Source organism: Aquibacillus sediminis (assembly GCF_005870085.1).
GTDB lineage: Bacteria > Bacillota > Bacilli > Bacillales > Amphibacillaceae > Aquibacillus_E > Aquibacillus_E sediminis.
In genome coordinates this window covers 1-57,671 of the sequence record NZ_SZNM01000007.1, presented here as the reverse complement: position 1 = coordinate 57,671, position 57,671 = coordinate 1, and the positions used below count along the sequence as shown (strand labels likewise).

Here is a 57,671-nt window from a genome sequence, read left to right as displayed (position 1 = left end):
ATTTAAATAGCTACGGTGAAGCAGATAACTACGAATGGAGGCAATACTTTTGCGAGACGATGATACAACCTTAAGCAAATGTCCTTATCGTCGTTTTTTGAAGTGTTTTAAGTGATTTATATAATAGTAGGAAAATATCGGGTGGTGACTGAGACCAGCTCCTAATCGCTAACACTTGGTCAATGTAACTGAATGCCACATGAAAAGCGGCTAACCAGTAGAGGTATTTAACAGTAATAATAAACAACCGCCTTACACAGCTGGTCGTAGAGAGGCGGTTGTTTTTATTGGTGACAGTTGCGATGATTGGTACATCCCCTATTCTTACAGTGAGTCCAACAGCCCATCCGCTTGTAGTTGCTTTTTAATGACTAACTCTCATGTTTATTCCATCTGAAAACTCCGACACATTTCGGTTGATGGCCCCAACAAGAAAAGAAGAACAAGAACCATCCGTCCCATGCTTCCTACTTTTTAAACCGAATAAACTTCTGATTATATAATTCAAAAAATACTTCTGCAGGTAATGCTTTACTATAATAGTACCCTTGGCCGATACCACATTTATTTGCTTTTAGGAATTCAACTTGTTCTTCTGTTTCGATCCCTTCAGCAATAATTTCGTAATCCAAATTATACCCCCATATCAATAATCGTTTTTACAAGGGTTTCTCCTTTAGAAGTAATGTCATTTACAAATGATTTGTCTATTTTTAAACTACTAGAAAGGTGCCTGGCACGCCCCGAAAAATCTTGTTTCTCAGATTGTTTCACGTCACGTATGTAAAAACTGTCTCCTGCTAAAAACACTCTCTTTGAACAACTAAAAGCAACAGATACCACATTAAAATGTAAAAATATTGCAACTATAGGTATAGTTAGATATAATATTAATATAATAAAAAATGACAGAGTGCAGTTACACTCTGTCAGGTGTAACTACATGCCGCATGAAGAGCGGCTGACCAAATTTTGATAAGTGATTAGAAAAAAGTAACCTCCTATCCTTTGGTCTGGGGCAGGTCGGTTACTTTTTTCTGTTTGAGACGATCATAATCACTACTGTAATAACCGCTACCAAAACTAAGTTAGATTGCAGTGCTACAGTTATTGCTTCATATGTCGTCATGATACCACCTCCCTTCAGTTGGGAAGTGGTCAACCGCCTACCACACTATGTAGTTACAAATCTATTATACTACTGTTTCCTATTAAAACAAAAGTATTATCAATAACTCATTACGGTAAGCTAAATAGGAATATTCTATTGCTTCTTTGATCCATTTCAAGTATTGATATCTACACTGCATAACACCTCGTGTAACAATAAGCTTCAAATAAATCTTAAAAACACAGCACAACAGATTAAAAAATAAAAGGTACCTGGTACGATCCCTGGACAGGTGTCCATGAAGAGTACCAAGTACCTAAACTTAGGTTTCTATCTTTCCTATTGTATCAATATTTTTTATCTATTGCTTCCGACTACTTCTATACAAATAACGGAATCAAAAGACCTGCGAGTAATAGAATTAACGCTCCACCTAAACGAGAAGAGATTTGTGCAAATGGCATAAGTTCCATTCGTTTAGACGCTGATAGTACAGCAACATCTCCTGTACCACCCATATTTGCCATGCACAATCCAGCTGTAATCGCGGATTCGATCGGATAAAAGCCTACAAGTTTTCCTAATAACCCCGCACCAATAATTGCACCGAACACGACACCGAATACCGTTAATATATATTGAAGGGTGAGTGCTTCAAGAACAGTACCTAAGTCTGTGTAAGCAACTCCAATTCCAAATAGTAATGCAAATGTCCAGTTTTTAGCTACGAACTGATACCATTGACTCGCCCCATCTGTAACGGATTCAGGAATAATACTTGTAATTTTAGCAGCTGCTACAAGAATAATCATAAATGCGTACGGATGTAGTGGAATCACAGCCCCTAAAAGCGATCCAACTGTAAAGAATGTTAATGCAGCAAGTAGACCTGCACCCATTTTTTGAATGTCATAGTTCAACTTTGGTTTTTCATAGTTAAATCCTTGAATTAATTGACCATTTCCAGTTAAGGACGGGAATTTTTTACCCAAGCGATCTAATAGACTAGCCAATACAATCGCAAATACGTTTCCTAGTGCTAAGGCTGGTACGAGCATCGAAATATAGTAGCTAGGTTCATTCCCAAGTAACTCAGAATAAACTTGACTCATAGGAACAGCACCTGCACCCATTCCACCGCCCATAATCGGCATCGCGATAACTAATACAGCTTCTTGTAGCGTGAACCCAACAAGTAAACCAATCAATCCAGTTAGCGCAATTGCCCCTATGATCGCGCCACCAATTGGAAGGAAGTAACGTAGTCCTACTTTTACTAGTATTTTGGAATTCATCCCTAAAATACTACCTGTAATTAATGCTGCAATATAAAAGTTTAAAAAGCCCCCAGATCTCATAAAGTCCGTCATCGATGTTGTAATCGTTTCAGGCAGAAGCCCACTATACACCATGTAAGCGGCGCCAAAAATTGCGATAATAGCTCCTCCACCAAGGAATGATTTTACAATAGGTAACCGGTCGCCTACCCAACCAAATAATTCACCAAGTACAATCATCACTAGTAAACTACCAATCATCCCCCCAGGAAGATTACCAGTATACATACTTATAAGAGTAATTGCTGCAAAAACCCCAAACCAAACAATCGGTATGTTAAAAATTTGAAGACCCTTATTTGGGTGAAGTTGTTGCACCTTTGCATCGCTTTTCACTTCCGTCTCCACTGAATAATCTTTTGCTAATTCTGACATACTATATTCCTCCTCATCCCCTTAAATAAATATCTTAAGAAACCGAACTAGTATTGCTATTCTGTTGCAATGCTGTTACTCTCACTGCTTTTGCGACAAGTTTTGCTACTCGTTTATCAAGCGCATTTGGAATAATATACGTTGGATCTAGTTCTTTTTCTGTAATAACATTTGCTATTGCCTTTGCAGCGGCAACTTTCATTTCCATCGTGATATCCTTTGCCTTTGCATCGATCGCACCTCGGAAAATTCCTGGAAATGCAAGTAGATTGTTTACTTGATTTGGATAGTCCGATCTACCAGTACCAACTACTGCTGCACCTGCTTTTGATGCTTCCTCTGGATAAATCTCTGGTATTGGATTAGCCATTGCTAGCACGATAGGATCATTGTTCATTGCTTGAATATGACGAGGCTTCATTACTCCAGGTGCCGATACCCCAATAAATACATCTGCATCATGAATCGCATCATCCAATGTTCCTGTGATTCCCGTTAAATTCGTTTGTTCTGATATTTTTGCTTGTGCAGGATTTAACCATGCTTCCCCTTTACATACAACACCTTCAAGACTAACTAATGATATAACCTTGAAACCAGCATGTAATAAAAGCTTGGCAATCGAAATCCCTGCTGCGCCTGCACCGTTAATGACAATTTTCACGTTTTTATGCACTTTATTTACGACTCTTAATGCGTTATATAATGCTGCTAGTACAACAATTGCCGTTCCATGTTGATCATCATGAAAAACTGGAATGTTTAACTCTTTTTTTAATCGTTCTTCAATTTCAAAACATCTAGGCGCTGCAATATCTTCTAGATTTATTCCGCTAAAGCTTGGTTCAAGCGCTTTAATAATCGTTACAATTTCATCCACACTTTTTGTATTTAAACTAAGTGGAACTGCATCTACATTTGCAAAATTTTTAAAGAGAATACTTTTCCCTTCCATTACCGGTATCGCTGCCTTTGGTCCAATATCACCTAGACCTAAAACAGCCGTACCGTCTGTCACAACAGCTACCGTATTCCCTCTTGCGGTTAGCGTGTCCGCTTCGTTTTCATTATCTACGATTGCCTTACACACATCTGCAACCCCAGGTGTATAAACCAGACTTAAATCATCCTCACTATCTACACTTACTTTACTTAAAATCTCGATCTTACCTGAATGGTTACGATGAAGGTCAATGGATTCATCTCGTAAATTTCTTTTTTTCATAATATATCACCTCGTGTTGTAATCGTTTTCAACTATAACTTAATCTTAGAGGATCATTAACACACTTTAAAGTTTATTAAATTAATGAAGTTTTTTTGTAATTAATGAAAGTAAACGGTTTCTTTTATTATGAATAGACTTTTCGTGTAAGTTGCTTTTAACCATTGTAGTTGATAGAAATCACGATCGGTTACACGTAAACACCCTCAAGCCAAAAAAAAAATGACTCAAGAGCATGTCGCTCCTGAGTCATCATTGTAAATATGCTTCTAAAATGTCCATATTTCCCTTTAGGGAATATTGATATACAGGTCTACCGATCCCATAAGTAAGTGTTTCTTCTAATACCTCTATCTCCACAAGAAACATAAGGTATTTACGTACCGAAACCCTGGATATGGTCGTGTAGTCTGCAATTTCATCAGTAGAAAATGATTTCACTTTTTTTATGGTGTCGATAATAACGCACAACGTACTTTTTGTTAATCCTTTTGGCAAAGTTTTCTTTTCTATATTCTTTATTTGCTCCGAATGTAATAATTTCTGATCTAATTCTTCTTGGTTCAGACTTTCTCGTTTATGCAAGATTTCAAATTTTTCTTTATACCGCATCAGTGCTTGTTGAAAACGTATAAACTCGAACGGCTTGATTAGATAATCAATTGCCCCATAATGTAAGGCGGATTGGATATTATCTGTATCTGTTGCAGCAGTGATCAAAATGACATCGATCGTTAATCCTTTTTCTCTAATCGTCGTTAACAATTCGAGACCATTTTGACCTGGCATATACACATCTAATAAAACTAATTGTATGTCTTTTTCCTCCATCATCGGAATTGCTTCTTCTACTGAATAAGCAATGTCGACAAACTGGTACCCGTCTATCTTGCTAAGATAGCGCTTATTAAATTCAGCTACCATTGGGTCGTCTTCTACGATTAACACTTTAATCATTTTCTATCCCATCTCTCATGGAAGCATAGTCAAGCACCACGTTAAAAGTCGTACCATTTGAATTGGTGGACACTTTCAACTCCCCCTTTAATTTGTCAATACTTTGCTTCATTAAATAAAGGCCAAAACCTCTGTTAGCTCCCTTTGTGGAAAAACCTTTTTCAAAAACTTTCTTTAGATTTTCTTCGTTAATACCTGAGCCTGTATCAGATACGCTGATGTATAACCTTTCGTCACTTTCTTTTAATTGTAAAACGATTTTCTTTTCCTTACTAGTTGCAAGGGCTTCAATCGCATTATCAACTAAGTTACCAATAATGGTAATAAGCTCTTGACTTATTTCTAACGGAAATGCTTTTGCAATCGATGTATCGTTCGATAGATGAAAGGTTACTTTTCTTTCTCTTGCATAACTCATTTTCCCCATGAGAAAACCGGCTAGAACTGGCTCCTTGATTGTTTTCGTGATCAAGGACGCTTCATGGTTGTTATGGTCAATAATCTTTCGGATAAACGGTACTAATTCATCATACGCTTCCATTTGCACCATACCAAGTATAACATGAAGCCGATTCATAAATTCATGTGACTGTGCACGTAACGCCTCGACATAAGTGCGAATACCTGTTAATTGTTTCGCCAACTGATTCACTTCCGTTTTATCTCTAAACGTAGCGATGGCCCCGACAATCTGATTGTTGACGATTAATGGTTCTCGATTCGTTAATATCGAAATGCCATTTAATGACTGTTCTTCATCTCGCTCTGATTCGCCCGTTTCAATCACACGGTCTAATTTCGTATTTGGCATAAAGTCTGTTATTTTCATCCCGATCGGTTGATCAGACAATCCTGCTTTTTTAAATAATTGAAGGGCGGATTTGTTTACTAATGTAATGTTTAGATTCTCATCGACAGCTAAAATTCCTTCATGAACGGATTGTAACATCGTACTTCTCTCTTCTAGAAGCTTAGAAATTTGATACGGCTCTAAGCCAAATAACATTCTTTTAATATATTTAGCTAGTAATAGTGCTCCGATGATACCTACTAGAATACCGAGTAAACTTCCTTCGATAATATTACGATGGCTTTGCGAAAGGGCAAGCTCAACATTTTTTAATGATATTCCAACCGCAACCGCTCCAATTTGGTTTCCATCATGATCATAGATAGGAGTAAATGCTCTTAAGGAATCTCCTAGTGTCCCTTCAGATGTTGATACATACTCTTCCCCTTGTAAAACCTCAATTTCATCTCCGCCAGCAAACTGCTTTCCAATTTGAGTAGGATTAGGATGGGTAAATCGAATTCCTTCCATATCCATGACAACGACAAACATCATATCTGTTATCGTTTGGATTTCTTGTGCATATTTTTGAACCGCTCCTGCTTTTTCTTCTTTTAATAAGCTTTCTTTTACAATTTGAGATTCTGCAACCGTCCTTGATACAATTTGCGCCTTCTCTTCCTGATTCGCTCTGATCCTATCACTCGTTGTGTTACTAATTAATAAATCTGTGATCAAAAGGGAGACCAAAACAACGATACACCCGAACAATGTAATTATAGTAATTAATTTAAATGGCCTTTTCAAAACTATCACCCTCATTCCCTACCAAGGATTATAACAAAATTTCATGGAATCCTGTATGTAGCATTTATGGATCAAAAAAAAGTCGACTGCTACCGTACACAGCCGACCTTTTCTTGTCTCCTTATTTCTAACCTTAATTAGTTACAACAGCTTTTCTAGACACGCCCGATTCTATTGCCGCATTCGCAACAGCCTGCGCAACTGCAGTCGCTACTCGTTCATCAAATGGGGAAGGAATAACATAATCCTCAGATAACTCTGTTTCGGAGATAAGCGACGCAATCGCAAGGACGGCAGCTTTTTTCATCTCTTCGTTAATATGTGTAGACTGCACACCTAATGCACCTCGGAAAATGCCAGGAAAAGCAAGTACATTGTTTACTTGATTCGAAAAATCTGAACGACCTGTTCCAATCACACGTGCACCAGCTTCTTTTGCATCTTCTGGCATAATCTCAGGAATTGGATTCGCCATAGCAAAAATAATCGCATCTTTTTTCATCGTTTTAATCATCTCTTTTGTAAGCGCACCTGCAACGGACACACCTATAAATACATCCGCATCAACAATGACATCCTCTAATGATCCTTGGTGATGCTTAGAATTGGTCATTGTCGCTATCTTTTCTTTGACAGGGTTCATTCCATGTGAACGTCCTTGATAAATCGCACCTTTTGAATCGCATAATACGATATCATTTACACCGAAACTATTTAGTAAGTGCACAATGGCAACACCGGCTGCACCAGCACCATTAATGACTACTTTTATATCTTCTATTCTCTTATTGGTAAGCTTTAAGGCATTTACTAGACCAGCAACCGTGACGATCGCTGTACCATGTTGATCATCGTGAAAAATTGGGATATTTGTTTCCTTTTTTAAGCGTTCTTCAATTTCAAAACATCTTGGAGCGGAAATATCCTCTAAATTCACCCCACCAAAGGTCGGTTCAAGGCGCTTAACCGTTTCTACGATTTCATCTACATCATTTGTATTTAAACATACAGGAAACGCATCAATACCTGCGAAACTTTTAAACAGGACTGCCTTCCCTTCCATCACAGGCATCGCAGCTTCAGGACCAATATCTCCAAGCCCGAGAACAGCAGATCCATCGGTTACAACACCCACCGTATTTCCTTTCATGGTATATTCATAAACGTTCTGTCGGTTTTCATGAATTTCCTTACAAGGTTCCGCTACCCCTGGTGAATAAGCAAGACTTAAGTCATAAGGATTTTTAACAGAAACCTTTGCTTTCGTTTCTAACTTCCCTTGATTCTCTCTGTGCATTTGTAAAGCTTGATCACGCAATGTATCCATATCCATCTCTCCATTCCAGGGTGAAATTCCTATACAGAAAAACGCTATCATTTTTCCCTATCACTATCTACACTTTTCATATTAATAAACCTATTAATGGTTTAATAGGTTTTATAATTATTAAAGCTTTTTTGTAATTAATGAAATTATCAGATCAGTAGATAGGTGTCCCTGATGGCTATAACACCTTATATCTCTTCAGTATTCCCTGCAACAAATCAACCAACTTCGACAATCGAACCAAACATTACTTTTCGTAGGCAGAAAAAAAGCAGAGAACCTCGAAAGGCTCCCCACTTTTATTAGTTATCTCTTAATACTCATCAAAAAATGCTTGGATCTCTTCTGGGTCATCTGTTTCTGTTAATGCTAACATTAATAGAATACGAGCTTTTTGTGGATTTAAAGACTCTACAAAAAGTACCAGGTACAGCTTTTAACCATCTCTCTTATCTTAAATCAAAATCAACAAATATACTGTCTTCCAAACCAATTTCTTGCAGATAAGCTTTAATTTCTTGGTGTGCAGGATGTGAACCATACTGTTCTAACGATGTTCTGTCCTTAAAACGGATTGTTAACCCGATTTCATACCCTTGACTTCTATTCGAAAAATTAAATCCTTGCTGCAAATCTATAATCCCTGGAATCATTTCTTTTAAACGTAAAGTTCGGTTAATCAATTCTTGCTTTTGTTCAATTGTTGTTTCATTTGAAAATTTAAGTAATACAATATGTTCAACCATAGCAATACTCCTATTTTTTATTCAATGTGTCACGGTCAAACCCGGCTATCTTTTTATATTTATTGGCAATATCTATCAGTTCTTGGTGCGATATGACATCCTCTAGATTGTTAAATCCATTAGGTGAGCGTTCTTCGACAATCTGCATAACAACTTCTGGTCCATTTTCCCGGTTCATGTAGACAATATTGGCTGTTGGTTTTAATCTAACATGTTCATAAGTTTTCAATGCCGATTCTGCACTTGCTTGTTCCATAATAGCTGTACCAATTGCTTCTGCGTCTAAGATAGCTTGCGAGGCACCGTTTGAACCTATTGGATACATCGGGTGTGCGGCATCCCCAAGTAACGTGACGCGACCAAATGTCCATTGCGGAAGTGGATCTCGATCAACCATTGGAAACTCATACACTGCTTCCGTTTCCTCGATCAGCTCCGGGACGTTCAGCCAACCAAAATCCCATTCCTCAAATTCTGATGCAAATTTTCCCTTATCGATTTTTTTATTCCAATCCGTACGGGATGGCATCTCATCCACCGTTAGTTCAGCAATCCAATTCACCAGTGCTTTCCCTTTCTCCGCTGCGGTCGGACATACTGGATAAGCAACAAATTTCTTATCTTGATAACCAGCCATGATCATTGATTTCCCTGTTAAAAATGGTGTGGATTCAGTAATCCCACGCCACAGGATTCGACCGCTATATTTTGGCAAGCCTTCATTCGGATAGTAGAAGTTACGAACAACAGAATGTATACCATCCGCTGCAATCATAATATCTGCTTGATAAGAACCAATCTGTTCACCTGTTTTTTTATTAATAAAATGGGCCACAACATCGTCACCAGTTTGTTCAAATGTATGTAGGTGGTGACCTGTACACACTGCATCTTCTCCTAACCTATCCTTCACTGCACGCAGTAACATCATTTGTAGCCGTCCACGATGAATGGAATACTGCGGCCAACGATAGCCAGCGTTCACCCCTCTATCTTCTTGCCAAATCTGTTGGCCAAATTTATTGACATAAATAAGCTCTGCAGTAGGCAAACCAGTATTCTCTAGTTCTTCTGCCAATCCAAGTTCCGTCAACACTCTTACCGCATGAGGCAAGAGGTTTATCCCAACTCCAAGTGCTTTAATTGTTTCTACACTCTCAAAGACTCGCACTGACACACCGTCACGATGTAGCTTAAGCGCAGTCACAAGTCCTCCAATTCCCCCGCCGATGATCATCGCCGATTTAACACTAGACAAAAAACCACTCCAAACCTTCTAATTTATAGAAATATTCAATCTATTACAGATTAATACAAAAACTATTATTTAGAAAGGCAGGTGCCTGGCTCGGCCCGAAAAATCTTGTTTCTTAGATTGTTTCACTAAAAGCAACAACAGCTAAAAAAGTTCCAGAGTGCAGTTACACTTTGGAAGGTGTAACTACATGTCGCATGAGGGGTAGCTGACCAAATTTAGATAAGTAAATAGAATAAGCAACCTATCTTTTCCTTTGGTCGAGGGGCAAGCCGGTTACTTTTTCTGTTAGAGATGAGCAAAATGACTACTTTGCTATTTATCTCCTTATTTTGCTACGCAGTCCTCGTTATCTAATATTCTCGTTTCATAATTCTTTCCTAATTTTTTCAATATTGCTAATTTGAACCCCCCTCGTGTACAGATTAATAAAAAAAACACAGCCCCAACAGTTTTAAAATCAGCCATTTAACTGATACTGTAGAATATAAACACAATAGCTAATCGAGGTGATCCAATGAGATATGTCATTATTGGTGGAGATGCAGCAGGGATGAGTGCGGCGATGCAAATCGTCCGTAACAGCTCAGACCATGAAATCATTACCTTGGAAAGAGGAAGCACGTACTCTTATGGTCAATGCGGTCTTCCCTATGTTGTCAGTGGTAAAATTGAATCCACTGACAAATTGATTGCTCGAACACCCGAAACGTTTCAAGAGAAATATGGGATTGACACAAAAATTCAGCATGAAGTAACTGCCGTAGATCCCAAAAATAAAACGGTAAGTGGAACAAATGTAAAGACAAACGAACCTTTTGAATTCAGTTATGACCGACTGCTAATCGCAACAGGTGTGGACCCAATTATTCCAAACTGGGACGGAATTGATTTGCCAGGTATTTTTCCTTTAAAGACCATTCCTGATACAAAAGCGATTATCGATTATCTAGACGAAAGCGTTCAAAACGTAACCATCATCGGTGGCGGATATATTGGCCTTGAAATGGCGGAAAGTTTTGCTGAACTAGGCAAAAAGGTTCGACTTATCCAGCGCGATAATCAGGTTGCCACGATCTTTGACCAAGACATGGCCAAGCTGATCCATGAAGAGGCTGAAAAACAAGGGGTTGAGATTTGTGTTGGAGAATCTGTTACTGCTTTTAAAGGCGAAAGCCACGTACAGCAAGTTATAACAGATAAAAACGAATATTCCACTGACCTTGTCCTGATAGCAATTGGTGTAAATCCGAACACTGCTTTTCTAGAAAACAGTGGCATTGCGACAAATAATCGAGGCGTTATTCAAGTTAATCCGTACATGCAAACAAATATGGAAGATATCTATGCTGCTGGTGACTGCGCTACACAATACCACCGGATCAAGCAACTGGATGACCACATACCATTAGGAACACACGCCAACAAACAAGGTGTGATTGCAGGTCTTAATATGATTAACCAACCGAAGACCTTTAAAGGAATATTAGGTACATCCGTGTTAAAATTTTTTGACCTAACCTTAGCTCGAACAGGGCTGTCAGAAAGAGAAGCTAAAAAATTACATTTTCCTTACGACACAATAACAATTCGTTCAACAGATGTTGCCGGCTATTATTCAAAGGAAGACAAGATGACAATCAAACTCGTTTATCATTCCGAAACCAATCAAATCCTTGGCGGACAAATAATCGGTACAGCAGGAGCAGACAAAAGAATTGATGTTCTAGCAACAGCCTTATACCATTCCATGACAATGGATGAGTTGCTTGATTTAGACTTGTCGTATGCTCCCCCATATAATAGCGTGTGGGATCCTTTACAACAGGCTGCTCGGAAAGTAAAGAAAAAATAAGGATGTAGGCCAGATTATCTTTAAGGAGTGCCTGTATCACTAACTGCAAAATATTAAAGTTGACAAAATACACAATGGTAACCACAGGCACCACATTAAATTTAAGAAAAACTTTAGGTCTTCAAAAAGAATATTGCCATATGATCCAAGACAAATATGATAGGATCCCTCTTAATATTAGGGTGATTATCTGCTATGTGAATACAATACATCTCCTTATTGACTATGTTCGAATACAATATCAAATTGTGCTGTGAATTTTTTATCACAAATATATAATTCGCCAAGGTTATCTTAGACTTGTTGGAACAAACCCCTCTTGTCCCATTACAAAACATTACACAAATCTAGATAACGCCTATAAGTTAGATACCCCGGCTATCAAATATTTTGTCATGAGCCATGAAGCAAATTTTTTTACCAACACTAGTACAATTGAGCCAAAAAAATCATAAAAGATGCAATTCAATATTTACTACGTTCATTCTCTTTAAGTACTTTTGATGTTATTACTCCAATTAATAACGCCCACACTGCCGAAGATATTTGAAATATAGATATGTCTGACATTGCAATTATGAATGTAAATATTGAGGAATAATAGAATTGGTCACTCCCAAATGTTGAATGCATAATTGAAGTCAATAGACTAAGTAGGGAAAATCCAGCAATTATTGAGATATAAGAACTAGGCAATGATTGTATTAACGGAATAGCTAACCATGAAAATAGTCCAAATAACATTATTAATAAACTTCCTACTATTGCTGCCAAATAGCGTTTGATTTTTGGTCCCGCATCTTGACTACTACACAATGCAGTAGTCATCCCTCCTATTCCAGCTGCATGTCCTCCAAAGAAACCTGCAATTGTAGTGAAGATTCCAGAAACTATTATTGTCATAGAGACAGGAGGTATGAAACCATTTTCCCTCAATGAAGATATAGCAACTGCAGTATCGTTACTTAGTATTATAAATAAAATTGGAATCGATAAAGAAACTATACCTACAAATGAAAAACTTGGAGCTACCATTTCGGGAATAATTAACTTTATTTCTCCAGTATTTACTTGTATATCTGCAAAAAATAGCGATGCCGTGCCCAAAAATAATGACCCCACAAACCTGGGAATTTTAGGAGATAAAAGCGGGGTTAAAAAAAAGCCTAATATCGCACTTAGACCAATTACTGGTTGAGCCTTTATTGCAGGTATAACTTCAATTACATAGTTCATAATTAACCCTGCTAACATTCCATTAACTAGAGGAGTAGGTAATGGGATTATCAATTTATCAAAGAGCCCCGTAATACCTACAACAATTATTAGTAAACCAGATACAACATAGCCACCTACTAACTCCGGTAATGAATATTCAAAGGAAGAAGTTCCAATAAATGCTACCGCCCCTAATGAATGGGCACCTATTAAAGGTATTTTACAATAAATGGTTAAAATTAAACTTGCTAAGCCACCAAAAAAATAAATAGAAGTTACCCACGACACTAATTCTATTTTAGTTAAACCTATTGAATTTGCAGCATCAATGACAAATATGACTGGACCAGTACAAGCCAAAAATGCTGCAGCTATACCAACAAAAACATTTTGAACATTTAATTTTTTAATAATATTTAACATTATAACCACTTAATTTTTTCCAAGTAAGTTAGGGAAGTATGTTACTGTTTCTGGGATATAAGTTATTACCAATACTACTAATATCAACATAATAAAGAATGGAATAATTTTTTTACTAATATCTTCTATGGATACATGCCCCATTCCTGATGCGATTACAATATTCAAAGCCATAGGGGGGGTAATCATACCAATTGACGTATTCACAATCATGATAATTCCAAGCACCAATGGATCTAAACCAATTTGTGCTGCTATTGGTAGTAATATTGGCGTTACAAGTAAAATAACCGCATTTGTTTCAAGAAATATACCAAAGATCAGTAACATTAAATTTATTGCCAATAGAATTATGATAGTATTATCTGAAATACTTAAAATCGCAGAAGCAATAGTATCAGGTATACGCTCAGAAGTTAGCAGCCAGGAAAAAGCACTTGAAGTCGCGATAATAAAGAAAACAATTGCTGTGGATTGCCCCGCCTCCGTTGCAATTTTGTAAAGATCTCTAATTTTTATTTCTCTATACACTAATAACGTAATAATCAATGCATAAACACACGCAACTGCAGCTGCTTCAGTTGGTGTAAACACACCTCCATATATGCCTCCCAATACAATGATTGGCATCAACAGCGCTAAAATTGCATCGACAAATGATTTACCTAATTGTTGTAAAGATAATCTTTCCTTTGGCCAATTATATTTTCTTGCAAAATAAACTATTGTTATAGTTAAAGCGATCCCCATAAGAATTGCTGGAATAATACCCGCTAAAAACAATGTACCAATAGAAACACCACTTATAACACCATAAGTTATCATTGGAACACTTGGAGGCACTACAACACCTAGTGTGCCCGCAGATGCTACAACTGCACTTGCATAATCTTTGGGATATCTTTCTTTCTCCATTGAAGGAATCATTATTTTACCAATTGCTGCTACTGTAGCTGCATTTGATCCTGATATTGCACCAAAAAAGCCGGATGAAAAAACTGTAATAATTCCAAGCCCTCCAGGCAAAAAGCCGACTAATGCTTTTGCAAAATCTATTAATCGTCGTGATATTCCACCAGCTTGCATAATTGCTCCCGCTAGCATAAAGAACGGAATAGCCATAAAAGGGAAAGAATCTACTGATGTAAACATTTTTTGTGGAATAACTGTCAAAGGGATAGATAGGTCACTAAAAATGACTGCAGAGAAGGTAGCCAACCCAAGACTTACAGCAATTGGAACATTTAATAGCAATAAAATTCCCAAGGTTAGTAATAAGATTAGTGTGATCATATAACTTCCTCCTCTCTTTGATTATCTTTATAATCATCGACCCTTGTACTTATAATAACAAGCTGCAATGTCCTTATAATCATCATAACCGAACCAAATAAAACTGCTAAGTAAACTAGCCACATAGGAATTCCTAATGCTGGTGAAAGTTGACCATTATTTATTTGGCTCATTATTAATAAAAATGTGAAGTGCGTTACCAACCCTCCAAAAAGTATGATAATTATAGCACGTATATAATAAAAAACTTTTTGCCCTAACCTAGGTAATCTATTTATAAAGAAACTTATTCCTAAATGAGCGTTTTTCTTAAAGCCCAATCCTATACCAGCAAATGCGAGCCATATCATAAGATATCTAGATGCTTCATCGGCCCATGTCAAAGAACCTAGTTCAAAATAACGAAAAACTGTGGCTGAAAATACAAATAATAACATTAACGGAAAGGTGATAATAAGGATATACTCTTCAATTCTGTCAAGATGTTTCAAAGTCTTTTTCAATGGTAGCCCCTCCTCATTAGCAAAACCAGGGGAACTATCTAAAAATTCCCCTGTTTTGTATCTTTGTTATTCAACAGCTTGGATTCTATCAATTAGATCTCCAAAATCACTTCGATAATTTTCCCAAATCGGCTCCGAAGCTTCTTGGAAAGATTCTACATCTATCTCGTTTACTTTCATTCCTTCTGACTCCAAACTCTCTTGATATTCAGCATCTTTGTCACTTAAAAGTTTTCGTTCATAATCTCTTGCTTCATCCATAGCGTTTTGTACTGCTTCCTGCATTTCCTTAGAAAGACTTTGCCATTTATTTTCAGAAATCAATACTTGAGCTGGGCCATAAAAATGACTTGATAAGGATAAATACTCTTGTGCTTCAAAAAACTTATTCGTTTGAATTAAGGCAAGTGGGTTTTCCTGTCCATCAACAGCTTGTTGTTGGAGAGCAGTATATAATTCACCAAATGCCATTGTAGTTACATTCGCTCCCCATTCTTTAAAAGTATCAACATAAATTTTATTTTCTGGTACTCTGAGCTTAATACCTTCAAGATCAGATGGTGTATTAATTGGTTTTTGACTGTTTGTTATTTGTCGGAATCCATTCTCCCAGTATGACAATAACCTTAGATCAACAGAAGGAAGATCTGCTGCCAATTCTTTACCAATTTCTCCGTCAAGAACTTTATATGCATGTTCCCTATCCCTAAAGATATAAGGAAGATCCAACACACCCATTTTTGGTTCAAAAGAACCAATTGTACCTGGAGCAATTGCGATATCTACGGTACCAAGTTGTAACCCCTCCGTTAGTTCCCGTTCACTACCCAGTTGTGCACTGTGGAAGATTTCAACTTCAACATCTGTTGGAGCATTATTTTCCAATACTTCTTTAAATTTTTCCGCCCCCTTGTTATAAGGGTGATCAGGTGCTAACACATGCCCAAATTTAAAAGTAATTGTTTCTTTAGAATTTTCTTTATCTGTGCTACTTTCACTACTGTTACTATCCTTTTCACCGCCATCATTATTTCCACTTGTTTGAGAGGAATCTCCACCACAGGCAGCCAACACTAACAATACAACAAACGACATAATTAAAAGAAAACTACTAAACCTAATTTTTTTCATCTTAAAACTTTCCCCTTTCCCTTAAGGTAAATTTTGAGAAAAATAATATGAAAATACTATTGAGTAGACACCTTATTTTTATTAATGAAAATTTGATGTCCACTATAGTTTCCATCTACATTCTCTCTTAGGAACTTTGCTGTATTTATGATTAAATCACTATCAACTCCTGTCTCATAGCCCATCTTATTAAGCATATAAGCAAAATCTTCGGTTGAGGTATTCCCCGATGCTCCTGGGGCAAAAGGACAACCACCTAGTCCACCAATTGCAGTTTGGACCTTGTTAATTCCACATTCAATAGCAGCTAAAGAGTTAACCATCCCCATGTTTCTTGTGTCGTGTATATGAACTTGAATTTCACAATCCGAAAATCTTGTTAGAACATTCTTGATAACTTTTTTTACCAATATTGGATCAGCTAACCCAACGGTATCACATAAATTAAACGACCTAACACCTGTTTTGTAAGCCCTTTCCAAAAATTCCATAACCGTTTTTATTGAATACATACCTTCATAAGGACAACCAAAAGTAGTTGCAACATCTAAGTTTACTTTTACAGTTGGAAATAGCCTTAAAATCTCACTCAATTCTTCAAATGATTCATCATGAGTTCTTTTTACATTTTTACGATTATGAGTTTCGCTTACTGATATAACATAAGTAATCTCTGTTAAACCGTATTCTACAGCTGCTTTAGCTCCAAATAAATTTGGAACTAAAGCAAACAAATTAATGTTAGGATACTTTTCTAAACAAAATTGAGTTACTTCTTTTGCGTCTTTCATTTGCGGTATTGCTTTTGGATGGACAAATGAAGTAATTTGAATATTGTTTAAGCCTGATTTTACTAATCTATCAATGATAGCTAATTTAATATTTGTTGGTATAAACTGAGAAACATTTTGAAATCCATCTCTTGGTCCTACCTCTATAATTTCAATTTTCTCTTGTTCCAAAGGATTACCTCCTTTTAATAAACACCTTTGTAAATATCAATTAATTCTTTTCTAGACAATGGAACAAAATTATTTTTTAATAGTCTCTGCTGAGTCTCTATCACTTTATCAACATATGGTTCAATATCTTCCTCTTTCACTCCATATTCTCTTAACCTTTTCTTAGGAATTAAATAATCAATTAATTCTTCTAGTGCAAGGAATGAACCTTGTAAATCGGTATCAATTTCTAAGGCATTATTAATAATTTTGGATAAATCCTCTAATTTTCCGTTAGGAGATATTTGAGCATATTTTTTAAATACTTCGGTAAGAAATCTTGCATTAGATTCGCCGTGAGCGACATGATGTACACTTCCAAAATGCATTGCAAAAGCATGAACAGCCCCGCAAGCTGTATTCGAAAGTGCTATTCCAGCAAATGTACTTGCTCTTAAAAATTCATTCATATATTCAAAACGTGTTTCAATACCATCTTTTACTAACTTCTTATAATTAGATAGTATTATTTTTATTGCGGATTCGCAGAAAACATCATTGTACGGATTTCCTGTTTGTGCTACATAAATTTCCATTGCATGTATTAGAGCATCAACGGAACTATATAAAAATACCCTTTCAGGTATACTATCTAATAATTCCTCAATTAGTACTGCTGAATCAGCAAAATTAGCCTCAATTCTCTTCCCAATTTTTGTATTTTTTCTACTAATATCTACAACCGAAACACATGTTACTTCACACCCTGTTCCACATGTTGTAGGGATAAGTATTAATCCCTTATCTCGAACCAAAGGTATATTCTCTTCAAATATATCCTCTGTTGATGTAGCGTCTTTTATGGAGAGCAGTTTTGCTATATCTAAGATAGACCCCCCTCCAATACCAATGATTCTATTTATAGGTTTATCTTTTATATCAATTAAGATTTTATCGATAACTATATCACTCGGTTCCCCTAGGCCATAGTCATCTTGAAAAATAAAATTACAATTCAGCTTGCCTTTAAAGTATTTCTCATATAAAAATCTTTCCGTGAAAACGGTGTCATAAGGAGATAATTGAAAATGATCAACGAAGTCGCTTAGTACTCTAAATTCATAAATGGACGATTTAAGGTTGAAATTATACACAGGACATCTATCCTTTCTATAACGGAGTGGTCGTTTTTAATAAATCTCCAAATATTTCTTCTTCTGAAGCTGGTTGTCTGTCGATTGGTTCTGCGACCCATGTTGTATTCATATAATGTTTTTGGGTTACATTTTCCGACACAATATTTCCTCCCCAAGTACCACAACCTAATGAAAATGTATTAGCAAGCCCATTGAACCAATTCCCACTATTTGCTGCACCATGTGGCTGTCTTACAATAACTCTTGTCACTTTTGTATTTAGAGCTAATTGCATAATATGTTTCTCATCATTTGAATGGATACCACATGAATGACCGAGACCTGAATACTGTGTAATCTTATTTACTTTTTCTACCGCTTCGTCAAAATCACTATACTTATAGATGGTTAATACCAAAGACATCTTTTCACCCGAGAAAGGATATTGTTTTCCTATACCTGTTTCTTTTACCATTAAGAATTTAGCATTATTAGGAATATCAATATTCGCAAGTGATGCTATTCTATCAACTGGTTTTGCGACAATATCTCTTGAAAGGCGGCCGTCTATCCACATAACATCTCTCAATCTTTCTTTCTCTTTTGTTGATACAAGGAAACCACCTTTATCTTGTAATAGCTCTATCATTTCATCATAAATACTTTCATGAATGACTAAAGAATTTTCTGCAGAACATCCTGAAGCATTATCTCCAGTTTTTCCAATTTTTATTTTTTCAGCTGCATCTTGAAGATCGGCAGTTTCATCAACGATTACTGGTGCATTCCCTGCACCCACTCCATAGGCTGGCTTCCCTGAACTATAAGCAGATTTAACCATGTCTCCACTTCCTGTCGCCATGGTTAGATCGGCTTGTGCCATTAGTTCTTGAGACAATTCTTTAGATGGGCGATCAATACAGATAAACAAATCTTTAGGTGCATTATTTTGTTCTAAAACTTCTCTCATTATATTTGTCACTTTCATAGTTGTTTCCTTACTAGCAGGATGAGGAGCAAAAATAACTGCATTTCTGGCTCTTAAGCCAAGTACCCCTTTAAATATTGGTGTAGCTTCGGGATTCGTACTAGGAATTAATGCAGCAATAACCCCAACTGGCTTAGCAATCTTCTGTATTCCCATCTCAGGATTTGATTCAATCACTCCGACAGTTTTTTCCGATTTAATTTGGTAAAAAACTGCTGGCATTTTTTTAGTGAGTTTATTTATTTTAGATTCTTCGTTTCCAATATTAGTTTCATTAACACATTCAACAGCTAATTCTCTTGCTAGTTCAGGCCTTGAAAGTTTATAAACAATAGCTGCTGCAAGTTCATCTACTTTTCTTTGAGAAAAACCCTCAGCAATCTCTTGTGCCCTTCTAGACCTTTCTATTAATTCATTAACAGTTTGTTCAGTACTCATTTGATTTTACACTCCTATCTGAATTATTTATTAATAACATTAATTGGGTTACCCTCTACAAAACTCCTTAAATTGTTCACGGCAATGTCCATCAGTCTTTTTCTAGATTCGATTGGAGCCCATGAAATATGAGGTGTAATAATACTGTTTTTTGCAGTTAACAATGGATTATCAATTTCTATAGGTTCCACTGAAACAACATCTAACGCCGCTCCACTTACTTTTCCACTGTTTAAGGAATCAGCTAAATCTTGTTCAACTATTAAGGGTCCTCTAGCTGTATTAATAATCATTACGCCGTCTTTCATTTTATTAATTGAACTTTTGCATATAATTCCTCTCGTACTTTCGAATAATGGACAATGTAAGGAAATTACATCGGACTGACTTAGTAGTTCATCGAATTCAACATATTTTATATCATCGTCTTCTAATTTCTGATTCCTATTTTTATCAAAAGCTAGTACTTTCATTCCAAAAGCAACAGCTAATTTGGCTACAGCTTGACCAATTTTCCCAAATCCAATTATCCCCATCTTTTTTCCTTCTAACTCCATTAAAGGGTAATTCCAGTAACACCAATCTAAATTATTTGACCAAGTACCTTTCTTCACATCATCACTATGAGCTCCAACATGATGACACATTTCCAATAGTAAAGCGAAAGTCATTTGAGATACAGCACTTGTTCCATATGTTGGGATATTTGTGACAACTATTCCTTTCTCTTTTGCTGTTTCTATGTCTACCACATTGTAACCAGTTGCTAAAACACCAATATATTTTACATTAGGTGCAGATTCTAATATGGATTTTGTAATTGGAGTTTTGTTAGTGAATATAACCTCTGCATCACCAATGTTATCTATTACTTTTTGCTCTTCGTTAACATTAAAAGTGGTACGATCATACACTTTTAGTTCCCCAATTTTTTCGAAATCTGACCAGTCTAAATCACCTGGAGAAGTAGTGTATCCATCAAGCACTACCATTTTCATAAAATAAAGCCTCCTTTTCATTTTTATTTTTAGTTACATTTTTAGCTTTTACGTCTACAATACCGATAAGTCGCATAATATTCTCAGCTGTTTGTTCTATCAATGTAGAGACACTATCCATAGCTTCATTCAGAGTCATAGGTTTAGAAATAATATCAAATATAGCGTCAACACCATATGCGTAAACTTCTGTTGCACCATCTCCAATACTACCTACTATTGCTACGACTGGAACGTTTTTATCTTCTGCTCTTTTCCCTACTCCTACTGGAACTTTGCCGTAAACCGATTGATAATCTATTCTTCCTTCACCAGTTATTACTAGGTCTGCATCCTCCAGATGTAAGTTTAAGTCAGTAACATCTAATATTTTTTCAATTCCCGGGTGTAAAATTCCATTACAAAAGGCTATTATTCCAGCTCCTAATCCGCCAGCAGCACCAGCACCAACGACATTTTTAACATCCTTTCCTAGCTTTTCTCTTAAAACAGTAGCATAATGATTTAAGTTTTTATCAAGTTCTTCGATTACTTCTTCAGTAGCACCTTTTTGTGGCCCAAATACTTTAGATGCACCATTGTTCCCGCATAGAGGATTGGTAACATCAGACATTATAATAATTTCCGTTCTTCTAATGCGTTCGTCTATATCTGTTAAATCAATATCATGAAGATGTGCCAGTTCTCCACCACCAAACCCGAGTTCCTTACCATATTTGTCCTTAAAAGAAACTCCTAAAGCTTGAGCCATGCCTACACCGCCATCATTAGTAGCACTACCACCAATTCCTATTAAAATTTTCTCACATCCAAGATCTAAAGCTGCTTTAATCATCTGTCCAGTTCCATACGTAGTAGTTACTAAAGGGTTTAGTTCATCTTTCTTGAGTAACGGTAGACCTGATGCAGAAGCCATTTCAATTACTCCCACATTACCTTTTAAAATCCCCATTTTTGCTGTTACTTTAGTTCCTAGTGGCCCAGCAACCTCTATTTCCTCATACCTACTACCTTCATTCCCCAAAACTAATGCATCAACTGTACCTTCGCCACCGTCAGCAACTGGAACTTTTATTATTTTGACATTTTCTTTAACTTTTCTAACACCCTTTTCAATTGCATCAGCAACTTCAAATGTAGTATGACTTCCTTTAAATGAATCTGAAGCAATAATGATTTTCATATTTACCCCCTTTCACCAAGGATATTTCCATGGGTTCACTTTTCTAGTACTAATAACCTTTTGTTAGCGATTACATTTTAAATTTTATTACTTTTCAGACTTTTAATCTATGTTACCAAGAACCAAAAAGTTAACAAGATGTACCTTATTTTTTGTTATATACACCAACTATGAGTTCTTTATATTTGTGTAGGTGATAATTGCTAAATATAAAACAACTAGATCATGTGTTAAACGTGGGTCATATCCAGTTTCTTTTTTTAATTTTTTCAGTTTATACTGTAGAGTATTTTTATGAAGAAATAATTCGTCTGCTGTTTTGTTTATTGATCCATTATTTTTTATATATTTGGATAAGATATCTATGTATGTATCAATTAATTTCTCTTCTAGATTACCTAACACTTTATAAATATATTTTTCTTTTACCGACTCAGATAAATCTTCAATGATTAACTCAATATCAAGTTCATTGTAAAAGATAATATTTTGACCTCTAGTTATTAATGCTACATTTAGAGCTTTTCGTGCCTTCTCGTACGATTCTCTTAATTCATATTTGTTTGTTCCCTCACTCCCAATTCCAAAATAACTACTCACTTCATATTTACCTTGTAATTTCTTCATAATAATATCTAGTAATTTCTTTACATCATTTAGTGATTCAGATTTAAGAAAGAAAATTATATTTATACCGCTTTGAATGATGATATTTTGCGAGTCAAAATTGATATGCCTTTTTATCGTGTTATGTATTTTTCCTTGATAAACCGAAGATAAAAGAGGACTTTCACCACATAATGCATTTAGTCTGGCAATTACAACTATTCTAGGGACATTAATTTCTATATCTAATAAATCCGCACGCATTTTTATTGACTCTTCATCCTCATCAGATATACGAAACAACAGATCCTCCACAAATTGTTTCTTTCTATCACTTTCAAACTTTAGTTGTTCTTGAATAAAAGCTTCTTTAATTAATATTTCAGTCATACTCTTTATAATTTCGCCAAACTTTGAAACTTCCTTTTCTCGTCCTGTAATCCCTATAACCCCTATAATTTCATTTTCATGATAAACTGGAACATTTATACCTTTTCGTGTTCCCTCATATTGATTTGCATCTGTAATAATTATTTTTTCATTACTATCTAGCACCCTTTTGGCGCCTTCATGGAAGTTTCCAATTCTTTCTTTGTCAGTGCTGGCAATAATTATACAATTTCTATCGATGTAGTTTATATCCTTATTTATAATATCTTTCATTCGGTCGACTATATTTGTAGCTAAACGAGATGATACTTCCATTTTATCCCACCTTATCTACACTTTAAATATGTATATAATAGAACTAGTTATTCAACTATATCACTAAAATTCAGAATATTAAATAATCTATTTTTAAACATTCATACTTTCTTTCTCTTACATACTCTATATTAATTACTTCATAATATTTGCATTGGTAGTTATATAGTTTTCAATCCGGTTCAACAATTAGCAAGGTATCAATTACAGAACTACTCACCCTCGTAAAATTCGTCCCATGAACGATTTTGTTTAATATGACGAAAGACACGTTAATTTAGCTAACAACAAAAATGTAAGCCCGATACATTTTTTACTGTGTAAGTGCATATCACTTAAAGAACAGCTTACAAAAGTTAGAAAATAGTAACCATTCCTCTCCTTTCTGGAGCCAGGTCGATTACTTTTTCTAATTGATTTGATCATAATTAGTACTATGCACTGGTATAATGATTGGCTCATATATCACCTTGATACCAGTTCGCTTTCATAGGGAACTGGTCAACACCTACCACGCTATTTATTTGAAGCTGGAGAATTACTGAGACAGCTCCATGCTTAACATCTAACATCATTTGGTGGCTGCTCAGTCAACTATCAGTGCAAAACAAAAAAGAAGCACAAGTCTCCCCATGCTTCCTCATCATTTATAATTCTACAACCTTCACTTCCCCTTCTTGAGCAACAAGTACCTTACTCGTCATGTTCGTAAACAAACCTGTTTCGACAACGCCTACGATGGAAAGAAGGTCTTCGTGCAACTTCTCTGGTTCAAGAATTTTTTCAAAAGGACAATCTAAAATGTAATTCCCGTTATCCGTTACATACGGTTGATTATTCGATTGTCTTCGGATTGGTTCACACCCGAACTTTGCAATCTTAGTAGCTGTTACTTCCCAACCAAATGGAACAACTTCAATCGGTAAAGAAAAGGCACCTAGATGGGAAACCATTTTCGATTCATCCACAATCACTATGAATTCCTTTGCGGCAGCTGCAACGACTTTTTCACGAAGCAACGCGCCACCTCCACCTTTAATAAGCTGTAAATTGGGGTCCACTTCATCTGCTCCATCAATTGCTAAATCCAGTTCTTGCACCTCTGAAAAAGTTGTAAGTGGAACACCGAATTCTTTCGCCCACTCGGCTGTTTGATTGGAAGTTGGTACGCCTACAATGTTTAAGCCCTGCTTAACCCGTTCTCCTAGTGCTCTCACTAGGTAATACATGGTTGAACCGGAACCAATACCTACTTTCATCCCATCTTTTATGTAATGAACTGCTTCTACCCCAACCATTTGTTTTAACTCATTACTCATTTTTTCTTACCTCCAACAATTTTTACCATTTATTCTGTTAGTTTAACCTATGCATTCATTTATCACAAACCTAAATGAAAGGTTGTTTTCTAGTGGGGGGGACAGCTTATGACAGGTACCTGGTACTGGCACTATACGCATGATAGATAATTCGAGCTTGTTCGTTAAAGAAATTCTTGTTCATTTAGAGAGAGCAATATAACACCATAGACTTGGGACAAGGAACCTCCTTTTCCTAAGCCTAGGCAAAAGTCTAAATGGGGAAATATGTTTCCGACTTGACCAACATATCTTATATTGTACAAAAGTCGCTTGTGGGTATACTTCTTTTATACTTTCAAGACAAGGTTCTCTTATGGATACTTCTGCCTCATTCAGAAAGTCTTTATTATAAATACATTCTCTAAGTATTCGGAAAAATTCATTTCGATGGCACTACGCGGATCAGTGCCCTAATTATATACCGCCTGATTCTTCTACTGTTAATCTTTTATAATTCTCTTTGGCATTCCATTGATTGCGGATGAAACTGGACTCCTTTTTCTAGATGAATAACATTGGATTTTGAATAGTTATCATGAGGATTTACGCTACATTAAATTTCAGGATGCATGAACGTTTTAATCACTTCATCCCGAAGATTCTAAAATGCTCATCACTTGAATAATTACATTGTCTAAAATAAAATTTCATAGAAAACATGGAATAAAAAAGTTGCACCATCCAATCTTGATTTGGAAAGTGCAACTTTTTTTAATTTTTCACTTGTCCGATTAGGCATCCTTTAATGCATGAACTTTATTCGATGAACCAAACAACTGCATCTTTTCTTTCACAACCTGACTTATAGCTTCCATCCCTGGTACAAGTATCGATTGTGGATTATACAATTCTTGATCAGCGGTCAGAATACCACGTACAGTTGACGTCCATGCCTGGTTACACTCTGTGTTCACATTGATCTTGGCATGACCTAATTCAATCGATTTCTTTATTTGATAGTCAGGTATACCAGACCCTCCGTGCAATACAAGCGGAACTTCTGTCAAGTCCGAAATTTCCTTCATTTCAACAAACCCCAATTTCGGTTCTCCTTTATACGGACCGTGCACTGAACCAAGTGCCGCTGCCAATGCATCAACATTTGCTTCCTGTACAAGGCGATGGCACTCAATTGGATCTGCATAAATGACACCACCTGTCACACCATCTTCTGTCCCACCAACAGATCCAACTTCCGCTTCAACTGTTACACCATGTGCATGGGCATACTCCACCACTTCTTTTGTTAATGCGATGTTTTCTTCTATTGGATACTTGGAACCATCGATCATGACAGAACTATAACCAGCATCAATCGCTTGTTTACAGCTGTCTATACTAAGACCGTGATCTAAATGCATAGCAACTGGTACTGTAATATTCATTTCTTCCATTATTTTTTTTACGGTGGAAGCAATTAACCGAAAACCACCCAAATATTCCACTATTCGATCAGAAGAAGCAATTATAACGGGGGACTTTTCTTCTTCTGCTGCTTTCAAAATTGCTTGTACCCATTGATAATTGTTCATATTAAATTGCCCAACCGCATATTTATTTTCTTTTGCTTCCGTTAACATCTCTTTCATTGATACAAACATCTCACCACTACCCTCGTTATAAAAATTATTATCCATGATCATTTAGAGGAACATGCTATAACAAAGTCAATAAGTGTCACTTTCTATTAAGAAACAGATTGATAGAAGAGCTTCCTAAACCTAGGAAGCTCTTAGCTACTTTCTCAAAATAATAAATAACTTATAAACTTTGAACCATATTCGGTTTCACTAACGTATTAACAATATAGTTTTTTGCAATTAGCGCATATTCTAATGGGTGGGCTTTTGCAGGATCTTGTTCTGCTTCTACAACAATCCACCCTTTGTAACCGCTAACAATCAATGTGTTATAAACCTCCGTGAAATCTAAATCACCATCACCTGGTACAGTAAACATACCAGCTAGAAATGAATCTAAAAATGAGTTTCCTTCTTTTACACATTGATTCATAACGGAATCTCTGACATCTTTAAAATGAACATGTTTAATACGGTCCAAATGTTTCGTTAGTAAAGTCATATAATCTTGATCTGATACATAGATATGCCCTGTATCATAGAGTAAATGGACGAAGTTTGGATCGGTATTGTCCATCAAGCGATCTACTTCTTCTAGTGTTTGGACACCAGTTCCCATATGATGATGGTAAACTAATTTCAGATCATATTCCTCTGCAATCACACCTAATTCATTTAACCCTTTACACAGTCTCTCCCACTCGTCATCAGTGAAATAAGGTTTCTCTGTAAATACGTTTTTGTCGGTACCCTGGATACTATACGTTTGTTCTGAAACAACCGCAACAGCTGCACCTACTTGTTGTAAATATTGACAATGCTCGTGAAAGTCTTTAGAAGCTTGCGCGATACCATCTTGAATAATAAAACTTGAGAACCACTTACCTGCAATTTTTAAATTACGTAGACGAAGTTCCTTATTTAAAACGTCAGCATCAGGAAAGAAACCGCCAACTTCTGTTCCATCAAAGCCAGCAACTACAATATCACCTAGAAGATGAGACAGCGTGTTTTCTTTACCAATCTCCGGAATATCATCATTTCTCCATCCAATTGGAGCGATTCCCCACTGTATAGTATTAGTCATAATCAATCGCCTCTTTTTTAAGATTTTGTTTGCTAAATTCTTACCTATCGATAATTGATTGGGATGATTGATGGTTATCTCCGACGACGGTTTTCGATCTAACCGTCGTCGGACTCTAATTAATATTGCTTTGCTTCTTTTAATTTCTCTTCTTTTTCTTCATAAGCTTTTTGGACACTATCAGACTCTGCAACTTCTGCAATGCCAACATTCCACCAGCTTTCATAGCCTTCCGTCATCGTTTTCGGTAATACTTTCATTTCAATCAAAGTAGATACATCTTGTTTCTTTGCATCTTCTAAAGCTTCTTTTAATTCTTCAATCGTATTCGCTCGGTAAACTTTCGCCCCATAAGCTTCTGCCACTTTCGCATAATCAATATTTAACACTTGATTATCATGTGTTCGGAACTCTGTATAATAACTACTTATGCCATTTGACATTTGCAAGTTATTGATGCATCCAAATCCTGAGTTATCAAATAAGAGTACATTAATTTTTTGATTATACTGCAATGCCGTGATGAACTCTGAATGAAGCATGAGGAAACTTCCATCCCCAACAAAAGAATATACCTCTTGTTCAGGTTCTGCTAGTTTAGCACCTAGTGCCCCAGCAATCTCATAACCCATGCAGGAATAACCATATTCTACACTATACGTATTAGGTACCTCTGGATTCCAGATACGCTGCATATCCCCAGGGAGGGAACCTGATGAAGTAATTACGATACTGTCAGGTGAGATCTCCTCATTAATGGTAAGTAGTGCAGTTGTTTGGACGAAATCGGTATCTAAAGTTTCCGCATATTCGTTTAGCGTTTCTTGTGATAGATGCCCTTTCACTTCTGGATCAAAATTTTCTCGATTAAATTTAACCTTACTTAAACGATCACGTTCCGCTGCCCATTCTTCTTTAAATTCAGTAATTTTACTATCAAAAGAAGTAGTGTACCCTTCCAGTAACGGTGCTATTTGTTCCAACGCTATTTTGGCATCAGCAACTACTTGGAAGGCATCCAATTTGTATGCTTGCATACGATTAACGTTGATATTAAGAATGTCGGCGTTATCAAAATCAAATGCTGTTTTTGATGATGTAGCAAAGTCTGTGTATCTTGTACCAATACCAATAATTAAATCAGCCTGTTTTGCCGCTTTATTTGCTGATAATGTACCAGTTACACCAACCCCACCTAAATTGTTGGCAAAAGTTGATTCAACCGTTGATTTACCAGCTTGTGTTTCAACGATCGGAATGTGATGCTTTTCAGAAATATCCATTAATATGTCGCGGGCTCCAGAATATTTCGCCCCTCCTCCAACTACCATAACTGGTTTCTTGCTTTTCTTAATACGCTCTACAGCACCATTTAATTCTCTTTCAACTGGCGCTTTTCGATCAAGATAGTGAACACGCTTTTGAAAGAAAGATTCATCAAAGTCGTAGGCTTCTCCTTCCACATCTTGGGAAATACTGATGGTTACCGGTCCTGCTTTACCAGGGTCTGTCATCACTTCAAAAGCACGAATTAAACTAGTCATTAATTGTTCAGGGCGTGTAACACGATCCCAATATCTTGACACTGGTTGCAAGGCATCATTAGTTGTAATTGCATGACTGTGTTCATGCTCAATTTGCTGCAGAACAGGATCCGGTTGTCTCGTAGCAAATGTATCACCAGGTAAAAATAACACTGGGATGTTATTAGCTAAAGCAGTACCAGCTGCTGCTACAAGATTAGCTGAACCAGGTCCTACAGAAGTTGTCACCGCATAAATTTTGCGACGTAGTTTTTGCTTACTATAGGCAATCGCAGCATGCGCCATTCCTTGTTCATTTTTACCTTGGAAAACTTTTAAATGCCCTGAATCTTGTTCAAGCGCCTGACCAATTCCAAGAACATTTCCGTGACCAAAGATATTAAATACACCTTCTACAAATGGATATTCTTCTCCATCAACATGGATATATTGCTGATTTAAAAATTTTATTAATGCTTGAGCGGTTGTTAATCTTAACTTTTTCCCCATATCAATCCAACCTTTCACTATCATTTACGCATGTTGTGCAATTAAGCCTTCAATCTCTTCAACACTAGGCATAGCATCTGATGAACTGTGCTTACTTACAACGATGGAAGCAGACGCACTACCGAATTTCAATGCTGTTTCTATATTCTTTCCATTAATTAGTGCATATAAGAATGCAGAAGCATAAGAGTCACCAGCACCAAAAGTTTTAAGTACTTTTGTTTTATACGCTTCCCCCTTATAAACATCGCCCGTTCTAGTATAAGCGTATGATCCATCGACTCCGTGTTTAATAACAACTAGTTCCGCATTGTGATTAAACAAATAATTAATGGTTTTCTCGTTGTTCCCTTCGCCTTCTGGAATATTTTCCATCACATCGTATTCATCACGAGTTCCAATCACAACATCGGATTGTTCTGCAACTAATGAATAATAAATAGCAGTTTCATCCTTGGACTCCCATGTATAGGGACGATAGTCTAACTCAAAGATAACCTTTACATCATTTTTTCTCGCGAGTGATACAGCTTTAAGAACCGCTTCTCGTGAAGGGCTTTGTGCAAGTGCAGTACCAGAAACAAGTAGCACTTTAGTTTGTTTAATATACTCTTCATCCACTTCTTCTGGATCTAAGTAAAGGTCAGCCACTTGATCTCGATACATTAGAATACTGCATTCTTCTGGACTTTTAATTTCGGTAAAAGCTAAGCCCACTTTATGTCCTTCCTTATCAAAGACCATATTGGATGTATCGATACCGACACCAGCCATATATTGTCTGATAAACTTTCCGTGTTGATCATCTGGGATCTTTCCAATAAACCCAGCTTTTAATCCCAATTTTGAACTTCCGATCGCAATATTAGCAGGAGAACCACCTACATATTTAGTAAAAGTCATTGTTTCTTCCATAGGACGGTTGATTTCATTTGCATTTAGGTCAATACATGCACGACCAATCGCGATGATGTCTAATTCTTTGTTTTCATTGAACTCTATACTCATGATTTTTTCTCCTCTCGGTTCTAACTATTTTCTATCTAATATCCATTCATGGTCTGGATCATTATGGAATTTCCAAATACGTTCAGGTCCTGCCATTACGTTCAAATAATAAGAACTATAACCATCTGGCACACCCACAGGGTGGTATCCTGCTGGCACAAGGACAACATCCCCATTTTCAACTGTCATCGTTTCATCAATTGAACGGTCATCGGTATAGACGCGTTGGAAAACGAAACCTTGTGGTGGATCCATCTCATGATAATAACTTTCTTCTAAGAAGGACTCCTCTGGCAAATTTTCCTGATCATGTTTATGTGGTGGGTAACTAGACCAGTTCCCTGTCTCTGTAAATACTTCCACAACAAGCAAACTATTAGCTGACGGGTTGCTGTCTGGCAGGATATTATGAACCATACGTTTATTGCTATATTTCCCTCTATGTTCAGGCTCGATATCTTCACCCTTTAACACCTTCGTAGGCAATTGCTGTTCAGAAGGAGAGTAGCATAATACAACTCTTGCATTTGTTACTGCTTCCACTTCAAAGGTGCGATCATTCGATACATAGACACTATCGGTAGGTTTTCTTTCAAAAACACTCTCACGCGTCCCCAGATCACTGTATGTTTCTCCACCTTCTGTTACATTAATTTTTCCAGTTAGTGCAACAATACAGCATTCTTGTTTAGCTAAAGTTTCTTGATATTTTTTGCCAGTTTCAATATCTACTACCTTAAAACCGACATAGTTTAAGTCAGAATCATCTTTCGTCACCTTATGTACAAGGGTAACTCCTTCACTAATTGTTTCTTTCATTGGCTTTCGGAGTAACTTACTCATTGTTGATATCCTCCTTGTCTCGAAATCTACTGGTAGACCCCTTCCACTAAGGTAAGAGGCCGGCCATTTTAAATATTTCAAACTATTAAATTAGTCAAACTTTGGAGCTTGATAACGTGCAGTTACGACTTTCTTACGAGTATAGAAGTCTACACTGTCTTTACCGTTTGCATGCAATGTTCCATAGAAAGAATCTTTCCAACCTGAGAATGGGAAGAATGCCATTGGTGCTGGTACACCTAAGTTTACTCCTAGCATTCCAGCATCAATATTCTCACGGAAGTAACGGATTGATGAAGCATTTGTTGAGAACAGGCAAGCTCCATTTGCGAAATTCGATTTATTTGCTGTTTCAACCGCTTCTTTCAGATCACTTACACGGATCACAGATAATACTGGAGCAAAAATTTCATCTTGCCAAATTGTCATGTCTGGTGTTACACCTTCAAAAATAGTTGGCCCTACAAAGTAGCCATCGTCAGACTGATCCTTACGACCATCTCTAACAAGTGTTGCTCCTTCTTTTACGCCTTTTTCAATATAATTAATTGTGCGTTGTTTGTTTTCTTCACGAATAACTGGTCCTAAGAACACGCCATCATCTAGGCCATTCCCCATTTTCACGTTATCTGCTGCTGCTTTCAGTTTTGCCATAAATTCATCTGCAACACCGTCTTCAACCGTTACAACGGAGCATGCCATGCAACGCTCACCAGCAGAACCGAACGCGGATGCTATAATATCTTTAACCGCTGCATCAAGGTCCGCATCATTAAGTACTGTAGTATGGTTTTTCGCACCTGTAAGTGATTGAACACGCTTTAAGTTTTCACTTCCACGCTTGAACACATATTCCCCAACTGGTTTTGAACCAACAAAAGAAATTGCTTTAACTTGCGGATGATCAAGAATACCATTAACTACATCATGCGCTCCGTATACCATGTTGAACACACCATCTGGTAGACCAGCTTCTCCCAAAAGTTCTGCAAGTTTTTCAGTTAGGAGTGGTGTTTTTTCTGATGGTTTCATGACAAATGAGTTACCCACTGCAATTGCCATTGGGAACATCCAACAAGGAACCATCATCGGGAAGTTAAATGGTGTAATACCGCCAACAACTCCGATTGGATAACGATAGTTTGTTGCTTCTACATCTGTCGCAATTGTTGGTAGAGAGTCACCCATCATTAGAGAAGGTGCACCGGCTGCAAATTCAACATTTTCAATTCCTCGACCAACTTCACCTAATGCTTCTGTTGTATTTTTACCGTTTTCAATAGTAATTAAATGAGCTAATTCTTCTTTATTTTTCTGTAGCAACTGTTGAAAGTTAAATAGAATTCTAGCTCGTTTTTGAACTGGTACTTTGCTCCATTTTTCGAATGCTGTCTGTGCAACTTCTACTGCATGATCTATTTCCTCCTTTGTAGAAATTGGAACTTGTGCAACTACTTCTTTTGTTGCTGGGTTATATACATCTTCATATGTAGATGTTTTACTTTCTACCCATTCCCCATTGATGTAGTTCTTTAGTTTTCTTACTTTCGTTTCTACTACTGCCATTCTATATCCCTCCTGGTATATTATAGCCTGTAGAATTTAATTAAGATTCTACAAACCAAAGTACTTATAACTAGCATCACTTACTAACCTTTAACAACTTATGGTTATATATTAATACTGTTATCGCTTTCAGTCAATAGTTTTTATAAACTTTAGTTAACTTTTTTGTTAACTTTTTATTAAGTCTTCTAAAAGTGATTAAAACATGACCATTAGAACAGACTATGAATCTTGTATGTAAAAAAAGCAGGTGAAACAGACCCAAATTGGCTGTCCACCTGCATAACTCAAACTTACTTAGTTTAACAATTCTAATTTTATTGTTGTTTCTACACTTACCGGTACTCCAGTTTGCAACGATTCTTTTGCCGCAACAGCAATTCGCTGAGCCATAATCCCATCTTGGAATTGACAAGGCACTTCCGTATCATGTGTAATCGCATCAAAAAATCCTTTTATTTCTTTAACAAACGCATCATTATAACGTTCCAAGAAGAAATGTAACGGCTTATCTTCTTGGATCCCATTTCTAGATGATATAGATACGGTTGATTCAGTTTCATTATTAACAATTGCACTTCCTTCTGAACCAAAAGCCTCAAGACGTTGATCATAACCATATACAGCTTGTCGACTATTGTCTATAACACCAATACTACCATTTGCAAACTTTAAGTTAATAATTGCAGTGTCTATGTCATTATAATTGGCAATAGCCGGATTAACGAGTGCCGCCCCAGTGGCAAACACCTCTATCACTTCGGACCCTGATATAAATCTAGCCATGTCAAAATCATGAATTGTCATATCCATAAAGATACCACCAGATCTTTCGACATAATCTAATGCAGGTGGCTCAGGGTCTCTAGATGTAATCTTTAATACATGTAGGTCACCAATCCCTTTTTCCTCTACAGCAGCCCTAACCTTACTGAAATTACGATCAAACCTTCTATTAAATCCTATCTGAAACTTAACACCTGCTTCTTTCACTGCTTCATACGCTTCAAGCGTTTCTTCTTGTGAAAAGCTAATAGGTTTCTCACAGAAAATATGTTTCCCTTTTTTTGCAGCTTCTTTTATAATTTCCACATGGGTATCAGTTGGTGAACAAATAAAAATAGCATCAATTTCTGGATCCTGAATAATTTCTTGATAATCTTTTGTAAGATATTCGACTCCAGAGGTATTAAACCAATCTTGTAAGTGATCAGCAAAAACATCTGAAACCGCTTTTATTCTAACTCCACTTAAATTTTTCATATTGTTAATGTGTAACTTTCCAATTCTACCTGCACCAACAACACCAACAACAACTTGTTTGTTCATATTTATCATCCTTTCAAATTTATCGTTTATTTAGCAAGAACAAGAGGTGAAAATACAATATAGGTAATGATCATTGTTATAATTACTAAAGCACTAACCAAGTAACGATATTTCCACTGTCCCAAATCCACTTTATTCTTCGCTTGAAGTTCAAATGGTTTATTAAGCGGTTTCACTTTTCCTGCAAACCATAAGACAAATACATCAAGCGGGAATAGGATACTAAAGATATATAAATAGTTTACCTTATCACCGATAGTGAACGTCAAGAGCACATATGCAACAATATGGAAAACAAACGTAATTTTTGCACCTTGAGCTGTTACATACTTAGAAAAGAAACCTAGTACAATTATAGCTAATAACGGCATGCTGTAAAGTCCATTAAATTGTTGAATAAAATTATATAAACCAGATGGCGCAAATGATATAAATGGAGCTATAACAATTGAAACTAATGCTACTACAACTGTTGTTAATTTACCAGCTCTAGCAATTTGTTTAGGACTTGCATCTTTCTTAAAGATAGGTTGATAGAAATCTAATGTAAACAAGGTAGCTGTTGCATTTAAAGACCCTACAAATGAACTTAAAATTGCACCAAAGATAACGGCACCGAATATCCCATATGACCATTCAGGTAATACCGCTGCGAGCAGTGAAGGATAAGCATTGTCTGCATTCTCTAAATCTCCACCTATCATGTTAAATGCAATAATTCCTGGAAATACTAAGAATAATGCGCCGAAAATTTTAAAGAAAGCAACATATAAAGCACCTTTTTGTCCTTCTTTTAAATCTCTACCAGCAAGGGTTTTTTGTACAATCATTTGGTTTGCACACCAAAAATACAAATTGTTAAATAACATTCCTAAAAAGAGTGTTGGCCAAGGTACATAATCCGAATCAACCGCTCCAATTGCATTTAACTTTTCTGGTGTATTTTGGCGTACGGTATCCAATCCATCAAGGAAATTACCTCCACCCATCATCGTTAATGCAATAACTGGTATGGACAATCCCCCAACAATCAGTGCTATCCCATAAATTGTATCACTGTGCGCTGCTAGTGACAGACCACCAATTAGTAAGTATAAAAGGCCAACAATCCCTATAACAGAAGAAACAACTGCAACTGCAATGATCGGATCGACCCCTAATAGGATATCTACACTAAATATCTTGTTGAATACAAGAGAACCTGAATATAATACAACTGGCAAAAAAGAAGTCATATAAGTAAATATAAACAGGAACGACATGATCCTTTTGGTTGTCGTGTCATAGCGAATTTCAATAAAATCAGTAATCGTATCTACACCATACTTCATGTAATGAGGCAGAAAGACGAGCGCCAATAAGACAAGGGCTATAGCGGAAGTTACTTCCCAAGCCATTACTTCCATTCCTGCCACATAGCTTTGTCCGTTTTGTCCAACAAGCTGTTCTGTGGACAAATTTGTCATGATAACGGTCCCAGCAATGGTGATACCAGTTAAGCTTCTTCCTCCGAGAAAGTATCCATCAGAAGTATTCATATTAACTGAACGACTTCGTTTATATGCATAAAACCAAACGAACCCTATAATTAAAATAAAGCTTATAAACACCAAACCATTCAAAGTAATCCCCACCTCTACTACTGTTTTAGTTATTTTAAGGATGACACCGGATGAAGGTCAACAATATCTTGTATGTCAATAGAGTGTTGTAATGCCTCTGCTACTCTTGTTCCTTGAAGCCCATCGTATGCGCTTACATTCGGGTTGCGATTTTCTTGAATACAAGAAGCAAATTCCCCCATCTCATTGTAAAATGCTTCTCTAAATCGTTCCGGAAAATGTTGTGATGTCGGTCTTGTGACACCGTTTCCATCATAAATCGTAACTAAATTCTTCTCAGGAGCTGCTCCGATCCTAAGCATCCCTTTCGTTCCAATTATTTCAGTTTCTACATGGTAACCATGAGTCGCATTACGACCAGACACAAGCAATGCCATTGTTTTATCTTCAAGTTGCATCATCGCAGCGCCAGTTTCAAGTTCATTTACTTTATCTAGTTCAGGGTAGGCAGCATTTTTCCCAAGTGCCCATACCCGCTTCACTTCTTTATTTGTGAACCACCTGACTAAATCTATATCATGGATCGCCATGTCTGCAAATAATCCACCGCTATTGCTTGCACCAGCAAATTTCACAAAACTTTCTAGTCCAGAGCTAGGATCAATCCCATAACAACGGATTACAGTAAGATCCCCTAATTGGCCAGAATCTACCATTTCTTTTGCATACCGATACGATTCATCATAACGTCTCATAAAACCAAGCTGAAAGACAAGACCTGGATAGGAATCTATGATTTCAACAGTTTTTTCTATGTCCTCAATCTCCAGACCGATTGGTTTTTCACAAAATACATGTAAATTGTTTTTCATCGCTAAACGGATTTGTTCGGTGTGAAATCCAGATGGAGAAACAATACAGACCGCATCAATATTTGGACTATTCACCATGTCTTCATAAGATATGTATGTTTCCTCAACTCCTAGAATTTCTCTAGCATAATCTAATTCTTCTTTCACAACACTACACGCTGCTGTAAGTGATACTCCCGGTATATTCAAGGCTATATTTTCAGCATGAATTCTCCCAAGCCTTCCCAACCCTACAATACCTATTCTAATTTCTTCCACCTAAATTGCCCTCCAGTCTATTATTATTCATCAATTTCATTCAGCGCTTTAATTATAAGAAAGAATTACCAAGAAAAAACAACCTAGAATGAAATGTGTTAACTTATGATTATATATTAATACTGATAGCGTTTACAGTCAATAAAAAATAACAAAAAAAACCATAAAAACATTGTAAACTTTACTTAAAAGTACCCAAAATATATTTGATTTACACCAAAAAATGATCATTGCGTACTATGGCAACATATGAATTAACCAGTGAATACCAAATCTTAACGCTCGCTTTGCAGGATTATAATTCGCCTGTTAAGAACTGCGCTTCTCCAAATCCAAAGCTCCACTCTCCAGCACCATTTGTAACAATTGAAACCATGACATCATTTGGTTCAATGTCGCACTTTTCACTTAGTTCCTTAACTAAAGTTTCGTAAAACTTTTGTTTTTGTTTATCACTACGTTGAGTACTTCGGATGGATAGTACTACAACATTTTCACTTCTATTAAAACCTAACCCCGTATCTTGAATAATCATTTCATTTGGTTTGTGTTGGTGGACTATTTGGTAACGATCCCGTTTAGGTACACCAAAAACATTCACCACAGTATCATGCGTTACATCTAACAATGTTTTTAATTCTTCATCTGTTCTTCCTTCTATTAAATCAAATCGTAGTAATGGCATGTTCATTCCTCCTATTGTTTGATTTTTTCTCTCTCTGTAACAACCAAAGAAATATCATTTTCTTTTGCAAACTGAATATATTTTTTAGATGGTGTCTTATCGGTGACAATATAATCTATTTCTTTTAACTCACAATAAGTAGTCAATGAGTATTTATCAAATTTATTATGATCTACTAACAAAAATATCTCTTCACTTTTCTCAACAACACTGGCTTTCAATTCCGTTTCGATTGGGAATGAATTAGTTACTCCGTTTTTTATCGACACACCTGTTGAAGCGAGAAAGGCTTTGGTAATATTATAGCCTTTTATTGCATTTTTACTTTCAATACTAGTTAAGGATTTTGTTTTACGTTCTAACATCCCGCCTATAGAAAATACATTGAGGTTTTCATAAGGAAGTGCATCAATCACAAAGTCAATATTATTCGTAACAACCGTCAACTGTATATCTTTTAAATGTTCTAACATCCCCAACGTAGTAGTTCCGGAATCTATAAATATAATATCGTTTTCTTCAACCAAATTGGCAGCAAACTTAGCTATACCTTGCTTTTCTGTTAGACTTCGAGATTTCCTATCATTAAATGTAACACTAGTAGAACTATTGACTGATACACCACCATATACTTTATTAAAATCACCACCATCGACCAATTCTTGTACATCTCTCCGAATCGTATATTTTGTAACCCCAAACCTTTCCACTAACTCATCGAGTGACACCGTTTCATTTTCTAGTATAAACGCCTTTATTTCTTCAATTCTCCCCGCTTTCATAAACCCCACCCCTTTTCACAAAATAAACAGAGAAGGTTACCTTTTCAGCACCTTCACACCAAGAATACACCAACAGTTAACCATTAATCAATAGTAAGTGTTAAAAAATAAGAGAACAAAATCAAAAACAGAGAATTTTCGATGCATAAAATATACATCTTACTAACAAAATGACATTTATACCCACTAATACTAAAACATTATTCTTATTATAAAAATAAAAAGTAAGCCATTCATTAGCTTACTTTTCGGTAACGACAACTTTTATTTTATTTTTATTTGAGTAATTTATATATTCATTTGGAATTTCATTAGTGACAATGTAATCGATTTGTTTAATGTCACAATAGGTTGTTAATGCTGCTTTATTGAACTTTGAATGGTCAACTAATAAAAAATTTTCTGCACTACGCTCTACAACAGAGCGTTTCAAACCACTCTCGAGCGGAAGTGAATTGGTTACACCATTCTTTATGGAAATACCTGTTGATGCAAGGAATGCCTTAGTAATATTATAGGAAGTTATCATTTCATCATTGTCAGCACTCGTAAATGAATTTGTTTTTCTTTCCACCATGCCTCCCGTGGAAAAAACATTTAAATTCTCATAAGGAAGTGCCTTAATAACAAAATCTATATTATTAGTTATAATCGTCAGTTCTTTATCCTTAATAAACTCAACCATCTCAACGGTTGTTGTGCCAGAATCTATAAATATAATATCGCCATCTTCAACAAAATTAGCAGCTGCTTGACCAATTTGCTTTTTCACCTCATAGTTTCGTATTTTCCGATCTCCATAAGGTATGGTTGAGTTTGGTTTATCTACTGCTACACCTCCATAAACTTTCTTAAAATCTCCCCCATCAATTAAATCCTGCACATCCCGTCTAATCGTATTTTTGGATACACCAAATTGATTTACTAAGTCATCCAATGAGACGGTTCCCCGTTCATTGATATAATCTTGGATCATCTCCAAACGTTTTGTTTTCAACAATGTTACCATCCCCCTTTATCAATCAAATTAAAAACCCCAATGCTCCCCAAATAAAAAAGCAAGTATAAATCACAAAAAACGCAAAAAATATTATATACATTGCAAATAGTTAAAGTAAATTTACCCTACCTATGGTTAACTTTTGATTCTATTTTATCACTGTTACAGTTTTTAATCAATTTTACATACTAGTTCTTTTTCAGATTGTCTCAAAACTTAGTATAGGGATTTAAGCGTTTACCAATTACACTAAAAGTTATTAATGACACAAGTTCAATCATTAACATAACCTAATACTTTTTTTATTTTTTTTATTCAAACATGACCTCAGAGGGTGACAGCATTCCCTTATTCACATAATACCTACTTGTACCAAAACTTACTACACCAAATTCCGTCTAATCAATATTTATCTTATTAAGTAACTCCACACATCCAAATTAGTATTTAATTTTATACAACATGAGCAGGAATCTGAGCAACTAGCGACTTCTCCGTGAAAAGTTTTAAATTCACAGTTTGATCCATTTAAAGTATTTAGAATCCTTTCCATTTACGGTTCTTCTGGTTTTTTAATTACTGCTTCTAGGTCAGTTAATAATTTTTTTAACACGCTTCGGAAATTTCACAAATAAACTTTGAAGGAACATTTTTGTTGTCCCGCTTCGATACTATGGACAAAAATCCACTTATCCCAAAAAAAAAAGAATAACTTGGTGAAATAAAAGGAAAATTAAATGACAAGTAGGATCTCAAGGTTTTTATCTACAAATAATTTTTAAACCAAAAGTCCCATTCCTATAAATTATAAACGTAGAAAGGAGGTTATTATGAGGTATTTTAATGCTTTATTCATAAAGTTCTTAATGATTACTGTCGTATTCTGGGGGGTTTTCTACATGCTTCTTGGGGTTGATTTTGGTTACATGCTATTGGCAAGTTTAATCCTTTCAACGTTTGGATTTGCTATTGATGTATTTTTCCTACCTAGGATCGGTGATATTGCTGCAATAATCGGTGAATACGGAATTTCATTTTTAGCCATTTGGGTACTAGGTGGATACTTTTTTGAAACACCTTTTCCTATGATCGTGGCTTCCCTTTTCGCAGCATTAATGATATCAATTGGCGAGTTAGCTTATAATCAATACTTGCGAGAGCATTTATTTTTCAATGCGTAGGTATAGAGGGACAAGGTACAGTGCTTGTCCCACCTGTCTTTATCTCATTCTTCTTTTATTAACGTTTACAACAATATTTCCTTCTGCCCTTTGAACGTTGTAGGTTTTCACTTTACATTGGGCTGGGTCAAAGATTGATTTACCAGTTTGTAAATTTAATTCCCATCCTTGTTGCAGGATTTCATTATGACGTCCATACTCAAACTCATGAGGATCACTTGGCAGCATCGTACCGAGACCGCTCCATGTACTAGGGAGGTTCCTTGATGTGGACATTGATTACGAATAGCATATAAATTTCCATCTACATTAAATATAGCTATTTCTAATTTATCCATTTTTAATAATCGACTATGACCAGGTGGCAACTCTTCTATCAGACAGACTCTCACACCTGTCAATTCAGCCATCAATCTTTGTTCCACTGGTTTAAGGCAGAATACGGTTACTTCTTTTTTCTATTAGTGAGAATAATAAAGAGAGTTTACCTGGAGGAATAGAGGAAAGCAGGGAAGTAATCGACAAGTTCCCTACCACTTGTCGATTATCCATTTTGTACTGAAAATAGTAGTTACGTCATATGATTCATGAATAAGAGTTTTCACGCCTCAACGTCATTGATCTGTGTGTCGACACATGCATCACGTTTCCTTTTATTACAATGGAATAGAACACAGGGAATTCTATAGGAAGTACAAGAATTGTCCCCATGCACCCTTTTATCGCACTAGACATGGTCGTTTATTGTCGAATTTCCAATTTGGAATGAGATATTGCATGGCAATGGAATCATCCCTAGCACCTAGTTCCAATTTTTTATAGACGTGATGTGCTGCTTCAATTCTTTCCATATCCACTTCAACACCAAGCCCTGGTTTTTTAGGAACTTGAATCTTCCCTCCTGAAATTTTAAGAGGATTTTTCGTTAGTCGTTGGCCATCTTGCCAAATCCAATGTGTGTCAATCGCTGTAATATCACCAGGAGCTGCCGCGGCTACATGTGTAAACATGGCTAATGATATATCAAAGTGATTATTGGAATGAGACCCCCAAGTTAATCCCCAATCATGACACATTTGGGCAACTCTTACGGATCCTTCTATTGTCCAGAAATGCGGATCTGCAAGTGGAATATCTACGGCATGTAACTGAATCGCATGGCCCATCTGTCTCCAGTCGGTCGCAATCATGTTCGTTGCCGTTTTTAGTCCCGTTGCTTTTCTAAATTCACTCATAACTTCGCGCGCTGAGAAGCCTTGTTCTGCGCCACAAGGGTCTTCCGCATACGATAATACGTTTTGTTGTCCTTTACATAGTCGAATCGCTTCTTCAAGGGACCATGCTCCGTTTGGATCTAAGGTAATTCTTGCATCTGGAAATCTCTCAGAAAGTGCCGTAACTGCTTCTATTTCTTCTTCCCCCGGCAATACGCCACCTTTCAGTTTAAAATCGCGAAAACCATAGCGTTCATAAGCTGCTTCAGCTAAACGCACCACTGCTTTTGGAGTCAGTGCTTCTTCATGGCGTAGTCGAAACCAATCATCATCTGCCTGCATGTCACTTACGTATGGCAAATCTGTTTTGTTCCGATCACCAATATAAAACAGATAACCAAGTGTTTCCACTTCAGTACGTTGTTGACCATCCCCTAATAGAGCAGCTACAGGAACATCTAGGTATTTTCCCAGCAAATCTAGCAAAGCTGCTTCAAGAGCTGTTACTGCATGAATCGTGATCCGTAAATCAAAGGTTTGAAAACCTCGGCCTGACGCATCACGATCTGAAAACGTTTCTCTAATATTTTTAAGAATATTTTTATAGTTCCCGATAGATTCACCTACTAATAGTGCTTTGGCATCTTCCAATGTTTTTCGTATTCCTTCTCCTCCAGGAACTTCCCCGACACCTATATTGCCACTATTATCTTTTAAGACAACAACATTTCTAGTAAAATATGGCCCATGCGCCCCACTTAAGTTGAGTAGCATACTATCTGTACCTGCTACAGAGTAAACACTTAAATCAACGACTGATGGTGTTTCATTCTTCATGATTTTCGTATCGTTCATCATTATCATCTCCTATTATATAAAAAGTCACACATTCACGCTGCTTGTTGATTTTCTGCCTTCTTTTTCGTTTTGCGGCTATCGATCACTGCATAAATAAGCGATGCTAAAATCAATATCCATAAAACAATGGCAATAGGGCCTTTCGTGAAGAAAATCGTTAAATCTCCACCACTACCTTTTAAACTATCGATGAAATATTTTTCAGCTTGAGTTCCTAAAATAAAACCAATCAAAAACGCCGGAATTTGTACACCAATTTTTGGAAAAATATACCCGAACAGACCAAATAGTAATAATGTCCAAACATCGAACATAATCCCGTTGTTGATCGCGTAAGAACCTACTACACAAGCTACAACAATGATAGGAAAAATCACATATTTTGGTATTAAAACGATTTTGGCAAAATATTTAATAGAAAAAAACATCAAAGTGAACATAACCAAGTTAGCAATAAGCAAAGCAAATATAATTCCACTCCATAAATCGGGATTGGATGTAATAAATAATGGGCCGACTTCAATTCCCTGTAACAAAAACGCTCCAATCAGTATTGCAGTTGTACTGTCTCCTGGTATCCCCAAGGAAAGGAGTGGTATTAATGCCCCACCAATCAAACCATTGTTAGCAGATTCACTTGCAACGAGTCCTTCCGGTTCCCCCGTACCAAGTTTTTCCGGGTTCTTGGAAAAGTTTTTAGCTTGAGAATAGGCAGTAATCGAAGCTGCACTTCCCCCAACACCTGGAAGCATTCCTACAAACGTACCGATGATCGAGGAGCGTACCACATTAACTTTCTGATTTTTAAATAGTTTAAAACTAAACTTGTTTTTCCCTTTTTGAAGATCAAATTTCTGATGTGAAGCCGTCTCCATCCCTTCCTCCGCTTCCTGTAACAACTGTCCAATGGCAAACAAACCAATTAATACAGGCAACAGAGAAAATCCATACACCAATTCATCTTCTAGCCCTGGTGGTACTAATCGCATTTCATTATTATCTGTAAATGTACCAATCAAGCTGATGAAGATTCCTAATATTCCACTGAAAATTCCAGCTAGTAAACTTCCTTTTGAAATGGAAGCAATGATGGTTAACGCAAAAACAATAATTAAAAACTTTTCTACTGAGGAGAAATTTATTGCTACAGATGCTAACATTGGTGCAAAGAAATATAAGATAGTTAAACTGAAGAATCCACCGATGATCGAGGCTGTAATTCCTACCTTTAGTGCTTTTTCTCCTTCCCCCTTTTTCGTCATGGGGTATCCATCAAATGTCGTACATAGCGAAGAAGGAGTACCTGGAATATTTAGTAGCATTGCTGGTACCAAACCACCACTTATTCCACCAACGTACAAACCAATTAATAGACCGATAGAATCAATCATATCCAAGGAATAAGTTAGAGGTAAAAAAATCGCAATCGCCATTGTAGCAGTCATTCCTGGAATAGCTCCCATGATGATCCCTATAAATACACCTAGAAAACATAATAAAACAGACATCGGGGTAAGGACTTCGAAGATTGGCATCGTATTCCCCCTTATGGTAGTGTGATATCAAACAACTGACCAAACACATACCATACAACAATGGTAGTTGTCAGTCCGTTTGTGATTGAAACAAGAATGGATTTTTTTCTTAGATTTCCAATAAATAAGAGAGTTAATAAAATCATAAAAATAATACTCGTTAAAACAAAACCAATATGCTGAAGGACTGCTGCATAAGTAGTAAGTAGAATGATCGTTCCATAGAATTTAACCCTATCGTAGTGATTAGTAAAAAATTTGAATGGAGCACTGTTTTCTCTATCTTTACTCTTTTTTACTAGGGTTCTAATCAATAAAAAACTACCCATAACAATTAAAATAAACATAATTATTCTCGGGAAAACGAGATGATAGGTACTATAAGACATTTCAATTGTAAAAAATTCTTTCACATCCATCACCTTCCTTCCTTGAATTGGAGGTTAGAATTGGAGGGCCGCCCAGTGTGGCAGCCCCATGGTTAAGCAATTATTTCGCTATCTCATCCAAGTCTGGAGCTCTTTCTATGATAGAACGGAATTTTTCCCTCTTATCTAACAAGTATTCTTCTGCTTCATCTGCTGGTTTATGATTTACAATATAGGTATTGGTGTTTAGATCTTCTTCATAGTCTGGATTTTTAACCACGTCTGCGATTGCATCATTCAAGGCCGTTGCAAAGTTTTCATCTACATTTTTTGGCATCAAGAAGAAAAACTCTTTATCAAAGACGAACTCCTCACCGTCTACTGTAATGCCTTGCTCAGCAAATGTAGGAACATCAAAACCTTCCACTCTTTCACCCGCTGTAATACCTAAAAATTTCATCTTAATTTTGTCTTCTACACCATCTTCCGTATACTGTTTATTCGCACCAATCGATCCGTGAATAATATCTGTGTTTCCATCCCATAAAGCCTGATTTTTATCCTCTTGAGAACCTGTTACATATGCATGAATTCTGTCAGTGACATCTGTTCCATACTCTTCTTCGACCCATAAGTAATAGCCGTCAAATACAATCTCTGATACACCACCAGACTCAAGAGCTACAGTAATGGTTTCATCAGGATTTTCTTCTAACCATTCTGCTGATTCTGCCATGGTGTCATAAGGAGCGTCTGCACTTGTTAAAAACGCATTTCCTGGGTTTGTCGCAACTACTGGTCCTATTCTCCAATTTTCTAGTTCATCATCTTGATCAAAGCTGCCATATTCTACACCTAAATACGCCATATCATGGAAGAACATGATGGTACTGCCGTCATCGTTTGCTTTTCCTAATTCATCAAACGCTCGTAGTGCACCAACTGCGTCAACTTTCATGTTGGTATCTAATGCTTCTTCTGTGTACCTACTCACAGCATCTGCATTTTGATACGTATCTCCACCAGTTGAAGATGAACCGATGACCACTCTTATCCTATTTAGGTCAACGCTAGCTTCTTCACCACTCGTATTTTCCGCATCACCCGATACTTCTTCAGCTTCTTGATCAGCCTCTTGACCACCTTCTGAAACATCTTCGGTTTCTGAGTTACATGCAGCTAATAATGCACCTAGAACAGCTACCACCAACAACATCCATAATTTCTTCTTCATCCAAACACTCCTTCACTCTATTTTTTAAAAAACATGATCTGGCGAAATTTAGCGAGAATTCAAAATACACAATAGCAATTAAGCCTTTGTATATGACCGTATGACCACATTACTTGCTCACTAATCGCTGTTCCTATAAATTCCCGCCACAATATAAAACGCTTTCAATTTTTGAGAAGGAAAGAGGGAGATCCCCCCTTTTTTTGTTACTTTACGAATACAGTCTTAATGGATGTGAAAAATTCTTTTGCTGCTTCACCTTGTTCACGAGAATGGGAACTTGATTGTTTCATCCCACCAAATGGCGCTTGTAATTCTACACCAGCACTTTCTGCATTAATACGTACTAAACCTGCATCCATATCGCTAATAAAGGAAAGCATTTTTTGGATATTGGAAGTGAAAATAGATGCACTTAAACCAAACTCCACATCATTTGCAAGTTCAATCGCTTCTTCCAAAGATTCTACTTTCATCAAAGCAAGCACCGGTCCAAAAATTTCTTCTTGCGCAATCGTTGCATTGGATGTAATATCTTCAAAAACAGTTGGCTCTACAAAATACCCTTTGTCGTATTCTTCACCAGAAAGGCGGTTTCCACCACATAGTAGTGTACCTTCTTGTTTCCCTTTTTCAATATAGGAAAGTACAGTATTTAATTGAGATTCACTAGCACTTGGTCCCATCCAAATGCCATTTTTCAATCCATCACCAATCGTAATCTCTTTCACTTTAGCAACCAGTTTTTCTTTAAATTCATCATACACATCACTTTGTACGATGACACGACTGGTGGCAGTACATTTTTGACCTGTCGAACGAAGCCCACCGCTAATGGTTGCATCAACCGCAAGATCAATATCCGCATCAGAAGCAACAATAACTGGGTTCTTCCCTCCCATTTCAAGCTGATATTTAGCCCCACGCGCTAAAGCTGTTTGCCCAATTTTTTTACCTACTTGATTGGAACCAGTAAAGGTAATCCCGTTCACATCCGCATGCTCTGCAATCCCCTGACCGATCACAGATCCTGGACCAGAAACCATATTTACCACACCAGCTGGAAGCCCTGCTTCTGCAAAACATTCAAACAATTTCGCACATGTAACCGCAGCTTCCGAGGCAGGCTTTAATACAACCGTATTTCCATAAATTAAAGCAGGTGCTGTTTTCCACATTGGAATAGCGACTGGAAAATTCCATGGTGTAATAACCCCAACAACGCCTAATGGTGCTCTTTTCGTAAACATTAACGCATCTTTATCAGTAGAAGGGATCACATCTCCTTCTTTTCTCATGCCTTCTCCAGCATAGTAACGAAGAATCGCTACTCCCCGAGCTGTTTCTCCTTTTGCTTCCGGAAAGGTTTTTCCCATTTCCCTTGTCATACATTCGGCGATTTCATCTAGACGGCTTTCTATAATGTCTGCTGTTTTATATAGAAATTTACCGCGATCTGCTCCCGCTAATGTTTTCCATTCTTTTTTCGCAGCTTTTGCCGCTGATACAGCTTGATCCAAGTCGTCTCTTGTTGACTTTTGAATTCGGCCTACGACATCATCTGTATTTGCTGGATTTGTAACAGTGATAAGTTCATCACTATCACTTGCAACCCACCTACCGTTGATATAATTCAAACATTTACTAGTCTCTGTTTTTACAGTCATACCAAAAAACCTCCAACCTTTAGTTTCATATATATAAATTTTATTTCGTTATGGTATTTTTTTGGGGTGGATATTTTTGAAGTGCTTTATCTAAGATTTGTTTTAATTCATCATAGTGTTCCCTCTCCACTGGAACAACAGGTGGTCTAACCGTATTTCTCACTGGAAGCCCAACAATTTCCATTCCTGCCTTAATTAAGGCGACAGCATAGCCTTTTCTTTTTCTTCTAATTCGATTAATTGGCAAAATTACATCTTCATAAATATCGTTTACCGTGTGCTGATCACCAGCCAATAGTGCGTTATAAAACTTTCTAGAAATATGTGGAATATAATTCGAAATGGCTGACGAATAACAATTATATCCTAGTGGGACATATGCTGGCATCGTTACTTCAGCCAACGGCATCCCATTTAGAAATGCGAGACGATTACGAAATCGTTGCGTAAGTTCAATATTCAATTCCATATTTCCAAGACCATCTTTTAAACCGATCACTTGTGGGAATTCTACTAACCTATCTAATGTTTCAGCTTCCAATACTGCATTGGCTCTTTGATATAAAATCGCATTTAAATCAGTGCTTGTTACTATTGTTTTATAGTACTCATAAATTCCTTCTTGTTCTCCTTCGATTAAGTATGGTGGTAGAATTAAATAGCCATCCGCACCATGTCTTTCCGAGATTTTTGCTTTTTCAACGGCTTCTTTTATATTTCCTCCAACTCCGGTATACAGTGGAACTTTACCATCGACTACAGAAACAGCTAGCTTAACCATGGATTCAAACTCTTCTGAACTAAGGTTATGAAACTCACCAGCTCCACAAGCAATAAATATAGATTCTAATCCTTCTTCAAGTAAGAACTCAATATTTTTCGTTAATGCGGTTTCATCAATGTTACCGTTTTCATTTAAAGGGGTAACTGGAAAACCCGAAATACCTGATGGTGGTTGTTTGTTAATCATTTAATCTTTCCTTTCCATTTCATTTTTTATTGAGGATGAATTAATCGATTTCTGACGTGGTCAAGGTGCTGATACATGCTGGAATATGCTTCGACGGGGTCTCTTTTCTCTAATGCATAATAAATTTCTTTATGCTGCTGGATTGTTTTGTTCTTGTTACGATCTTGCAAAGGGATATTTTCCATAGTTTTATCGTACATGTCTAAGATGGCATCAATCATTCCTTCTGTAATCGAATTACTCGCACTAAAAGCAATGATTCTGTGAAACTCTCGATCTAAATGCAAATAATCTCCATCTGTTTCTTCCATAAGTTCAATGTTTTCTTTCAATTTATCTAACTCTGATTCTGATATTTTTTCGGCTGCGAGTCCTACAAGTCCTAGTTCCTGTGTCAGTCGTGTTTCGATAAACTTATTAATGTCGCCAATGGACAACGCTAGCATGATACGGTAAGGCTCACTGCCAACTTTATTGGAAAAAAACGTTCCTTCCCTAGTCTTTCGGTAAATAACCCCTAACATTTCTAGGGAACATAAAGCTTCCCTTAACACTGGTCTGCTCACATATAACATATCCATGAGTTCCATTTCTGTTGGGAGCTTATCACCAGCCTTTAACTGTCCGCTGATCAATAAATCAATAATTTGGTCAATCACTTGATTTGCCAAACTAACACGTTTTACAGATTTCATTTTTATAGCCTCAGATTCTTTACTCACACATGTCCGCCCTCCCTTATAACGCATTTAGTTTTTTGACAATTCTGATTATATAGTTGATTTACTTATAAATCAATAATATTTATCAAATTATCATTTTGTCTGACAATCAGACAAATGAATTACCAACAACCATTTAGAGACAATAACCTCTAGAGCAGTAAACACAAGCTATGACGATGCTTAACATACACTGTTTTATAAATTTTGTAGGATTTTATATTTCTATAAAGAGCAATTTTGAAATGGAATCAATGGAAAGAGACGAGGTTTTGTGAGACTTGGTGATCGAATGGGAAATAAAAACAGGTTCATTTTCCCAGTTTGTTATCACAATACACTAAAAAAAAAGATACCTAGTACGATCCGCGGACAGGTGTCCATGAAGAGTACCAGATACCTTATAACTTCGTTTTCTATTTGAAATATTAGGTCGGAATTGTCCGTGTTTCCCATTCCACTGTTAGCATTCAGGTTTTGTTAAAATGTTTAGAAGGGTCTACTCAATTCAATAGATACATGTTTTTAAAATGTACCACCACCCTAACCTTCACTATACCCCTTCTTCTTCTCATACGCCGTCACATAGAGCATTCCCGGAATTAACACAATCGCAACGACTACTAATATACTGGCCATTGTACTCAAATTTCCTACATTCATTCCTGAAGCAAATGCTATCCCATAGACACTTGATGCAAGAATATTTCCGATAAATCTCGATGTCATGATCAGTCCTGCCGCAATACCACTTTCCGATACACTAATAAAGGAATACAGCAAATTTTGCAGTCCGATATTTTGTATCCCGTTACTAATTCCCGTAACCGCAAGAACGAATCCTACCCAAAATAAAGCAGAATGCTCCTTAACTGTAAACAGCAAAGCCACACCGACTACCCCAATGATTACACCAGTGACTAATGGAACTCGAAATCCTGACCACTCCATCCATCTGGTAGCAATCGGTGTCATGATCATGGCAAAAATAGAAAGTGCCAGCATCACGATTCCCGCCATTTGAGAACTGGTACCCAACACACTTTGAATAAAGGTTGGGAAACTTAATAATACCGCAAAAAATATGACGGTTGTTAAAATGTACTGTCCAAAAATAAGTGCAACGTTCAGATTATTCCGAAAGAAATTCACATTGATAAATGGTTCATCTCTTCTTTTCTCATACATATAGAAGGCAATTGTGAGAATGATGGCTAGAATCAATGGTATGAATTGAACCCTTTGCTCGAGCCCAAGCAAGAAAACCATCCAACAAGTAATAAAAAGGCTAAATAATAAAATGCCAACACCGTCCAACTTATAGGAGGTTCCCTTGTCTATCGTATCTTTTGGAATAAACTTCCATGTTAATCCGATTCCAACTGCAAGGATCGGTAAGTTTACATAAAAGATAACCGGCCAGCCTCCGAACTGAATCAGCATTCCGCCTATTGTTGGCCCAAATGCGGCAGAGGTTGTTGCAAAAACGGCCAATGTCCCAATGACGCGATTTTGATTATGTTGAATGGTATTTCGTATAATCCCAATACCAGACGGAAAAAGCGCTGAGGTACCAATTGCTTGGATTCCTCGCATCACGAGTAGCACAGGCATATTTGGCGATAACGGTGCGAGAATCGATGACACGACTACAAGCACAAGACCAATTAAAAAGATTAATTTTCTTCCATAAATATCACTTAATTTTCCAAATAATGGTGTGAAAATTGCACTAACAATGAAATAGGAAGCAATTAACCATGAAAGATCGGTTGCGCTTAATAGGAAATCCTGTTGAATTGCCGGTAATGCTACCGTAATCATCGTGGTATTTAGCGGATTAAGAATAACCCCCAATGCCACAGCTAATATAATTACTTTTTCATTTTTATCTACTGCCATTTACACTCTCCTCTACGATGTTCTCTCCCCCTTAATCTTAGCACAACCAAATGTTAAACAGTTTGTGGAAGCTCGATGGACGGTTTTAGTGCTAGTACTTCTATATTCAGAAACTACTCCAGATACAGAGAAAAAAATCGCAATTAGATTCTGATACAGAATTTAAAAGAACCAACATCTTAAACAGACACGAATGATCTTACTAAAATAAATTCCAAACTTAATTCTGACACTGAACAAAAAAGGTACCAGGCACTTTTCATGGACAGTTGTCCATATGAAGAAGTAACTGGTACCTTAACCAAAAAGAAGTACGCTTACCGTCCTTGTGCTTCAAGGGGTTGATTGCATCTTTCTTAATAAGTATAAAAAGTATGGTGCACCGATGACGGCAGTAAATATTCCAGCTGGTATTTCTACTGGTGGCATTAATCCTCTTGCTAGCATATCCGCGATTAGCACAAGCACCATACCTAATAACGCAGATACAGGTAACAATAGGTGGTGCTTATTCCCTACTAACCTTCGTGCGATATGTGGTGCAATTAATCCTACAAAACCTAGTGATCCAACAATCGCGACACTCGAACCTGCTAGACCGACTGCTATAAATAGTAATACCATTCTCATTACTTCCACTCGTTCTCCTAGCCCTTCTGCCACATCATCACCCAAATTTAAAATATCAAGCTTTACTGCCATGATGATGGTAACTGGTAACAGAATAAGAATCCAAGGGAGAAGCAACCATACATCATCCCAGCTTTTCCCCCATAAACTACCCGTTAACCACACGAGAGCTGCATTTACTTCAAGTGGAAATTTCACCATTAAGTATTGAATCCCGGCATGACAAATGGCTCCAAGCGCAATTCCTACTAAGGATAATGTAGATGGTTTCACCCCATTTTTATAGGCTAATAGATACAATAGAATGGCGATACATGCCGCTCCCAAAAAAGCAGCAACAGGTAATACAAAGATCGGAGCCTTCGGAAATAGAATAATCACAATTGCTGCTGACAATCCTGCCCCCTTTGTAATCCCTATGACATCAGGAGATGCCAAGGGATTACGAATGATCCCTTGTAATACCGCACCAGATACCGATAAACCTGCACCAACTAATAATGCAATTACAATTCGAGGCAGTCGATAGTTTTGAATAATTAACTGATTGGATCCAATATCGTTGCCCAATAGATTCGAAATAATTTCGTACGGGGGAATGTATACTGCACCAATACCAGTACCTATTACAGAAAGTACTAGTACAACCAAACCTAAAGTAATAAGTATATAAAGACCTTTTTTATTTTGCATATATGTTATTGTCCCCCCTTACGAGCTAGGTAAAGGAAAAATGGTCCACCGATGAGTGCTGTTACAATTCCAACTGGTGATTCTGCAGGAAACGAAATAAAACGCGAGATCACATCAGACAAGACAAGTAAAACCGCCCCTAATAATGCTGAAGCTGGAATCACAACACGGTAGTCTACACCAACCAATTTTCTTACAATATGAGGAATGATCAGTCCAATAAAACCAATCGGACCTGCTATTGCTACAGAAGATCCCGCTAAAATAATAACGAATACGGAGGCCACAATACGAAACAAGGCAATTTTTTGCCCTAATCCTCTTGCCATGTCGTCACCTAAGCTTAGTATAGTCAACTGTTTAGCAAACACCATAGCTCCCACAATTCCAATCAGTGCCCACGGTAAAATGACTTGTACATGGTCCCAAGTTCGACCATCAATAGCTCCAGCTAACCAGAAAAGAATATCCTCTGTGGAATGTTCATGGAAAATGATCAACCCTTCGATCATTGCTGTTAGAAACATATGAACCGTTATCCCTGCTAAAGCTAACTTTATTGGCGTCATCCCCCCACCTGTTGATGCCATATAGTAAACAATCGAGCCACCAAGCGCTGCACCCAAAAATGCAAAGAAAATGAGATTAGTAGGTGAAAAGCTTGGCATTAATACTACTGCTATCACAACCATAAGGGATGCGCCTGCATTCACACCGAAAATTTGCGGGGAAGCCAATGGATTTTTCGTTATTGCTTGCATGATCGCACCCGCAATTCCTAAATTAGCTCCGACAATTGCCCCAACAATCGCACGTGGTAATCGTAAGGATTGAATAATCCTTGATTGTTGTGTTTCCTCACCTAAAAAAAGAGAATGGATGATTGTCCCCAAATCAATCGATGATGCGCCTACACTTAAGCTAAAAAAGAAGCTTAAAATTAACAAGGAAAATCCTATCGCAAACACAAGGAATTGTTTTGTTTTCCGTTTATTATACTGATTATCCATTTCACTCACCCTTAGTATGCATTCAATTTAACAGTCACCTCTTCAAAATAAAAGCGGAGGATAGGCCCCCGCTAATAGAAAGATCATTTAATTTTTGTATAAATGATTAATGGCGTCTTCTAGAATTTGTTCAGATGAGATTAAACCACGGAACCGTGACCACATGTTACGGTCTACTTGATAAACTTGATCCGATTCTACAGCACTAACATCTTGATATAATGAATTGTCAGCCCATTCATCTACTACTGTCTCGTCCCCTGCTACCATATGGAACATAATGTCTGGGTTAAATTCAACGACTTGTTCTAGATTGATTTTGTTGTAGCGCTCATCACCACTTTGGATCGCATTCGTTAAGCCAATCGAACTTAATAATGATCCTGTGTAAGAATCATCATCGTGCGCATAAAACCCACTACTTGCTACAACTGCCGGCATGACAGTTCTTGTTTCATCTTCAGGTATTTGTGCTCGCAATTCTTCCATTTTTTGTTTATGTAATTCAAGAATTTCAGCTCCATGCTCCTCTTGGTTAACTGCTTGTGCAATGACTTCAAAACCGTCTAAAATCCCTTGATAATCTGCTGCTAGAGAGCCCAATATAATTGTCGGGGCAATTTCTTCAAGCTGAGGATAAATATCTTTATGACGCTTTAAGTCAGCAATAATTAAATCTGGTTCAAGCGATGAAATCACTTCTAAATTTGGTTGCTTTCTAGTTCCTACAGATGTATAGTCATCAATTTTATCTCTAATTGGTTCAATGATACGATTTTCATCATTATCATCCGCTATTCCTATAGGTGAGATTCCTAGTGAAGCGAGTGCATCGACATAAGAAAACTCAAGCGCTACAATTTTCTTAGGGTCTCCAGTGATCGTAGTCTCTCCCATTTCATGCGTAATCACTCGAGATTCCGAACTTGTTTGGTCCTCACCAGTTGTTTCTGTTTCCTCTTGTTGGTTCGTCTCGTCTGCAGATGCAGGTTCATCTGATTGTCCACCGCAAGCCGCAAGTACGAAAATAGAAATCATTAAAATAAATCCAACATAAACCTTTTTCATAATATCCTCCTTCATTTGTGTCAAAAATGAGAATCACTTACATCTATAAAATATTTTATTGTAAATGAGAATCATTTTCAATAGCTTTTTTTGAAATTTATGAATTATACATTGGGACATGGGGACAGGTTTGTTGTCCCACTTGTGGCCTGCTGCTTTTCTTCTGTCAGTTTGGGAGCACCAGAATTGGTCTCGCCTTCTAAATAGAAACAAGCATGGGAATCGTCCCATGCTTCGCTAACCGACATTTGATAAAACAGTACCTAGTATCCCACAAAGACAAGTGCTTCATTTGCTTCCACTGTATCATAGCCATTTTCTTGAAGAAGATACGCCATCGCTTTTCTGAACAAAGCGATTCCTCTTCCTTCATGGTTGGCTAAATAAAATAAAGCACCTGTACCATGTTCTACAATATTTTTCATGGATTGCTTTAATTGATAGCCACAGTCCCATCTTTTGCTTCCGAAAATATCTCCTGAATGGCAGATGGAATGCATTCGTATAATGGCATTATCACTGTTGCCAAAGTCACCATAAGTTAACACACTAGATTGCTGTAACTCAGCTAAATTAGCGGAAGATAACTTCTCAATAATTCGATCGAAATCCTCTGTTACCTCTTCACAATTTAACCAGCAATACCATTTGAACTCTACTGTCTCTCCATACAAGTTAACAGGGAGTTTAATAGGCCCCACTAAATAAATAGCACCCATTTCCGTCTCAATTAATTGGATTTTATCTTCAAATACCGAGAGTACCTTTGATTGGAACTTTGTTTGTGTCATTACGATTCCACTCTTTTTCCTTAGTTTATCCCGGTGCAACCGTCCGTAATACTCCCACCTTCAAAACATGAAGTGAAACGGAGATGTTTAAGTGGGAGTTAAAAACGGACGATAACACCCCGAATGGTTCAACTAACATCAGTGGATGAAGAGCAACCCACTGAGTGAAGTTTCACTTTACAGTTAAGGTTATATTTTAATGTTTGAATACGATTTATACCTTTCTATATTACAACAGACTCTTTTATCATTAGAGGCGAGAAGACTCCATCCTCAAGGAATGAGAAGGGCGATAGCCCAATGAGTAGGGTGGAGATGAATCGCCTTCGGACAAGGATAGCTTTAGCTATCTCAATTGTCCGACTAACTAGTCTAAGGTTCTAAAGCATTTTTCAATTCTCACCCCCTAATACGAACGAATGTTTGCGTTTTGTTGAGTCATCGTGTATAATAAAAAGAAAAGGGGAGGTGACTGTTTTGCTTGGCCATAGGGCTTATAAATTCAGAATCTATCCTAACCGGAATCAAGCTATCTTGATCAATAAAACCATAGGATGTTCTCGTTTTGTGTTCAATCATTTTTTGGCAAAATGGAATGCAACGTATAAGAAAACGGGAAAAGGTTTGACCTACAACATTTGTTCTAGCATAGGAAATTATAAAATGGAATGGTTGTGTATAACTTTTTTATCCTACATTGGCCACGTCCAGCTCCAGCGCTAAAGCTGTAGCGAGACTTCCCTCACCTCCGTACGATAAGTCAACATCGACTTCCTTCGGTCCCAAACAGTTTCCTTTATCTCCTACGGCTCAGTCCAGTCCGTACGTCGCTACCCGGGCGCTTACGCTTTTGTTTTTTCAACTCCCACAACTAAAGAAAGAATTGGATTGGCTAAAAGAAGTGGATAGCATTGCTATTCAATCCTCCATTAAAAATCTTGCCGATTCTTTTTCCAGGTTCTTCAAAAAACAAACGAATGCTCCACGTTTTAAGTCCAAAAACAACAAGGTACAGTCCTACACAACAAAATACACGAATGATAATATTGCGATTGTTGGTAACAAAATCAAACTACCTAAACTTGGACTTGTGAAATTTGCTAAAAGTCGAGAAGTCGAAGGTCGTATTTTAAATGTTACGATAAGATGTAATCCAAGTGGTAAATACTTTGTATCCATTCTTGTTGAAACAGAAATACAAGCATTACCTAAAACAAACCTGTCTGTTGGCATAGATGTTGGACTGAAAGACTTTGCCATTCTTTCCAACGGAACAAAATACGAAAATCCAAAGTTTTTTCGAACCCTAGAAAAGAAACTAGCAAAAGCGCAGAAGACACTTGCAAGACGAAAGAGAGGTTCTTCCAATTGGCATAAGCAAAGAATCAAGGTTGCACGTATTCATGAAAAAATAATCAATTTAAGAAAAGATTACTTGCATAAAATCTCATACAATATTGTCAAAAACCACGACATAGTTGGTATAGAGGATTTGCAAGTATCCAATCTACTGAAAAATCATAAGTTAGCAAAGGCAATTAGCGACGTAAGTTGGTCACAATTTCGAACAATGCTTGAATATAAAGCAAGGTGGTATGGGAAACAGGTCGTAGTTGTCGCTAAAAATTACCCTTCTAGCCAACTTTGTTCCTGTTGCGGCTATCAAAACAATGACGTTAAGAATCTCGGATTGCGTAAGTGGGATTGCCCATCTTGTGGTACACATCACGACAGGGATCTTAACGCAAGTAAAAATATTAAAGATGAAGCAATAAGACTTCTAACCGTAGGTCCTACGGGGGTAGCCTAATTAAAACCGACTGTTAGGTTGGTGTTCTTAGGAATCTCCCACTTCAAACAGACCATAAGGTCGTTAAGTGGTGAGAGGGTTCAATGCCTATTTATCTGCTAAGTCTGGAATGAACGTTAATTTACTTTCTAGAGGTGGTGGGTTTGAATATATCGGCGCATCCTTAACCTCTTTTATTTACGCCACTAACTTCATTATGTATTGCGCCTTAGAAGGTTTAACCTTAGTCGCTGCTGTGCATGAATTCTTTCCTGTTATACCAGAATGGGCGCTCATATTATTCTTTGGGTTTATTGTCATTCCATTAAACGACCACCTGCTAAAGCAGGTGGATTTGGACATGAAATGTCTACGACTAAAGTCGTTGTTAAGACTAAAGTCATCTCAAAGATCAAATGCTGAAGCAAACTGAAATTTTACTGAACTCAATCTTCAATCCTAAATGATTCGTTCTTTTCTTCACTAAACTGATTGGCTATATAATTTCTAATTGTTTCTTCATCCACTGATCCTACTGTGGCACAGAAGTAACCTCTTGCCCATAAATGTTGTCCCCAGTATTTCTTTTTAAGATCGGGGAATTGGTCCTGGAGAAGTCTAGATGATTTCCCTTTTAAGTACTGCATTATTTTACTTGGGGCAAGGCTTGGTGGACACGAGATTAATAAATGGATGTGATCTTTTCCAACACTTCCCTCAAGGAT

General features: G+C 36.9%; 49 protein-coding genes and 5 pseudogenes (1 of these 54 running past the window's edge). 6 read left to right on the top strand and 48 right to left on the bottom strand.

Going from position 1 to position 57,671, the window contains the following annotated elements; translation table 11 throughout:
* Positions 1 to 74 carry the 3' portion of a YqcI/YcgG family protein gene (locus FCI53_RS21835; protein WP_246050069.1) on the top strand. Its footprint begins 85 nt before the window's first position, so only the last 74 of its 159 coding nucleotides appear in the window; its start codon lies beyond the left edge, outside the window; it ends in the stop codon at positions 72 to 74.
* A 393-nt stretch (positions 75 to 467) separates the two neighbouring features.
* Here the strand turns inward: FCI53_RS21835 and FCI53_RS21830 are convergent, their stop codons facing one another.
* The 10 genes and pseudogenes from FCI53_RS21830 to FCI53_RS09270 all read right to left on the bottom strand — a co-directional run bounded on the left by FCI53_RS21830 (position 468) and on the right by FCI53_RS09270 (position 9,933).
* The gene (locus tag FCI53_RS21830; RefSeq protein WP_246050064.1) at positions 468 to 632 is read right to left on the bottom strand and encodes an EAL domain-containing protein; all 165 of its coding nucleotides are present in this window, start codon (positions 630 to 632) and stop codon (positions 468 to 470) included.
* Between the two features lie 395 nt (positions 633 to 1,027).
* Positions 1,028 to 1,129, bottom strand: a complete 102-nt coding sequence (locus FCI53_RS21825) for a putative holin-like toxin (protein WP_246050063.1) — start codon at positions 1,127 to 1,129, stop codon at positions 1,028 to 1,030.
* Between the two features lie 362 nt (positions 1,130 to 1,491).
* Positions 1,492 to 2,823 carry a 2-hydroxycarboxylate transporter family protein gene (locus tag FCI53_RS09300; RefSeq protein WP_138418125.1) on the bottom strand — a complete coding sequence of 444 codons (1,332 nt, stop codon included), beginning with the start codon at positions 2,821 to 2,823 and terminating at the stop codon, positions 1,492 to 1,494.
* A gap of 34 nt (positions 2,824 to 2,857) precedes the next feature.
* The gene (locus FCI53_RS09295; protein WP_138418123.1) at positions 2,858 to 4,048 is read right to left on the bottom strand and encodes an NAD(P)-dependent malic enzyme; all 1,191 of its coding nucleotides are present in this window, start codon (positions 4,046 to 4,048) and stop codon (positions 2,858 to 2,860) included.
* Positions 4,049 to 4,300: 252 nt separating this feature from the next.
* Entirely contained in the window at positions 4,301 to 5,005 is a 705-nt protein-coding gene (locus tag FCI53_RS09290) for a response regulator (RefSeq protein WP_138418121.1), read from the bottom strand.
* A complete protein-coding gene (gene dcuS / locus FCI53_RS09285; RefSeq protein WP_138418119.1) occupies positions 4,998 to 6,617 on the bottom strand; it encodes a DcuS/MalK family sensor histidine kinase in 1,620 nt (539 codons plus the stop codon). The genes FCI53_RS09290 and dcuS overlap by 8 nt, the downstream gene beginning before the upstream one ends.
* Before the next feature lie 118 nt (positions 6,618 to 6,735).
* Entirely contained in the window at positions 6,736 to 7,929 is a 1,194-nt protein-coding gene (gene ystJ, locus FCI53_RS09280) for an NADP-dependent malic enzyme (RefSeq protein ID WP_138418117.1), read from the bottom strand.
* A 313-nt stretch (positions 7,930 to 8,242) separates the two neighbouring features.
* Positions 8,243 to 8,341, bottom strand: a pseudogene (locus tag FCI53_RS21820) (hypothetical protein); the annotation flags it as partial.
* Between the two features lie 37 nt (positions 8,342 to 8,378).
* Positions 8,379 to 8,675, bottom strand: a complete 297-nt coding sequence (locus tag FCI53_RS09275) for a Dabb family protein (protein WP_138418115.1) — start codon at positions 8,673 to 8,675, stop codon at positions 8,379 to 8,381.
* Positions 8,676 to 8,685: 10 nt separating this feature from the next.
* Positions 8,686 to 9,933 (bottom strand): flavin-dependent oxidoreductase, encoded by a 1,248-nt coding sequence (locus FCI53_RS09270; protein ID WP_210238488.1) that lies wholly within the window; start codon positions 9,931 to 9,933, stop codon positions 8,686 to 8,688.
* A gap of 514 nt (positions 9,934 to 10,447) precedes the next feature.
* Here FCI53_RS09270 and FCI53_RS09265 point away from each other — a divergent pair.
* Positions 10,448 to 11,785: a CoA-disulfide reductase gene (locus tag FCI53_RS09265; RefSeq protein WP_138418113.1), complete on the top strand. Its 1,338-nt coding sequence runs from the start codon at positions 10,448 to 10,450 to the stop codon at positions 11,783 to 11,785.
* A gap of 465 nt (positions 11,786 to 12,250) precedes the next feature.
* Here FCI53_RS09265 and FCI53_RS09260 read toward each other — a convergent pair whose 3' ends face one another.
* The 23 genes from FCI53_RS09260 to FCI53_RS09150 all read right to left on the bottom strand — a co-directional run bounded on the left by FCI53_RS09260 (position 12,251) and on the right by FCI53_RS09150 (position 39,314).
* Entirely contained in the window at positions 12,251 to 13,426 is a 1,176-nt protein-coding gene (locus FCI53_RS09260) for a benzoate/H(+) symporter BenE family transporter (protein ID WP_138418112.1), read from the bottom strand.
* A gap of 9 nt (positions 13,427 to 13,435) precedes the next feature.
* A complete protein-coding gene (locus FCI53_RS09255) occupies positions 13,436 to 14,719 on the bottom strand; it encodes a TRAP transporter large permease (protein ID WP_138418110.1) in 1,284 nt (427 codons plus the stop codon).
* Positions 14,716 to 15,222, bottom strand: a complete 507-nt coding sequence (locus FCI53_RS09250; protein ID WP_138418108.1) for a TRAP transporter small permease — start codon at positions 15,220 to 15,222, stop codon at positions 14,716 to 14,718. Before FCI53_RS09250 ends, FCI53_RS09255 begins: the two co-directional genes overlap by 4 nt.
* A gap of 66 nt (positions 15,223 to 15,288) precedes the next feature.
* The gene (locus FCI53_RS09245; protein WP_138418106.1) at positions 15,289 to 16,353 is read right to left on the bottom strand and encodes a TRAP transporter substrate-binding protein; all 1,065 of its coding nucleotides are present in this window, start codon (positions 16,351 to 16,353) and stop codon (positions 15,289 to 15,291) included.
* Between the two features lie 56 nt (positions 16,354 to 16,409).
* Positions 16,410 to 17,315, bottom strand: a complete 906-nt coding sequence (locus tag FCI53_RS09240) for a hydroxymethylglutaryl-CoA lyase (protein WP_138418104.1) — start codon at positions 17,313 to 17,315, stop codon at positions 16,410 to 16,412.
* Positions 17,316 to 17,329: 14 nt separating this feature from the next.
* Entirely contained in the window at positions 17,330 to 18,448 is a 1,119-nt protein-coding gene (locus FCI53_RS09235) for an iron-containing alcohol dehydrogenase (protein WP_138418102.1), read from the bottom strand.
* Between the two features lie 16 nt (positions 18,449 to 18,464).
* Entirely contained in the window at positions 18,465 to 19,856 is a 1,392-nt protein-coding gene (locus FCI53_RS09230; RefSeq protein ID WP_138418100.1) for an aldehyde dehydrogenase family protein, read from the bottom strand.
* 23 nt (positions 19,857 to 19,879) lie between these two features.
* A complete protein-coding gene (locus FCI53_RS09225; RefSeq protein WP_138418098.1) occupies positions 19,880 to 20,854 on the bottom strand; it encodes a D-2-hydroxyacid dehydrogenase in 975 nt (324 codons plus the stop codon).
* On the bottom strand, positions 20,835 to 22,037 hold the full coding sequence (locus FCI53_RS09220) for a glycerate kinase family protein (protein ID WP_138418096.1): 1,203 nt from the start codon (positions 22,035 to 22,037) through the stop codon (positions 20,835 to 20,837). Before FCI53_RS09220 ends, FCI53_RS09225 begins: the two co-directional genes overlap by 20 nt.
* A gap of 168 nt (positions 22,038 to 22,205) precedes the next feature.
* A complete protein-coding gene (locus FCI53_RS09215; protein ID WP_138418094.1) occupies positions 22,206 to 23,348 on the bottom strand; it encodes a CdaR family transcriptional regulator in 1,143 nt (380 codons plus the stop codon).
* A 647-nt stretch (positions 23,349 to 23,995) separates the two neighbouring features.
* Positions 23,996 to 24,667, bottom strand: a complete 672-nt coding sequence (gene rpiA, locus FCI53_RS09210) for a ribose-5-phosphate isomerase RpiA (RefSeq protein WP_138418092.1) — start codon at positions 24,665 to 24,667, stop codon at positions 23,996 to 23,998.
* Between the two features lie 773 nt (positions 24,668 to 25,440).
* Positions 25,441 to 26,310 (bottom strand): class II fructose-1,6-bisphosphate aldolase, encoded by an 870-nt coding sequence (fba, locus tag FCI53_RS09205; protein WP_138418090.1) that lies wholly within the window; start codon positions 26,308 to 26,310, stop codon positions 25,441 to 25,443.
* A 160-nt stretch (positions 26,311 to 26,470) separates the two neighbouring features.
* Positions 26,471 to 27,376 carry a myo-inosose-2 dehydratase gene (iolE, locus tag FCI53_RS09200; protein WP_138418088.1) on the bottom strand — a complete coding sequence of 302 codons (906 nt, stop codon included), beginning with the start codon at positions 27,374 to 27,376 and terminating at the stop codon, positions 26,471 to 26,473.
* Positions 27,377 to 27,495: 119 nt separating this feature from the next.
* A complete protein-coding gene (gene iolD / locus FCI53_RS09195) occupies positions 27,496 to 29,409 on the bottom strand; it encodes a 3D-(3,5/4)-trihydroxycyclohexane-1,2-dione acylhydrolase (decyclizing) (RefSeq protein ID WP_138418086.1) in 1,914 nt (637 codons plus the stop codon).
* Positions 29,410 to 29,433: 24 nt separating this feature from the next.
* Positions 29,434 to 30,417: a 5-dehydro-2-deoxygluconokinase gene (gene iolC / locus FCI53_RS09190; protein ID WP_138418084.1), complete on the bottom strand. Its 984-nt coding sequence runs from the start codon at positions 30,415 to 30,417 to the stop codon at positions 29,434 to 29,436.
* 24 nt (positions 30,418 to 30,441) lie between these two features.
* Entirely contained in the window at positions 30,442 to 31,260 is an 819-nt protein-coding gene (gene iolB / locus FCI53_RS09185) for a 5-deoxy-glucuronate isomerase (RefSeq protein WP_138418082.1), read from the bottom strand.
* A gap of 90 nt (positions 31,261 to 31,350) precedes the next feature.
* Positions 31,351 to 32,826 (bottom strand): methylmalonate-semialdehyde dehydrogenase, encoded by a 1,476-nt coding sequence (gene iolA, locus FCI53_RS09180; protein ID WP_138418080.1) that lies wholly within the window; start codon positions 32,824 to 32,826, stop codon positions 31,351 to 31,353.
* A gap of 297 nt (positions 32,827 to 33,123) precedes the next feature.
* The gene (iolG, locus tag FCI53_RS09175; RefSeq protein ID WP_138418078.1) at positions 33,124 to 34,155 is read right to left on the bottom strand and encodes an inositol 2-dehydrogenase; all 1,032 of its coding nucleotides are present in this window, start codon (positions 34,153 to 34,155) and stop codon (positions 33,124 to 33,126) included.
* 26 nt (positions 34,156 to 34,181) lie between these two features.
* On the bottom strand, positions 34,182 to 35,777 hold the full coding sequence (locus FCI53_RS09170; RefSeq protein WP_138418075.1) for a solute:sodium symporter family transporter: 1,596 nt from the start codon (positions 35,775 to 35,777) through the stop codon (positions 34,182 to 34,184).
* 29 nt (positions 35,778 to 35,806) lie between these two features.
* Complete coding sequence (iolG, locus tag FCI53_RS09165) at positions 35,807 to 36,847, bottom strand: inositol 2-dehydrogenase (protein WP_138418073.1); 1,041 nt, start codon at positions 36,845 to 36,847, stop codon at positions 35,807 to 35,809.
* 295 nt (positions 36,848 to 37,142) lie between these two features.
* Positions 37,143 to 37,532, bottom strand: a complete 390-nt coding sequence (locus FCI53_RS09160) for a tautomerase family protein (protein WP_138418071.1) — start codon at positions 37,530 to 37,532, stop codon at positions 37,143 to 37,145.
* Between the two features lie 11 nt (positions 37,533 to 37,543).
* Entirely contained in the window at positions 37,544 to 38,314 is a 771-nt protein-coding gene (locus FCI53_RS09155) for a DeoR/GlpR family DNA-binding transcription regulator (RefSeq protein WP_138418069.1), read from the bottom strand.
* Positions 38,315 to 38,555: 241 nt separating this feature from the next.
* Positions 38,556 to 39,314 carry a DeoR/GlpR family DNA-binding transcription regulator gene (locus tag FCI53_RS09150; protein ID WP_138418067.1) on the bottom strand — a complete coding sequence of 253 codons (759 nt, stop codon included), beginning with the start codon at positions 39,312 to 39,314 and terminating at the stop codon, positions 38,556 to 38,558.
* A gap of 830 nt (positions 39,315 to 40,144) precedes the next feature.
* On the opposite strand from FCI53_RS09150, the gene FCI53_RS09145 reads away from it, so the two are divergent.
* Positions 40,145 to 40,495 carry a DUF2512 family protein gene (locus FCI53_RS09145; protein WP_138418065.1) on the top strand — a complete coding sequence of 117 codons (351 nt, stop codon included), beginning with the start codon at positions 40,145 to 40,147 and terminating at the stop codon, positions 40,493 to 40,495.
* Between the two features lie 39 nt (positions 40,496 to 40,534).
* On the opposite strand, the gene FCI53_RS21410 is transcribed toward FCI53_RS09145, so the two are convergent.
* The 14 genes and pseudogenes from FCI53_RS21410 to FCI53_RS09080 all read right to left on the bottom strand — a co-directional run.
* The gene (locus tag FCI53_RS21410) at positions 40,535 to 40,723 is read right to left on the bottom strand and encodes a Rieske (2Fe-2S) protein (protein WP_171038120.1); all 189 of its coding nucleotides are present in this window, start codon (positions 40,721 to 40,723) and stop codon (positions 40,535 to 40,537) included.
* Complete coding sequence (locus tag FCI53_RS22200) at positions 40,651 to 40,905, bottom strand: Rieske (2Fe-2S) protein (protein ID WP_138418063.1); 255 nt, start codon at positions 40,903 to 40,905, stop codon at positions 40,651 to 40,653. The genes FCI53_RS21410 and FCI53_RS22200 overlap by 73 nt, the downstream gene beginning before the upstream one ends.
* A gap of 309 nt (positions 40,906 to 41,214) precedes the next feature.
* Positions 41,215 to 42,564 carry a glucarate dehydratase gene (gudD, locus tag FCI53_RS09135; protein WP_138418061.1) on the bottom strand — a complete coding sequence of 450 codons (1,350 nt, stop codon included), beginning with the start codon at positions 42,562 to 42,564 and terminating at the stop codon, positions 41,215 to 41,217.
* A gap of 35 nt (positions 42,565 to 42,599) precedes the next feature.
* Complete coding sequence (locus tag FCI53_RS09130) at positions 42,600 to 44,102, bottom strand: tripartite tricarboxylate transporter permease (protein WP_138418059.1); 1,503 nt, start codon at positions 44,100 to 44,102, stop codon at positions 42,600 to 42,602.
* 11 nt (positions 44,103 to 44,113) lie between these two features.
* Complete coding sequence (locus tag FCI53_RS09125; protein WP_138418058.1) at positions 44,114 to 44,521, bottom strand: tripartite tricarboxylate transporter TctB family protein; 408 nt, start codon at positions 44,519 to 44,521, stop codon at positions 44,114 to 44,116.
* Positions 44,522 to 44,591: 70 nt separating this feature from the next.
* The gene (locus FCI53_RS09120; RefSeq protein WP_138418056.1) at positions 44,592 to 45,704 is read right to left on the bottom strand and encodes a Bug family tripartite tricarboxylate transporter substrate binding protein; all 1,113 of its coding nucleotides are present in this window, start codon (positions 45,702 to 45,704) and stop codon (positions 44,592 to 44,594) included.
* 206 nt (positions 45,705 to 45,910) lie between these two features.
* Positions 45,911 to 47,371 carry an alpha-ketoglutaric semialdehyde dehydrogenase GucD gene (gene gucD / locus FCI53_RS09115; protein ID WP_138418054.1) on the bottom strand — a complete coding sequence of 487 codons (1,461 nt, stop codon included), beginning with the start codon at positions 47,369 to 47,371 and terminating at the stop codon, positions 45,911 to 45,913.
* Positions 47,372 to 47,411: 40 nt separating this feature from the next.
* Complete coding sequence (kdgD, locus tag FCI53_RS09110) at positions 47,412 to 48,341, bottom strand: 5-dehydro-4-deoxyglucarate dehydratase (RefSeq protein ID WP_138418052.1); 930 nt, start codon at positions 48,339 to 48,341, stop codon at positions 47,412 to 47,414.
* A 26-nt stretch (positions 48,342 to 48,367) separates the two neighbouring features.
* Positions 48,368 to 49,036 (bottom strand): FadR/GntR family transcriptional regulator, encoded by a 669-nt coding sequence (locus FCI53_RS09105; protein WP_425457169.1) that lies wholly within the window; start codon positions 49,034 to 49,036, stop codon positions 48,368 to 48,370.
* A gap of 570 nt (positions 49,037 to 49,606) precedes the next feature.
* Positions 49,607 to 50,965, bottom strand: a complete 1,359-nt coding sequence (locus FCI53_RS09100; protein WP_138418048.1) for an MFS transporter — start codon at positions 50,963 to 50,965, stop codon at positions 49,607 to 49,609.
* Positions 50,966 to 51,298: 333 nt separating this feature from the next.
* Positions 51,299 to 52,288, bottom strand: coding sequence for a FecCD family ABC transporter permease (locus FCI53_RS09095; protein ID WP_138418046.1), 990 nt, complete (start codon positions 52,286 to 52,288; stop codon positions 51,299 to 51,301).
* A 5-nt stretch (positions 52,289 to 52,293) separates the two neighbouring features.
* Positions 52,294 to 53,298, bottom strand: a complete 1,005-nt coding sequence (locus tag FCI53_RS09090; protein ID WP_138418044.1) for a FecCD family ABC transporter permease — start codon at positions 53,296 to 53,298, stop codon at positions 52,294 to 52,296.
* Between the two features lie 87 nt (positions 53,299 to 53,385).
* Positions 53,386 to 54,366, bottom strand: a complete 981-nt coding sequence (locus tag FCI53_RS09085; RefSeq protein WP_246050062.1) for an ABC transporter substrate-binding protein — start codon at positions 54,364 to 54,366, stop codon at positions 53,386 to 53,388.
* 272 nt (positions 54,367 to 54,638) lie between these two features.
* Positions 54,639 to 55,157 (bottom strand): annotated as a pseudogene (locus tag FCI53_RS09080) (GTP cyclohydrolase II); the annotation flags it as partial.
* Positions 55,158 to 55,634: 477 nt separating this feature from the next.
* On the opposite strand from FCI53_RS09080, the pseudogene FCI53_RS09075 reads away from it, so the two are divergent.
* From FCI53_RS09075 to FCI53_RS09065, 3 pseudogenes are all read left to right on the top strand, one after another.
* Positions 55,635 to 55,881 (top strand): annotated as a pseudogene (locus tag FCI53_RS09075) (helix-turn-helix domain-containing protein); the annotation flags it as partial.
* 135 nt (positions 55,882 to 56,016) lie between these two features.
* Positions 56,017 to 56,967 (top strand): annotated as a pseudogene (gene tnpB, locus FCI53_RS09070) (IS200/IS605 family element RNA-guided endonuclease TnpB); the annotation flags it as partial.
* Between the two features lie 79 nt (positions 56,968 to 57,046).
* Positions 57,047 to 57,301 (top strand): annotated as a pseudogene (locus tag FCI53_RS09065) (purine-cytosine permease family protein); the annotation flags it as partial.
* A gap of 91 nt (positions 57,302 to 57,392) precedes the next feature.
* Here the strand turns inward: FCI53_RS09065 and tnpA are convergent.
* On the bottom strand, positions 57,393 to 57,671 hold a 279-nt coding region (gene tnpA / locus FCI53_RS09060), incomplete at its 5' end, for an IS200/IS605 family transposase (protein WP_138418039.1).

Coding starts and splice junctions, on each gene's coding strand:
- FCI53_RS21825 (WP_246050063.1), bottom strand. CDS start 1,129: ATGACGACATATGAAGCAATAACTGTAGCACTGCAATCTAACTTAGTT.
- FCI53_RS09300 (WP_138418125.1), bottom strand. CDS start 2,823: ATGTCAGAATTAGCAAAAGATTATTCAGTGGAGACGGAAGTGAAAAGC.
- FCI53_RS09295 (WP_138418123.1), bottom strand. CDS start 4,048: ATGAAAAAAAGAAATTTACGAGATGAATCCATTGACCTTCATCGTAAC.
- FCI53_RS09290 (WP_138418121.1), bottom strand. CDS start 5,005: ATGATTAAAGTGTTAATCGTAGAAGACGACCCAATGGTAGCTGAATTT.
- dcuS (WP_138418119.1), bottom strand. CDS start 6,617: ATGAGGGTGATAGTTTTGAAAAGGCCATTTAAATTAATTACTATAATT.
- ystJ (WP_138418117.1), bottom strand. CDS start 7,929: ATGGATACATTGCGTGATCAAGCTTTACAAATGCACAGAGAGAATCAA.
- FCI53_RS09275 (WP_138418115.1), bottom strand. CDS start 8,675: ATGGTTGAACATATTGTATTACTTAAATTTTCAAATGAAACAACAATT.
- FCI53_RS09265 (WP_138418113.1), top strand. CDS start 10,448: ATGAGATATGTCATTATTGGTGGAGATGCAGCAGGGATGAGTGCGGCG.
- FCI53_RS09260 (WP_138418112.1), bottom strand. CDS start 13,426: ATGTTAAATATTATTAAAAAATTAAATGTTCAAAATGTTTTTGTTGGT.
- FCI53_RS09255 (WP_138418110.1), bottom strand. CDS start 14,719: ATGATCACACTAATCTTATTACTAACCTTGGGAATTTTATTGCTATTA.
- FCI53_RS09245 (WP_138418106.1), bottom strand. CDS start 16,353: ATGAAAAAAATTAGGTTTAGTAGTTTTCTTTTAATTATGTCGTTTGTT.
- FCI53_RS09230 (WP_138418100.1), bottom strand. CDS start 19,856: ATGAGTACTGAACAAACTGTTAATGAATTAATAGAAAGGTCTAGAAGG.
- FCI53_RS09225 (WP_138418098.1), bottom strand. CDS start 20,854: ATGAAAATGGTAGTGCTTGATGGATACACTACTTCTCCAGGTGATTTA.
- FCI53_RS09220 (WP_138418096.1), bottom strand. CDS start 22,037: ATGAAAATCATTATTGCTTCAGATTCATTTAAAGGAAGTCATACTACA.
- FCI53_RS09215 (WP_138418094.1), bottom strand. CDS start 23,348: ATGGAAGTATCATCTCGTTTAGCTACAAATATAGTCGACCGAATGAAA.
- rpiA (WP_138418092.1), bottom strand. CDS start 24,667: ATGAGTAATGAGTTAAAACAAATGGTTGGGGTAGAAGCAGTTCATTAC.
- fba (WP_138418090.1), bottom strand. CDS start 26,310: ATGTTTGTATCAATGAAAGAGATGTTAACGGAAGCAAAAGAAAATAAA.
- iolE (WP_138418088.1), bottom strand. CDS start 27,376: ATGACTAATACTATACAGTGGGGAATCGCTCCAATTGGATGGAGAAAT.
- iolD (WP_138418086.1), bottom strand. CDS start 29,409: ATGGGGAAAAAGTTAAGATTAACAACCGCTCAAGCATTAATAAAATTT.
- iolC (WP_138418084.1), bottom strand. CDS start 30,417: ATGAGTATAGAGTTCAATGAAAACAAAGAATTAGACATCATCGCGATT.
- iolB (WP_138418082.1), bottom strand. CDS start 31,260: ATGAGTAAGTTACTCCGAAAGCCAATGAAAGAAACAATTAGTGAAGGA.
- iolA (WP_138418080.1), bottom strand. CDS start 32,826: ATGGCAGTAGTAGAAACGAAAGTAAGAAAACTAAAGAACTACATCAAT.
- iolG (WP_138418078.1), bottom strand. CDS start 34,155: ATGAACAAACAAGTTGTTGTTGGTGTTGTTGGTGCAGGTAGAATTGGA.
- FCI53_RS09160 (WP_138418071.1), bottom strand. CDS start 37,532: ATGCCATTACTACGATTTGATTTAATAGAAGGAAGAACAGATGAAGAA.
- FCI53_RS09155 (WP_138418069.1), bottom strand. CDS start 38,314: ATGAAAGCGGGGAGAATTGAAGAAATAAAGGCGTTTATACTAGAAAAT.
- FCI53_RS09145 (WP_138418065.1), top strand. CDS start 40,145: ATGAGGTATTTTAATGCTTTATTCATAAAGTTCTTAATGATTACTGTC.
- FCI53_RS21410 (WP_171038120.1), bottom strand. CDS start 40,723: ATGCTGCCAAGTGATCCTCATGAGTTTGAGTATGGACGTCATAATGAA.
- FCI53_RS22200 (WP_138418063.1), bottom strand. CDS start 40,905: ATGGCTGAATTGACAGGTGTGAGAGTCTGTCTGATAGAAGAGTTGCCA.
- gudD (WP_138418061.1), bottom strand. CDS start 42,564: ATGAACGATACGAAAATCATGAAGAATGAAACACCATCAGTCGTTGAT.
- FCI53_RS09130 (WP_138418059.1), bottom strand. CDS start 44,102: ATGCCAATCTTCGAAGTCCTTACCCCGATGTCTGTTTTATTATGTTTT.
- FCI53_RS09125 (WP_138418058.1), bottom strand. CDS start 44,521: ATGGATGTGAAAGAATTTTTTACAATTGAAATGTCTTATAGTACCTAT.
- FCI53_RS09120 (WP_138418056.1), bottom strand. CDS start 45,704: ATGAAGAAGAAATTATGGATGTTGTTGGTGGTAGCTGTTCTAGGTGCA.
- gucD (WP_138418054.1), bottom strand. CDS start 47,371: ATGACTGTAAAAACAGAGACTAGTAAATGTTTGAATTATATCAACGGT.
- kdgD (WP_138418052.1), bottom strand. CDS start 48,341: ATGATTAACAAACAACCACCATCAGGTATTTCGGGTTTTCCAGTTACC.
- FCI53_RS09105 (WP_425457169.1), bottom strand. CDS start 49,036: ATGAAATCTGTAAAACGTGTTAGTTTGGCAAATCAAGTGATTGACCAA.
- FCI53_RS09100 (WP_138418048.1), bottom strand. CDS start 50,965: ATGGCAGTAGATAAAAATGAAAAAGTAATTATATTAGCTGTGGCATTG.
- FCI53_RS09095 (WP_138418046.1), bottom strand. CDS start 52,288: ATGCAAAATAAAAAAGGTCTTTATATACTTATTACTTTAGGTTTGGTT.
- FCI53_RS09090 (WP_138418044.1), bottom strand. CDS start 53,298: ATGGATAATCAGTATAATAAACGGAAAACAAAACAATTCCTTGTGTTT.
- FCI53_RS09085 (WP_246050062.1), bottom strand. CDS start 54,366: ATGAAAAAGGTTTATGTTGGATTTATTTTAATGATTTCTATTTTCGTA.